This window comes from Azospirillum sp. UENF 312511, from assembly GCF_058780635.1.
In genome coordinates, this window is the sequence record NZ_JBSNCG010000005.1 from 964,309 (window position 1) to 1,019,729 (window position 55,421).

General features: G+C 68.4%; 54 protein-coding genes (2 of these 54 only partly in view). 22 read left to right on the forward strand and 32 right to left on the reverse strand.

Features of this window, described 5'->3' with window-relative positions; translation table 11 throughout:
* Positions 1–405 carry the 3' portion of a 2-oxo-tetronate isomerase gene (otnI, locus tag ACWPN7_RS32760; protein ID WP_459197478.1) on the forward strand. The gene continues 378 nt to the left of window position 1, outside the view, so only the last 405 of its 783 coding nucleotides appear in the window; the start codon falls outside the window, past its left edge; it ends in the stop codon at positions 403–405.
* Between the two features lie 2 nt (positions 406–407).
* Entirely contained in the window at positions 408–1,298 is an 891-nt protein-coding gene (locus ACWPN7_RS32765) for an AEC family transporter (RefSeq protein ID WP_456526371.1), read from the forward strand.
* Between the two features lie 124 nt (positions 1,299–1,422).
* Here ACWPN7_RS32765 and ACWPN7_RS32770 read toward each other — a convergent pair whose 3' ends face one another.
* From ACWPN7_RS32770 to ACWPN7_RS32825, 12 genes are all read right to left on the reverse strand, one after another.
* The gene (locus tag ACWPN7_RS32770; protein WP_459197477.1) at positions 1,423–2,409 is read right to left on the reverse strand and encodes a glycosyltransferase family 2 protein; all 987 of its coding nucleotides are present in this window, start codon (positions 2,407–2,409) and stop codon (positions 1,423–1,425) included.
* The gene (locus ACWPN7_RS32775) at positions 2,406–3,329 is read right to left on the reverse strand and encodes a glycosyltransferase family 2 protein (protein WP_051140669.1); all 924 of its coding nucleotides are present in this window, start codon (positions 3,327–3,329) and stop codon (positions 2,406–2,408) included. The genes ACWPN7_RS32770 and ACWPN7_RS32775 overlap by 4 nt, the downstream gene beginning before the upstream one ends.
* Positions 3,330–3,364: 35 nt before the next feature.
* Complete coding sequence (locus ACWPN7_RS32780) at positions 3,365–4,798, reverse strand: lipopolysaccharide biosynthesis protein (protein WP_200479973.1); 1,434 nt, start codon at positions 4,796–4,798, stop codon at positions 3,365–3,367.
* Positions 4,795–6,168, reverse strand: a complete 1,374-nt coding sequence (locus ACWPN7_RS32785) for an O-antigen ligase family protein (protein WP_459197476.1) — start codon at positions 6,166–6,168, stop codon at positions 4,795–4,797. Before ACWPN7_RS32785 ends, ACWPN7_RS32780 begins: the two co-directional genes overlap by 4 nt.
* A 222-nt stretch (positions 6,169–6,390) precedes the next feature.
* Positions 6,391–8,643, reverse strand: a complete 2,253-nt coding sequence (locus tag ACWPN7_RS32790) for a GumC family protein (protein ID WP_149648914.1) — start codon at positions 8,641–8,643, stop codon at positions 6,391–6,393.
* Between the two features lie 43 nt (positions 8,644–8,686).
* Positions 8,687–10,081, reverse strand: coding sequence for a nucleotide sugar dehydrogenase (locus ACWPN7_RS32795; protein WP_051658570.1), 1,395 nt, complete (start codon positions 10,079–10,081; stop codon positions 8,687–8,689).
* A gap of 404 nt (positions 10,082–10,485) precedes the next feature.
* On the reverse strand, positions 10,486–11,664 hold the full coding sequence (locus ACWPN7_RS32800) for a GNAT family N-acetyltransferase (protein WP_407823737.1): 1,179 nt from the start codon (positions 11,662–11,664) through the stop codon (positions 10,486–10,488).
* Between the two features lie 71 nt (positions 11,665–11,735).
* Positions 11,736–12,992: a right-handed parallel beta-helix repeat-containing protein gene (locus ACWPN7_RS32805; protein WP_459197475.1), complete on the reverse strand. Its 1,257-nt coding sequence runs from the start codon at positions 12,990–12,992 to the stop codon at positions 11,736–11,738.
* A gap of 19 nt (positions 12,993–13,011) precedes the next feature.
* Positions 13,012–13,215: a hypothetical protein gene (locus ACWPN7_RS32810; RefSeq protein WP_040137074.1), complete on the reverse strand. Its 204-nt coding sequence runs from the start codon at positions 13,213–13,215 to the stop codon at positions 13,012–13,014.
* A gap of 293 nt (positions 13,216–13,508) precedes the next feature.
* Positions 13,509–14,549 (reverse strand): polysaccharide deacetylase family protein, encoded by a 1,041-nt coding sequence (locus ACWPN7_RS32815; protein WP_459197474.1) that lies wholly within the window; start codon positions 14,547–14,549, stop codon positions 13,509–13,511.
* 36 nt (positions 14,550–14,585) lie between these two features.
* Positions 14,586–15,467: a glycosyltransferase gene (locus ACWPN7_RS32820; protein WP_081863365.1), complete on the reverse strand. Its 882-nt coding sequence runs from the start codon at positions 15,465–15,467 to the stop codon at positions 14,586–14,588.
* 842 nt (positions 15,468–16,309) lie between these two features.
* Positions 16,310–18,484: a carbohydrate-binding domain-containing protein gene (locus ACWPN7_RS32825; RefSeq protein WP_492273728.1), complete on the reverse strand. Its 2,175-nt coding sequence runs from the start codon at positions 18,482–18,484 to the stop codon at positions 16,310–16,312.
* Positions 18,485–18,914: 430 nt separating this feature from the next.
* On the opposite strand from ACWPN7_RS32825, the gene ACWPN7_RS32830 reads away from it, so the two are divergent.
* Complete coding sequence (locus tag ACWPN7_RS32830; protein WP_014242013.1) at positions 18,915–19,061, forward strand: hypothetical protein; 147 nt, start codon at positions 18,915–18,917, stop codon at positions 19,059–19,061.
* 23 nt (positions 19,062–19,084) lie between these two features.
* Here ACWPN7_RS32830 and ACWPN7_RS32835 read toward each other — a convergent pair whose 3' ends face one another.
* Positions 19,085–19,546 carry an Lrp/AsnC ligand binding domain-containing protein gene (locus ACWPN7_RS32835; RefSeq protein WP_014242014.1) on the reverse strand — a complete coding sequence of 154 codons (462 nt, stop codon included), beginning with the start codon at positions 19,544–19,546 and terminating at the stop codon, positions 19,085–19,087.
* 168 nt (positions 19,547–19,714) lie between these two features.
* Here ACWPN7_RS32835 and proC point away from each other — a divergent pair, with 168 nt between their 5' ends.
* Together proC and putA are read left to right on the forward strand one after the other, a co-directional pair.
* Entirely contained in the window at positions 19,715–20,599 is an 885-nt protein-coding gene (gene proC, locus ACWPN7_RS32840; RefSeq protein ID WP_459197472.1) for a pyrroline-5-carboxylate reductase, read from the forward strand.
* Between the two features lie 82 nt (positions 20,600–20,681).
* Positions 20,682–24,422 carry a trifunctional transcriptional regulator/proline dehydrogenase/L-glutamate gamma-semialdehyde dehydrogenase gene (putA, locus tag ACWPN7_RS32845; protein WP_459197471.1) on the forward strand — a complete coding sequence of 1,247 codons (3,741 nt, stop codon included), beginning with the start codon at positions 20,682–20,684 and terminating at the stop codon, positions 24,420–24,422.
* A gap of 60 nt (positions 24,423–24,482) precedes the next feature.
* On the opposite strand, the gene ACWPN7_RS32850 is transcribed toward putA, so the two are convergent.
* Positions 24,483–24,671, reverse strand: a complete 189-nt coding sequence (locus ACWPN7_RS32850) for a hypothetical protein (protein ID WP_040137066.1) — start codon at positions 24,669–24,671, stop codon at positions 24,483–24,485.
* 211 nt (positions 24,672–24,882) lie between these two features.
* Here ACWPN7_RS32850 and ACWPN7_RS32855 point away from each other — a divergent pair, with 211 nt between their 5' ends.
* Positions 24,883–25,923 (forward strand): MBL fold metallo-hydrolase, encoded by a 1,041-nt coding sequence (locus tag ACWPN7_RS32855; RefSeq protein ID WP_137117337.1) that lies wholly within the window; start codon positions 24,883–24,885, stop codon positions 25,921–25,923.
* Between the two features lie 16 nt (positions 25,924–25,939).
* On the opposite strand, the gene ACWPN7_RS32860 is transcribed toward ACWPN7_RS32855, so the two are convergent.
* Positions 25,940–26,647 carry an extensin-like domain-containing protein gene (locus ACWPN7_RS32860; protein WP_459197470.1) on the reverse strand — a complete coding sequence of 236 codons (708 nt, stop codon included), beginning with the start codon at positions 26,645–26,647 and terminating at the stop codon, positions 25,940–25,942.
* 218 nt (positions 26,648–26,865) lie between these two features.
* Between ACWPN7_RS32860 and ACWPN7_RS32865 the strand changes: the two genes are divergently transcribed.
* Complete coding sequence (locus ACWPN7_RS32865; RefSeq protein ID WP_040137061.1) at positions 26,866–27,174, forward strand: hypothetical protein; 309 nt, start codon at positions 26,866–26,868, stop codon at positions 27,172–27,174.
* Between the two features lie 14 nt (positions 27,175–27,188).
* On the opposite strand, the gene ACWPN7_RS32870 is transcribed toward ACWPN7_RS32865, so the two are convergent.
* The 5 genes from ACWPN7_RS32870 to ACWPN7_RS32890 form a co-directional block, all read right to left on the reverse strand.
* A complete protein-coding gene (locus tag ACWPN7_RS32870) occupies positions 27,189–27,620 on the reverse strand; it encodes a hypothetical protein (RefSeq protein ID WP_014242023.1) in 432 nt (143 codons plus the stop codon).
* Between the two features lie 139 nt (positions 27,621–27,759).
* Positions 27,760–28,095, reverse strand: a complete 336-nt coding sequence (locus tag ACWPN7_RS32875) for a hypothetical protein (RefSeq protein WP_014242024.1) — start codon at positions 28,093–28,095, stop codon at positions 27,760–27,762.
* A gap of 59 nt (positions 28,096–28,154) precedes the next feature.
* On the reverse strand, positions 28,155–28,973 hold the full coding sequence (locus tag ACWPN7_RS32880; protein WP_040137059.1) for an anti-sigma factor family protein: 819 nt from the start codon (positions 28,971–28,973) through the stop codon (positions 28,155–28,157).
* 3 nt (positions 28,974–28,976) lie between these two features.
* The gene (locus tag ACWPN7_RS32885) at positions 28,977–29,495 is read right to left on the reverse strand and encodes a sigma-70 family RNA polymerase sigma factor (protein WP_201044089.1); all 519 of its coding nucleotides are present in this window, start codon (positions 29,493–29,495) and stop codon (positions 28,977–28,979) included.
* 92 nt (positions 29,496–29,587) lie between these two features.
* Positions 29,588–29,974: a cytochrome c maturation protein CcmE domain-containing protein gene (locus tag ACWPN7_RS32890; protein ID WP_040137057.1), complete on the reverse strand. Its 387-nt coding sequence runs from the start codon at positions 29,972–29,974 to the stop codon at positions 29,588–29,590.
* Between the two features lie 185 nt (positions 29,975–30,159).
* Here ACWPN7_RS32890 and ACWPN7_RS32895 point away from each other — a divergent pair, with 185 nt between their 5' ends.
* Positions 30,160–30,534 carry an ArsR/SmtB family transcription factor gene (locus tag ACWPN7_RS32895; protein ID WP_200775352.1) on the forward strand — a complete coding sequence of 125 codons (375 nt, stop codon included), beginning with the start codon at positions 30,160–30,162 and terminating at the stop codon, positions 30,532–30,534.
* Positions 30,535–30,544: 10 nt separating this feature from the next.
* Here the strand turns inward: ACWPN7_RS32895 and ACWPN7_RS32900 are convergent, their stop codons facing one another.
* Both ACWPN7_RS32900 and ACWPN7_RS32905 read right to left on the reverse strand, forming a co-directional pair.
* Positions 30,545–30,919 carry a rhodanese-like domain-containing protein gene (locus ACWPN7_RS32900; RefSeq protein ID WP_459197469.1) on the reverse strand — a complete coding sequence of 125 codons (375 nt, stop codon included), beginning with the start codon at positions 30,917–30,919 and terminating at the stop codon, positions 30,545–30,547.
* 2 nt (positions 30,920–30,921) lie between these two features.
* A complete protein-coding gene (locus ACWPN7_RS32905) occupies positions 30,922–31,317 on the reverse strand; it encodes an efflux RND transporter periplasmic adaptor subunit (protein ID WP_459197468.1) in 396 nt (131 codons plus the stop codon).
* 180 nt (positions 31,318–31,497) lie between these two features.
* On the opposite strand from ACWPN7_RS32905, the gene ACWPN7_RS32910 reads away from it, so the two are divergent.
* The 3 genes from ACWPN7_RS32910 to ACWPN7_RS32920 all read left to right on the forward strand — a co-directional run bounded on the left by ACWPN7_RS32910 (position 31,498) and on the right by ACWPN7_RS32920 (position 34,260).
* Positions 31,498–31,701: a YgaP family membrane protein gene (locus ACWPN7_RS32910; RefSeq protein WP_040137050.1), complete on the forward strand. Its 204-nt coding sequence runs from the start codon at positions 31,498–31,500 to the stop codon at positions 31,699–31,701.
* A gap of 104 nt (positions 31,702–31,805) precedes the next feature.
* Positions 31,806–33,659: a sensor histidine kinase gene (locus ACWPN7_RS32915; protein WP_081863338.1), complete on the forward strand. Its 1,854-nt coding sequence runs from the start codon at positions 31,806–31,808 to the stop codon at positions 33,657–33,659.
* Positions 33,649–34,260, forward strand: a complete 612-nt coding sequence (locus tag ACWPN7_RS32920) for a response regulator transcription factor (protein WP_040137048.1) — start codon at positions 33,649–33,651, stop codon at positions 34,258–34,260. The genes ACWPN7_RS32915 and ACWPN7_RS32920 overlap by 11 nt, the downstream gene beginning before the upstream one ends.
* A 3-nt stretch (positions 34,261–34,263) precedes the next feature.
* Here the strand turns inward: ACWPN7_RS32920 and trxC are convergent, their stop codons facing one another.
* Entirely contained in the window at positions 34,264–34,713 is a 450-nt protein-coding gene (trxC, locus tag ACWPN7_RS32925; protein WP_459197467.1) for a thioredoxin TrxC, read from the reverse strand.
* A 279-nt stretch (positions 34,714–34,992) separates the two neighbouring features.
* On the opposite strand from trxC, the gene ACWPN7_RS32930 reads away from it, so the two are divergent.
* From ACWPN7_RS32930 to ACWPN7_RS32945, 4 genes are all read left to right on the forward strand, one after another.
* Positions 34,993–35,583 carry a hypothetical protein gene (locus tag ACWPN7_RS32930; RefSeq protein ID WP_459197466.1) on the forward strand — a complete coding sequence of 197 codons (591 nt, stop codon included), beginning with the start codon at positions 34,993–34,995 and terminating at the stop codon, positions 35,581–35,583.
* Between the two features lie 88 nt (positions 35,584–35,671).
* Positions 35,672–36,457: an SDR family oxidoreductase gene (locus ACWPN7_RS32935; RefSeq protein WP_103040776.1), complete on the forward strand. Its 786-nt coding sequence runs from the start codon at positions 35,672–35,674 to the stop codon at positions 36,455–36,457.
* A gap of 29 nt (positions 36,458–36,486) precedes the next feature.
* A complete protein-coding gene (pabB, locus tag ACWPN7_RS32940; protein ID WP_456530457.1) occupies positions 36,487–37,860 on the forward strand; it encodes an aminodeoxychorismate synthase component I in 1,374 nt (457 codons plus the stop codon).
* A complete protein-coding gene (locus ACWPN7_RS32945) occupies positions 37,857–38,666 on the forward strand; it encodes an aminotransferase class IV (protein ID WP_201044094.1) in 810 nt (269 codons plus the stop codon). The genes pabB and ACWPN7_RS32945 overlap by 4 nt, the downstream gene beginning before the upstream one ends.
* A 10-nt stretch (positions 38,667–38,676) precedes the next feature.
* Here ACWPN7_RS32945 and ACWPN7_RS32950 read toward each other — a convergent pair whose 3' ends face one another.
* The 4 genes from ACWPN7_RS32950 to ACWPN7_RS32965 all read right to left on the reverse strand — a co-directional run bounded on the left by ACWPN7_RS32950 (position 38,677) and on the right by ACWPN7_RS32965 (position 44,004).
* A complete protein-coding gene (locus tag ACWPN7_RS32950) occupies positions 38,677–39,144 on the reverse strand; it encodes a DsrE family protein (RefSeq protein WP_174439757.1) in 468 nt (155 codons plus the stop codon).
* A 104-nt stretch (positions 39,145–39,248) separates the two neighbouring features.
* The gene (locus ACWPN7_RS32955) at positions 39,249–40,334 is read right to left on the reverse strand and encodes a site-2 protease family protein (protein ID WP_040137036.1); all 1,086 of its coding nucleotides are present in this window, start codon (positions 40,332–40,334) and stop codon (positions 39,249–39,251) included.
* 119 nt (positions 40,335–40,453) lie between these two features.
* Positions 40,454–41,158 carry a calcium-binding protein gene (locus ACWPN7_RS32960; protein ID WP_051658563.1) on the reverse strand — a complete coding sequence of 235 codons (705 nt, stop codon included), beginning with the start codon at positions 41,156–41,158 and terminating at the stop codon, positions 40,454–40,456.
* Positions 41,159–41,595: 437 nt separating this feature from the next.
* Positions 41,596–44,004, reverse strand: a complete 2,409-nt coding sequence (locus ACWPN7_RS32965; protein ID WP_200475506.1) for a thiamine pyrophosphate-binding protein — start codon at positions 44,002–44,004, stop codon at positions 41,596–41,598.
* Between the two features lie 153 nt (positions 44,005–44,157).
* Here ACWPN7_RS32965 and ACWPN7_RS32970 point away from each other — a divergent pair, with 153 nt between their 5' ends.
* The 3 genes from ACWPN7_RS32970 to ACWPN7_RS32980 all read left to right on the forward strand — a co-directional run bounded on the left by ACWPN7_RS32970 (position 44,158) and on the right by ACWPN7_RS32980 (position 47,273).
* Entirely contained in the window at positions 44,158–44,640 is a 483-nt protein-coding gene (locus ACWPN7_RS32970; protein WP_040137032.1) for an Lrp/AsnC family transcriptional regulator, read from the forward strand.
* Positions 44,641–44,812: 172 nt separating this feature from the next.
* A complete protein-coding gene (locus ACWPN7_RS32975) occupies positions 44,813–45,703 on the forward strand; it encodes a LysR family transcriptional regulator (protein ID WP_040137332.1) in 891 nt (296 codons plus the stop codon).
* 283 nt (positions 45,704–45,986) lie between these two features.
* Entirely contained in the window at positions 45,987–47,273 is a 1,287-nt protein-coding gene (locus ACWPN7_RS32980; protein ID WP_137105785.1) for an MFS transporter, read from the forward strand.
* A 399-nt stretch (positions 47,274–47,672) separates the two neighbouring features.
* On the opposite strand, the gene ACWPN7_RS32985 is transcribed toward ACWPN7_RS32980, so the two are convergent.
* On the reverse strand, positions 47,673–48,392 hold the full coding sequence (locus ACWPN7_RS32985; RefSeq protein WP_014242052.1) for a GntR family transcriptional regulator: 720 nt from the start codon (positions 48,390–48,392) through the stop codon (positions 47,673–47,675).
* Positions 48,393–48,576: 184 nt separating this feature from the next.
* Here ACWPN7_RS32985 and ACWPN7_RS32990 point away from each other — a divergent pair, with 184 nt between their 5' ends.
* The 3 genes from ACWPN7_RS32990 to ACWPN7_RS33000 all read left to right on the forward strand — a co-directional run bounded on the left by ACWPN7_RS32990 (position 48,577) and on the right by ACWPN7_RS33000 (position 51,527).
* The gene (locus ACWPN7_RS32990) at positions 48,577–49,560 is read left to right on the forward strand and encodes a C4-dicarboxylate TRAP transporter substrate-binding protein (protein ID WP_137105784.1); all 984 of its coding nucleotides are present in this window, start codon (positions 48,577–48,579) and stop codon (positions 49,558–49,560) included.
* Between the two features lie 174 nt (positions 49,561–49,734).
* A complete protein-coding gene (locus tag ACWPN7_RS32995; protein ID WP_040137330.1) occupies positions 49,735–50,253 on the forward strand; it encodes a TRAP transporter small permease in 519 nt (172 codons plus the stop codon).
* Positions 50,250–51,527 (forward strand): TRAP transporter large permease, encoded by a 1,278-nt coding sequence (locus tag ACWPN7_RS33000; protein WP_492273729.1) that lies wholly within the window; start codon positions 50,250–50,252, stop codon positions 51,525–51,527. Before ACWPN7_RS32995 ends, ACWPN7_RS33000 begins: the two co-directional genes overlap by 4 nt.
* A 213-nt stretch (positions 51,528–51,740) precedes the next feature.
* Here the strand turns inward: ACWPN7_RS33000 and ACWPN7_RS33005 are convergent, their stop codons facing one another.
* From ACWPN7_RS33005 to ACWPN7_RS33015, 3 genes are all read right to left on the reverse strand, one after another.
* Positions 51,741–52,019 (reverse strand): DUF808 family protein, encoded by a 279-nt coding sequence (locus ACWPN7_RS33005; RefSeq protein WP_492273730.1) that lies wholly within the window; start codon positions 52,017–52,019, stop codon positions 51,741–51,743.
* Positions 52,020–52,063: 44 nt separating this feature from the next.
* Positions 52,064–52,780 carry a DUF808 family protein gene (locus ACWPN7_RS33010; RefSeq protein WP_492273731.1) on the reverse strand — a complete coding sequence of 239 codons (717 nt, stop codon included), beginning with the start codon at positions 52,778–52,780 and terminating at the stop codon, positions 52,064–52,066.
* 78 nt (positions 52,781–52,858) lie between these two features.
* Entirely contained in the window at positions 52,859–53,467 is a 609-nt protein-coding gene (locus ACWPN7_RS33015) for a helix-turn-helix domain-containing protein (RefSeq protein ID WP_349619841.1), read from the reverse strand.
* Positions 53,468–53,715: 248 nt separating this feature from the next.
* On the opposite strand from ACWPN7_RS33015, the gene ACWPN7_RS33020 reads away from it, so the two are divergent.
* Entirely contained in the window at positions 53,716–53,910 is a 195-nt protein-coding gene (locus ACWPN7_RS33020) for a hypothetical protein (RefSeq protein WP_103040780.1), read from the forward strand.
* Positions 53,911–54,015: 105 nt separating this feature from the next.
* Here the strand turns inward: ACWPN7_RS33020 and ACWPN7_RS33025 are convergent, their stop codons facing one another.
* Positions 54,016–55,421, reverse strand: partial view of an O-linked N-acetylglucosamine transferase, SPINDLY family protein gene (locus tag ACWPN7_RS33025; protein WP_492273732.1) — the 3' portion only. It continues 514 nt past the right edge of the window; 1,406 of the gene's 1,920 nt are visible here — the last part of the coding sequence; the start codon falls outside the window, past its right edge; the stop codon is at positions 54,016–54,018.

The following is a 55,421-nucleotide window of genomic DNA, read 5'->3' on the forward strand; positions in this document are numbered from 1 at the left end:
GCGGCGGCCTGCGCGGAGGCCGGGTTGACGCTGCTGGTGGAGCCGATCAACAACCGCGACATGCCCGGCTATCTGATGAACGGCACCGCGCTGGCCCGGCGGGTGATCGAGACGGTGGGGGCGCCGAACCTGAAACTCCAACTCGATCTCTACCATTGCCAGATCAGCGAGGGTGATCTCGCCACCCGCATCCGGGCCAACGCCGACCTCACCGCCCATGTGCAGATTGCCGGCGTTCCCGACCGCCAGGAGCCCGACCGTGGCGAGGTCAACTATCCCTATCTGTTCGAGGTTCTGGCCGACACCGGCTACCGCGGCTTCGTCGGCTGCGAGTACCGCCCCCGCGCCCGGACCGAGGACGGGTTGGGCTGGTTCCACGCCGCCAGCAAGCAGGCTGCGCGCTGACCATGGATCTGCTCGCCCCCCTGTCCAGCATCGCCGCCGTCGTCGTGCCGGTGTTCCTGATCGCCGCCCTCGGCTTCGGCTGGAGCCGCGCCAAGCTGCCCTACGACAGCGCCTTCATCACCACCTTCGCGATCAACGTCTCAACCCCCTGTCTGGTCTTCTCCTCGCTGGCCCGCCTGACGCTGGGCGGGGACGACCTGCTGACCATGGCGGCGGCCTCGGTCGGCAGCATGGCGCTGGCCGGGCTGATGGCGACGCCGATCCTGCTCGCCAGCCGCCTGCCGCTGCGCGTCTATCTGCCGGCGCTCAGCTTTCCCAACGGCGGCAACATGGGCATTCCCGTCTGCCTGTTCGCCTTCGGGGAGACCGGGATGGGGCTGGCGGTGCTGTTCTTCGCGACGCTCGCCGTCCTCCAGTTCACCATCGGCCCGGCCCTGGCGGCGGGGCGCACGGACGCCAAGCAGGTGCTGCGCACTCCGGTGATCTACGCGGTCGCGCTGGCCGTCTTTGTCCTGCTGACCGGCGTCCAGCCGCCGCAATGGGTGACCAACACGACGACGCTGCTCGGCAACTGCGCGGTGCCGCTGATGCTGTTCTCGCTGGGGGTGGCCCTGGCGGGGCTGCGGATGCAGGGTATGCTGCGGTCGCTGGCCATGTCGGCGCTGCGCCTGCTGCTCGGCTTCGCCGCCGGTCTGGCGGTGGTGGAGGTGCTGGGCCTGGAGGGCACGATGCGCGGCGTCGTGCTGCTGGAAAGCACCATGCCGGTGGCGGTGTTCAACTACCTCTGGGCGCTGCGCTACAACAACGCGCCGCAGGAGGTCGCCGGGATGGTGCTGGGGTCCACGGCGCTGTCGTTCCTGACGCTGCCGCTGCTGCTGGCCATGGTGATGTGAAGAGGGAGGGGAGTGTTGTTGCCCCCTCCCTAACCCTCCCCCGCTAACGCAGGGGAGGGGACTATTCTCCCTCCACCGCGCAGCGGGGGAGGGCAGGGGAGGGGGCAATACCTCGCCCCGCGCCTCACGCCGTCGCGGCGTCCGAATGGGTCGCCGCGCGCACCCGGCGGTGGAAGGACGGCGGCACCACGCAGGTCCCGAAGAACATCAGATAATGCCGCATCTTCGGATCGCCCGCCCGCGTCGCCTCGGCCAGCAGGCGGCGGACGGCGTTCCAGTCGCCCTCGCGGCGGGCCATGCCGACGACCTTGGTCATCAGGAAGGCGGCGTAGGCGTTGCCGGTCATCAGCGGACGGTGCGTGCGCGCCCACTCGAAGGCTTGCCGCCAGTCGTCGACCGAATGCAGCGAGGCGCGGCCCTCGTCGATCTCCACGAAGCACAGCGGCTCATCCACGAAGACCAGCTCCGCGCCGGGTTGATCCAGCGCGCGGAACAGCCAGCCCCAATCCTCGAAATGGCGATAGTCCGGCATCGGCACGGCGAGCGCCAGCGAGCGCGGCACCATGATCGTCGGGGTGGCGAGATAACCGGGGCGGGACAGCGGGCTGCGGCGGTCGATCAGATAGTCGCTGATCGGCTCGCCCGGCTCCGGCCGGCGCTGCGGCCAGACGTAGCGGCGCTCGCCGATGCTGACGCTGGTGCTGCAGGAGACCACCGGCAACTTGGCGCCCGACGCCTTGGCGGCGGCGAGCTGCCGTTCCAGCTTCTCCGGCGCCCAGGAATCGTCGTCGTCCAGGAAAGCGATCCACTCGCCCAGCGCCGCCTGCACCCCGGTGTTCCGCGCCCCCGCGGGACCGAGCGACGCCGGGTTCTGCACGATGCGCAGGCGGCGGTCCTCCACCGCCTCCAGCGCCGCGACGGTGGCGGGGTCCGGACCGTCGACGACGACGATGATCTCGACGTCCTTGAGCGTCTGGGCGCGCACGCTCTCCACGGCGTTCAGCACGAGATGCGGGCGGTTGCGCGTCGGGATGACCGCGCTGACGGTGACGGGCGGGGCTTCCGCCGCGCCGCCCTTCATCGCCCCGCTGTTCGCCGCAACGTCCTTCATCGCTTGTACTCCAGATATTGGAAGCCCATCAGGCCGTAGAGATAGCCGCTGCCGACGCAGATCTTCTGGAGACGGCGGATCGGCCAGCTCGTGTCGAAGGCCATCACCATCGGCACCAGCGGCAGGGCGGCAAGGTTCAGCGCGATGTGCGCGAGCCCCAGTGTGGAGCGCTTCACCAGCGTGCGGCGCTGGCCGTTCAGCTTGGCCTCGGTCAGCGACACGCAGGTGCCCAGGCGGAAGGCGCGGCGCAGGATCCAGCGCGCGGTCATGCGGCTGGCCGGCACATGCTCCTCGATGGTCGCCTCGTCGCACCAGACGATGCGGTGGCCCTGGCGGCGGATCTGTTCGAAGAACAGCACATCGCTGCCGCCGGACAGGCTCAGCTCCGGGTCGAAGCGCACGCCGCCCTTCAGGATGGAACGGCGGAACAGCACGTTGCCGGTGGCGCAATAGGCCGGCTCGCTGCCCGTGGGCATGCGCTGCAGATCGTGGAAGCGGCCCTTGGTCAGCCAGTCGGGCGGGCGCTTCTCGTAGATCGGCAGGACGGGGCCGGCGACCACGGCGGCGCCGGTGCGCTCCATGGCCGTCACCAGCCAGTCCAGCCAGCCGGGGCTTGCCACCTCGTCGTCGTCGATGAAGGCGATCAGGTCGGCGTCCGTGGTCTCGTCCAGGCAGCGGTTGCGGGCGGCGGGAATGCCCGGCACCGGCTCCGCCGCGTAGCGGATGGGGAAGCGCCAGTCCTGCGCCATCTCGCGGCACAGCGGTTCGGCGGAGCGCGCCGGGTCGTTGTCCACAACCAGCACTTCGACGTCCAGCGGGGCGTCGGGGTTGAAGGTCAGCCCCTCCAGCGACAGCAGCGTGCGGTGAAGATCCTTCGGCCTGCGGTAGGTGCACACGCAAACCACCAGCTTTTTCGACATGATGCCTGTTCCTTCCTCACGCCTGTTCATGGGGTTCATGCCGGGGATCGGGTGCGTTTCAGCCGGGCCAGCGCGATCCGCACCTGACCCATCAGGTTGGCGGGGTTGAGCACGGCCAGGGCCAGCAGATAGAGGCTGCCCGCCGGGGCGAGCTGGACGAGCAGCAGGTCGCTTTCCATCGCCGCGACTTTCAGCCCGGCGGCGAAGAGCAGGGCGGCGGTGGTCACCTTCAGAAGATCCTTCACCGGCACCGCCAGGACGCCGGCGCGCGGCATCAGGATGACCGCGGCCACCACCCAGCCGAGCTGCGCCGCCAGCGAGCCGTAGGCCGCCCCGATCACCCCGAAGCGGGGGATCAGGAACAGGTTGGCGCCGACGTTCAGCACCGCCGTCAGCATGGTCAGCTTCAGGATGTAGCCGGTCTTCTTGGTCAGGTGCAGCGACAGGTCGAAGTGATAGATGCGCAGGATGCTGATGAAGACCGACAGGGCGACGAGCGGCATGATCGCCGCACCGGTCTCGCGGTACGCCTCGCCGAGCAGCAGCCCGACGATGCCCTGGGCGGAGATCACCTCCATCAGCACCAGCGGCAGGCAGACCAGCAGCAGGATCGTCAGGTTCTGCGCCATGATCGGGCGCGCGGCGCGCGGGCCGGCGCTGTCGAAGGCGCGCGACGCCATCGGCAGCGTGACCAGCGAGGCCGCCGATGCCACCAGCATGATCGGCTGCTTGGCGAGGTCGAAGGCCATGGCGTAGGCGCCGGCCGCGGCCTCGCCGATGAACCAGTAGATCAGGAAACGGTCGGCGAAGTCGAGCGCCCAGCCGACCATCAGGCTCAGCATCAGCGGGCCGCCGAAGGTCAGCAGGAGGCCGACCCGCTCCCGCGCCGGCCAGCGCAGCGAGATGCCCTTGAGGTCGGAGCGCAGCCAGATCGCGGTGACCAGCAGGAAGCCGATGCTGGTGCCGAGCAGCAGCCCCTCCTCCTTCCAGCCGATCAGCACGAAGGCGGAGCCGAGCGCCAGCCCGAACAGCGCCTTGGCGAAGGACTTGGCCGCGAAGACCGAGCCCTTCAGCCGCGCCCGCGACATCTGGATCGACAGGTCGAACCAGGAGATCAGGATCGCGATGACCGGCAGATACAGCACATAGTCGATGCCGTTCATGCCGGGGTAGAAGGCGACCACCGCGCCCAGGATGGCGAGCACCCCGCAGGCCACCACCAGGAAGGCGGTGACCACGGTGGAGAGCCAGGCGTCCCGCTCCGCCGCGTCGCCGCCGCACTTGCGCAGGACGAACAGACCCATCCAGGAGAAGCCGCAGGCGTTGATCGCCGCTGCCGCCGCCATCACCAGGGCGTAATGGCCGTAGGCCTCCGGCGTGACGATGCGCGAGAAGACCGCGACCGCCGCGAAGCCCAGGATGCCGACGGCAATCCGGGTCGCGAAGAAGGCGAAGCCGCTCGACATCATGACCGCGACTCCGCAACCGGGATGCCGTTCCGCAGCTTGGGCCGCCGTCCCGCCGGACGCGGGGTCAGGGCGTGGACGTGGACCGTCTTGGCCAGCCGCGTCTGGAAGGCGGTGAAGAGGAACCACAGCAGGCCGTTCTGGATCAGCAGGCTGCTTTCCGCGACGTTGCCCAGCAGGAGCATCATGGCGAAGACGATGTGCCAGCGCGCCGCCCCGCTGCGGTCGACCGGGACGATCCGGGCGATGCGCGACAGGTAGATCACATAGGCCACCAGGAAGAGGCCGAGGCCGAGCAGGCCGACGTCCAGCGTCGTCTGGATGAAGCCGTTGTGGGCGTGGATGTCGAAGCGGCCCGAGGTGCGCCAGAACAGCGCCCCCGGCGCGTCCAGACCCGACCAGAAGGCGCTGAAGCCGTAGCCCAGCACCGGCTGCTGCTCGATCATCCGGATCGCGAAGTCCCAGATCAGCGTGCGCCCGGTCAGCGTGATGTCGCGGCCGAGCAGCGCGGTAATGCTTTCCAGGTTCAGCAGCGCGAAGATGGCGGCCAGCATGATGACCATGGTGCCGCCGTACAGCTCCAGCGCCAGCGACCCGGCGTCCTGCCGGTGGGTGACCAGCATGACCAGGGTCATGCCGGCCGTGGCGACGATCAGCGCCGTGGCGGAGCCCGACATGGCGAGACAGCCGGCCATGATGGCGAAGGTGCCCAGCCGCCAGACCAGCGCCATGGTGTCGGTCACCGGACGGGAGCGCAGGACGAACAGCCCGGCGGTCAGGCCGAAGGCCATGGCGTCGCCCAGGCCGTTTTTGTGGGAGAAGACGCCGCGCCACTGCGATCCCTGCTCCGCCGGCATCAGGCCGTAGCTCGGCAGGCCGACCGCCAGAAGCGCGCTCAGCACCGCCAGCACGAAGACCGCGCGGTGGATCAGCCGGGCGAGCGCGACCTCGCCGTAGGACAGACCGACATAGAGGCCGAAGATGGTCGTGCCGACCAGGGCCACGCTGCGGCGGATGGTCAGCGACGGATCATGCGACCATTGGCTGGACGCGATGGCCAGCACCACCATGAGCGCCATGGGAATGCTGAGATAGCGGAAGGCCCGCACGCCGTGGAGCATGACGATCCGCAGCAGGGCCGTGGCGTAGAGGCCGGCGAAGATGAGCTGCTTGATGGTGTCGCCGGAGGATTCCGGCGCGCCGCCCGCGCGCAGGATGAAGCGCTGCGAGGGCGCGGACATCATCACCGACAGCAGCGCGTCCCACAGCAGGATCAGGCCGATCGCGCACACCACCTGATCGAACAGGCTGGGCGTGAGATCGGCGGCGCTGCGCAGGAGCGTCGTCCGTGGCCGGGCGGGCGGCGCGTCCACAGCGGGCGCCGCCGCCAGAGCGGCTCGGTTTCGCGGAAATGGCGTTGCACTCATCCTGTTCCCCCGATGAACCCTTTAACCCCTCTCCCCTCCGGGGAGAGGGAGGGGACCCACCGCATCAGCGGTGGGGAGGGTGAGGGGGTTGCGCTTTTGCCGGACGGTCCGACACGCACATCCCCCTCACCCTAACCCTCTCCCCAGAGGGGAGAGGGGATTTGCCCATCAGCGCGTGTAGTAGCGGCGCGCCTCGTTCATGCCGTAGGCCTCTTCCGACGCGTCGGTCCGGGCCAGCTTCTTCAGGTCCACCCGGCTCAGCACGACGCTGGTCACGTCGCGGCCCAGCTCGGTCAGCCGGTCGATGGCCCGCTGGACGACGGCGCGCGGCGTCTGCTCCCAGCGCACCACGAACAGGCATTCCGTCGCCGACCGGGTCAGCACGCCCGCGTCCGCCACGACCGCCATCGGCGGGGTGTCGAGGATGACGCAGTCGTATTCGAGCGAAGCGAACTTGATGATGCTCGCCAGCTTCTCCGAGCCCAGAAGCTCCTGCGGGTGGTCGCAATGCGGGCGGCCGACGACGTAGTGCAGTCCGCTGCGGCCATCCACCTGGACCACGTCCTGCCATTCCGCCTTGCCGACGATCAGGTCGCTCAGGTCGCCCGGGGCGTTGTCGCCCAGCACGTTCCCGATGCGTGGGCAGCGCAGATCGCATTCCAGCAGCAGGACCCGCCGGCCGGACGCCGCCAGCATGCGCGCCAGGGTGAGGCAGACGGTGGTCTTGCCCTCGCCGGGAACGGCGGAGGTCACCATCACCACGGAGCCGGTGTTCAGGGCGCCGCGGGCGTAGAGCGACACGCCGATGGCGCGCACCGCCTCGCTGTACTCCGACCGCGGACGGTCGAGGACATAGTCTTCCGGCTTGGCGTTCTTGTGATGCGGCAGGGACGGCACCAGCCCGATGGCCGGCACGCCGATCGTCTCTTCCACATGCTGGGTGTTGCGGAAGGTCTTGTTCAGATGGTCGCGCAGGAAGGCCAGGAACATGCCGATCAGCAGGCCCACGGCCAGACCGCCGCCGACGAACAGCTTCTTGCCCGGCGTCGACGGCTCCAGCGGCGGCTCCGCCTTGGACACGACGCGGGCGTCGCGCTGCTGAAGATCGTCCTGCTCGCGCGTTTCGACGAGACGCTGGAGCAGCCCTTCATAGACGCGGCGGTTGGCGTCGGCCTCGCGCTGCAACTGGGCCAGACGGACGTTGGCGCCCAGCTCGCCCGCGGTCTCGGCGGTCAGCTTCTTCAACGCGGCCTCAAGCTCGCGCTCGCGGGCGCGGGCGATCTCGACCTCGTTGTTGATGACCGCCATGATCTTGGTGGCTTCCTCGCGCATCTTCTGGCGCAGGTTCGTCAACTGGTTGACGTAGGCCTGCACCGCCGGATGCTGGTCGCCGTAGCGGGTGCGGTATTCGGCCAGCCGCCGCGCGATGCCCGATTCCTCCTCGCCCAGCCGCTGGATCAGCGGCGAGCCAAGAATCTCCGCCGCGTTGCCCTCGGTCGGGCTGCGCGCGACGATCCGGGCGTTCTGTGCCCGTGCCTCCGCCCGGCCACGCTCCGTCTGGGCGACGACCAGGGCGCGGTTCAGCTCGGCCAACTGCTGCGACAGGAAGGTTTCGCCGCCGGCGCTGCCGAGCACGAGGCCCTGCTGCGCGCGGTAATCCTGCACCGCCTTGTCCGACACCTCGACCTGGGCGCGCAGCTCGTTGATGCGGTCCTCCAGCCACTTGTTGGCCTGCTGGGTGACCTCCTGCTTGGTCTGGAGCTGGTCGAGCAGATACTCGTCGACGAAGGCGTTGGCGATGCGCGCCGCCTTGTCCGCCTCCTTCGCCTTGAAGGAGACGACGATGGTGTAGGACTGCGCGTCGCTGGTCGCCGACAGGCCGCGGCGAACGTCCGCGATGACCGCGGCGCGCTCCTTCTCCGCAGTGGTCGGCTCCTTCACGCCGATGCCGACGGAGTTCAGATAACCGGTGATCTGCTGTTGCAGCGGCGACAGGTCGTAGCCGACGGTGTCGTTGATCCCGGCGATGGCCCGGTCGATGGCCGAAGGCCGTTCGATGGCGCCGTTGAACTCCGGGTCATGGACCAGTCCCAGCCGATCCACCACCTTGGCGGCGGTGGCGCTGGAGGTGATCATGTCGATTTCGGTCCGGATCGCCGCCGCCTCGCGCGGGAGGTTGGAGATCACGGCGTTGATGTCCGTGACCTCCGTCGTGCGCGGGTCGATGATGAGCACGGCCTGGCTGGTGAACCGCGGCTCATAGAGCAGGGCACCGGTGGTGGCCAGCGCGGTGCAGCACAGGACGCTGGCGATGATCGTGCTCCGGCGCCGGCGCAGCACCTGGAGGAGGTCGCGGAGCGCGACCTCCCGGGTGCTGGCTTCGGACCCCAGGGCTCCGTCTACATGAGTGTACGCGGCCATCCCATTCTCCTGAGGATCGGTCGTTTAGGGTCCAGGCCGGCGGTCAGCCCTTCACGATCTTCTCGTCGACGATGCCCGCCTTGCCGAAGGCGTTGCGGGTGTCGACGATCAGCGGCAGCCCGTCCAGGAAGGCCTTCAGATCGAAGGAGTCGTGGTCGGTGCACAGAATCGCGGCGTCGAAGGCGCCTTCCTGGATTTCCTCCAGCGCGACCGACGGCGTGCCGGCCATGCGGGCGAGCCGGCGCGTCTCCGGAAGCTCCGGCACGTGCGGGTCGTAGTAGAAGACCTCGCAGCCGCGGTCCTGGAGAAGATCGATGATCTTCAGCGCCGGGCTTTCACGCATGTCCTCGATGTTCTTCTTGTAGGCGACGCCCAGAACGAGGATGCGCGACCCGCGCAGCGCGCGGCCCAGCTTGGAGTCCATGGCCTGGGACAGCCGCTCCACCACGTAATGCGGCATGCGGGTGTTGATCTCGCCGGCCAGTTCGATGAAGCGGGTAGCAACGTCGAACTCGCGGGCCTTCCAGGTCAGGTAGAAGGGGTCGATCGGGATGCAGTGACCGCCCAGGCCGGGGCCGGGGTAGAAGGGCATGTAGCCGAAGGGCTTGGTCTTGGCGCCTTCGATCACTTCCCAGACGTCGATGCCCATCGCGTCGTAGACGACCTTCAGCTCGTTGACGAGCGCGATGTTGACGCAGCGGAAGATGTTCTCGGTCAGCTTCACCGCCTCGGCCGCCTCAAGCGACGAGACCGGGATCACGCGCTCCAGCGCGCGGCCGTACATCGAGCAGGCGATGCGCAGCGCGTTGGGGTCCTCGCCGCCGACGATCTTCGGGATGCGGGCGGTGGTGAAGGTCTCGTTGCCCGGGTCCTCGCGCTCCGGCGAGAAGGCCAGGAGGAAGTCCGTGCCGCTGTTGAGGCCGGTCTTCTCCAGGATCGGGCGCACGACCTCGCGAGTCGTGCCGGGGTAGGTGGTCGATTCGAGGACGATCAGCTGGCCGGGGCGCAGCACCTGGGCGATCTGCCGGGTGGTGACCTCGATGCAGCTCATGTCCGGCTCGCGGTTGCGAGTGAGCGGCGTCGGCACGCAGATGACGATGGCGTCCATGTCGGCCAGCGACTGGAAGTTCGCCGTGGCCGTGAAGCGGCCCTCCTCCAGCATCCCGCGGACCTCGTCGGTCGACACGGTGCCGATGTAGGAGGTGCCGCCGTTGAGGCTGGCGACCTTTTCCGGATCGATGTCGAAGCCCGTCACCGAGAAGCCGGCCCGCGCGAACAGCCGCGCCAGAGGCAGGCCGACGTAACCCAGGCCGATGACGCCGACGCTGGCGGTGCCCGCCGCGATCTTCGACTCCAGCGTCGCCAGAGCTTCCGGAATGCCGGACGTGCCGACCGAACCCCCGCTCACCAACAGGTCGGCAAACTCATTGCTCGACATAAGACGTCTCCTTTTCCGACTCTCTTGTTCGTAGAGGTTTCACCGTTATTCGCGCTGTAATTCTGAGATCAATTTTACCGACACAAAACCGAAGCCAAGGTCCGGATCTGAAATCGGGCCTTGGCTTTTGCTGTTCATAAGACTGATCGATCGGCGTTTCCTCTCACCGAATACATTAGGCTGCTTTGTCTAAGCACCCAGCAATCGTGATAGAAAAAGGGGCAGCCGTAAACGTCGTAAAAGGCCGAACTACCGTCAGTTTACCGGGTGACCTTTCTTGTGAGACTTTCGGGATGACCATCCCGAAAGGTGCTTCATTAGCCCCTTTTGAGTAACCACGGGCAGAATAGACGAAAGGAGCCGGACCGGCGCGTCGGCGGCCGGACGGCTCCTTCGCACCCCGGTCATCCCTGGACGGCGACTCCTTCCGGTTGCAGCCCGGCGGCCTCCGGCAACGTGTTGTGCATCAGGAAGCTGGCGTCGCCGTCGCCCATGGTCAGCAGCCAGTTGCCGCGCTCGGCGAACTCGTCCCGATCGATCCCCGCGTCGGGGCCGGGATGCGCCATCACCCGCACCGGGAAGCCCACGCGGTCCGGCACCTTCATCATGCCCATGGCGAGGAAGGTCCGCTCCGCCCGCGTGTTCAGCGTCCGGCAGATCAGCGCGGTCGCGCGCTCCGTCGCGGCGATGCGCAGCGTGTGGCTCAGCAAGACCCACAGCCACTTCGGCTCGCACAGGTAATCCACGACGGCGAGGCAGGGCTCCTTGCGCCAGGTCTCACGGCGCAGGACCACGTAGCCCAGCGGCTCGTCCCCGCGCGTCAGGATGAAGCGGCGGTAGTCCGAGGCGCAGGGAATCGCGTCGTAGCGCCAGCGCAGATGCGTCAGGTCGCGCAACGCGATCAGCGGGTAATGCGGGGAGGCGCGCCGCCAGATGGCGTCGGCCCGCCCGTCGAACCGCCCGATCTCCTCGAACCGCGCGCCGGTCGCCCGGCTCAGCAGGTGGCCGCCGATCCGTGCGCCGTGCAGGGCCGGCCCGGCGATCGCCCCGATGGTCCGCATGCGGCCCTGAAGCGAGGACGCCTCCAGGCATCGCCGCGTGTCCAGCGGGAAGACGTAGGCGGGCAGGGCGCCGATGTCGATCCAGCCGGCCTTGCTGTAGGCCTTGTAGGCGGAATCGGAAATGTGGATGGCCATCGCCAGAGGACGGCTGTCGAGCTGCGCTTCCGCCAGGGGCGTGAAGGCGCCGCGCATCCGCCATTCCGGCAGGACCATCAGGCTGTTGGCCCAGGAGGCCGGGATTTCCCGGTCCCGCGCTTTCAGGCGGAAGGGAATCCCGCATTGCTGGCCGACGATTTGTCCCTGCCGCTTGCACACCCAGACTTGCGGCCCGTCCGCGTCCCGGTCGGGCACCTCGTCGAAGAGCCAGCGGTTGTAGGCTTCGTCCACCTGCCAGACCCGTTCCCCGAACATCTTGCGCTGGAAGCCGCGCAGTTCCCCCGTGTCGGAAGCGTCGAAACGGAAAACGGTTTTCTTCAGCCGGTCGGTGATCGACTGACCGACGGTGCTGCTGCTGGTGCTCACATGCCCCCCCTTGTTCGAACGCGCCGTCCCTTGCCCGGCCCGCGGCTCGCCCGCGGACGTCGGGGCCAAGGTCAGCGCACGGATTCCGGCCGCATTCCGGATGCTTCCTGCACAGGTCCTCCCGATGGTTGTTTGGCCGATGGTTGTTTGGCCGATGGTTGGTTGGCCAATGGTTGGTTGGCGGTGGTCCCGGTCCGGGTTTCGGTTTTGGCCTCTGTTCTTGCGTCGTTGCTGACCCGGTTGCCGGTGACGGTCTTGCCGATGCTGTCGGCGATGATGATGGCGGCCCGCTTGCCGTTGCGGTGGAAGAGGTTGTCGCGCAGTTCCAGCGTGATCGAGCCGTTGCCCTTCTGGTGCTGCAGGACGCCGCCGTTGTTGTCGTAGAACTCGTTCTCGTAGACCCGGTAGGTGACGTCGATCCCGCGGTTCTGGCCGAGCGAGAGGCCCGCGTCGGCGTTGCGGAAGATGACGTTGCGGTAAATCTCGGTGCTGGACTTCGCCAGGATGCCGGCGCCGCGCGGGTTGTCGTGGATCAGGTTGTCGTGGATCTTCAGCGCGCTGCCGGCCTGCCCCTGGTCGTGGTAGAGGCCGTGGGAGCGGCCTTCGTCGCCGTTGACGCCGTTGTTGAAGACCCGGTTGTGGGCGATCTCGCCGGTCAGGATGCGCCCGTTCCAGCCGGAATAGACGCCGCCGTCCTTGCGCCAGCCGTTGTCGGCGATGGTGTTGCGCGTGATGACCTGGTCGGTGTTGTCCGCGGCGTAATGAACGATCCCATAGGCGCCGTTGCCGGTGATGGCCGACCCGTCGATCCGCAGTCCATCCGACGTGCCGGCAACGACGATTCCGGAGCCGCCGTTGCCCGCGACCGTCACGTTCGTCACCGACACGTTGCGCGCCCGCGGGCCGAGCAGCAGGCCGGTGTCGGCCGCGCCGGTGATCGTCAGCCCGTCGAAGGCGACGTTCGTCCGCCCGTTCAGATTGACCGCGACCGAGGAACCCCGCGCGTCGATCACCGGAGCGTCGCCCTTGCCATAGGCGCCATAGGTGATCGGCCGGTCGGTCGTGCCGGAGGAGGAGGCCAGAAGGCTGCCGCGCCAGCTCTCCCCGCGCTCGAACAGCACGCGGCTTCCCGGCGGAAAGGCGGTGGCGTTCACCTTCTCCAGCGTCTTCCACGCCTCCTTCGGGCCGCGGCCCGACCGGCGGTCGTCGCCGTCCGTGGCATCGACGTAAAAGACCGGTGCATCCTCAGCGTTCCGGCGCGCGCTGACGAACAGCGACGGCTGGGCGGGACGCTCGATGGCGGGGGGAGGCGGGGGCAGGGAATCCATGGGTCCGTCTCGCGCGGCCTTACACGGCGACGCGGATCAGCGCGTAGGCGAGGCCCCAGGCCGCCAGCGCGCAGCCGGTGCACAGCAAGGCCCATCCCGCCCGCTGGAGATCGAGCATGGGTGGAGCGGCGCGGTCCGTCGCCTTCGGAGCGGCGTCCGTCGGAAGGACGTCCGCAACCCCAACAAGCAGGTTCGTGCTGGCCGGCGTGGCTTGCTCGATCATAGCGATCTCCTCGCGGGGGGCCTGATAAGCGGAAGGGCCGGCGATTAAAACCGCAACGTGTCCCTGTTGCGGTATTTTGTGTTACATCGCGGACAAATAAAGGGAAATGAAAAGGGATCACGCTTAAGCGATCAGGCTACGATAAGGGGGCATTCCAAAGGGAGGAATAGGCATTCTCTTTGGAATTGCTGAGTGGCGTTCTCCCGTAATGCCGATGCCAACGGCAAGAACTCCCTCCCCATGGCGGAGGAGGGAGCCTTCCATAGGTCGGACCGCTTATCCGGCCAGACCGTTCATCCGGCCAAGGCGCGCTTCATGTTGCCGGCACCGCCGCGCAGCAGGCGCTTGACCAGCTGCTGCTTCGCGGGCGCCGGACCGTTCTCGAAGCAGATCCGCTGAATCCGCCGTTGCGGACCGCCGCGGCGCGGCCAGGAGGTGCCGAAAGTGACGTCGACCCCATCGCCGTACAGTTCCCCGAACAGCGCCTCGGGCAGGCCCTCGTCCGAATAGGGGAAGGCGAAGGAGCCGCAGCCCGGGCCGAACAGCTCCCGGATGCCGGCGACGCTGCCCGTCACCTCCTCCTTCCGCTGCTCCGGCGTCAGCAGGCGGTGGTTGGGATGGTCGAAACCGTGGGCGCCGATCGACACCCCCTCCGCCATCAGGTCCGCGATCTCGTCGCGGGTCAGATAGGGCTTCTGGTCCGCCAGGAAGCCGGCCGTGTCGAACTCCAGCACGGTGGCGATCTCGTCCAGCACGGCGCGCTGGTGCCAGCTCACCTTCATGACGCCCGCGGCGGGGTTGGCGGCGACGGCGCCCGTCCGCGCCAGGGTGGCGGCGCAGACGGCGCGGCGGGGATCGGCCTCCGCCAGCCGGCTCAGCCGCTCCGCCAGAAGGCTCGCCTTGTGCCGGTAGAAGAGCGTCTTGTTGTCGAGGAAGTTCAGGTTGAGGTACAGCGCCGGACGGATGCCCTTGCGGCGCAGGATGGGCATTGCCACCTCCGCGACCTCGCGCATGCCGTCGTCGAAGGTGACCAGCAGCGACGGGCGGCGGATCTCCGGCCCGCCCAGGGCCGCCCCGGTGACCGTGGGCAGGTCCGTCGGCTCGAAGTGCTTCAGGAGGAAGTCGAGATCCTCCGTGAACTCCTTGGGCGTGCGGGGCCGGTAGATGTGCTTCAGATGGTCCGGCACCGTGTCGCAGACGGCGTGGTAGACGACGGCCAGCACCGGGCTGCCGTAGGCGTGATGGCAGGCGGTCCCCAGCGGGTTGCGCAGCGCGTCCGTCCACCGGAGCCGCCGGCCCAACCCGCCACCGGAAATCACGTCGGCAACGCTCATTCATGTCCTCCCGCGGAAGGGTCAGAGGGCAGAGGGTCAGAGGGCGTCCGCGCCGTCGGGGGCGAGGCGCTTGGGCTGCATCATGGCGCTGTGGATTCGGGCCATGGCCTGCGCCTCGGTCGGCGTGCGGACCAAGCGGTACAGCATCCTCTTCAGACCTGGCGGCGTCAGCCGGAAGCCGATCTGAAGCGAGGCCGTGGCCAGGAATTCCGAGTTGGTCAGGAATCCCGACCGCCAGCACCACACCCGGAAGGCCCATTCGTTGACGGCGTAGCGCAACCCGCCGCGCCGGACGCGCTGGGCCATGCTGGTGCGGAAGAGGAGCAGCGCCTCCTGCACCGTCTCCATCCGCGCCCCGGCCTGAAGCAGGCGGACATAGAGGTCGTAGTCCTCCAGATTGCCGAAGCAGGAGCGGTAGCCGCCGATGGCGTTCAGCGCCCGCCGCCGCACCATCATGGTGGGGTGCGACAGGACGCAGTGCCACTTCATGCCCTGGCTGATTTCCTCATGGGTCTCCGGGCTGCGCTTCACGCAGGTGATGGCGCCGGGGTCCTGTTCGAACTCCGCATGCCAGGAGAAGGACGCGTCCAGCGACCCCTGCTCGGCGAAGGCGCGCGCCTGCGTCTCGAAGCGGTGGGGCAGGCAGATGTCGTCGCTGTCCATGCGGGCCACCAGATAGCCCGTGCAATATTGCAGCCCATCGTTCAGCGCACGGGCCAAGCCCCCCTGGTTGCGCCGTCGCACCACCACGAGCCGGCAGGCGTTGGACGCCTGATAGCGGGCGATGACCTTCTCCTGTTCCTCCCCGATCCGTCCGTCCACCACCAGCACGCATTCGCGCGGGAGAAGCGTCTGCGTATAGACGCTCTCCAGCGCGGCCTGAAGGTTGTCCGCCTTCTCGCCGGCGTAGGTGGCCATAAGCACGCTGATCGATTGAGTGTCCCGACCGTCCCTCGGTCCGCTCACGTGATTCATACCTGGTCTCCACCCCTCTTGTCGTGGCGACGCGGACGGCGACCGGTGGTCCGGCCATCGCGCGCCGCCCGCGAAGAGCGACGCGCGATGGCCATGACCACGGACACCGCGGCCCTGGGAATGGAGGCGTGTGCGTGCCGCCCTGAGCCCCGCTCCCGCGGCACGCGCGCGGAAGCGGTTTCGGCGTTCCTTCCCCGTGGCCGTCGGTTGGGCGCTTGTGCGGCGCCAGCCGTCCCGTCCTTGTCGTCGTTGTCAGTGCCTTTTTTGCCCTGTCTCGTCCCTTTCCTGGTCGGTTCTGTCGGGGTCTTCCTCCGGTCCGCATCCCGGACTAGGACACCCCTGGCCGTCGTATCGGCCGGTGCCGATGCACGCATAGGCACGGAATAGGTCTGTGGACGCTATCAAAGGGCGGAAGGCGGGTAAACCTACATAAAGTGCAAGATAAATATCCCCTTCGCAGCGTCCCAAAGGGAAAGCCGTCTGCCACTTTGGTGGATTTGGGAGAAAGCGGGGGATGCCGCGCGCACTGAGCAGAAATAACGGCTGATCGTCATGAAAAACCGGCGAAGAGGGGTGGAGACCGCTCTTCATCACTCGGGCAAGGCGCATCTTATTGTGCAATGCACAAGAAATGGTGGCCGAGGCGACGTCGCCGGGCGGGCTGTGCTTCCGATTATTGCCGTTTTGTGGCGTGAGCGGAAGCCCGAAACGCCGCCCTCAAACGCCAGCGCCCGGCCACAAGGGGCCGGGCGCGGACGTTGCCGAAGGGTTGGAACCCCCGATCGTCAGATGATCGGGTTGGCCTTGGACACCGAAGAGATGGTGTTGTTGGTCACCGTCTGCTTGATGCTGTCGGCGATGTTGATCGCTGCACGGCCGTTGTTGTTGTAGAAGGTGTTGTCGTACAGGCTCAGCGTGATCGACCCGCTGCCCTTCAGGTGCTCCAGAATGCCGCCGTTGTTGTTGAAGATCTCGTTGCCGTAGATCTTGTAGGTGACGTTGGTGGTCTGGTTCTGGCCGAGGGAGATGCCGACGTTCGAGTTGCCGTAGATCGTGTTGTTGTAGATCTCGGTGCTCGACTTGGCGAGGATGCCGGCGCCGCGCGGGTTCGAGTAGATCACGTTGTCGTGGATCTTCAGCGTGCTGTTGGCCTGGCTGTGGTCGTGGTACAGGCCGTGCGACCGGCCGTCGCCGCCGCCGCTGCCGTTGTTGAAGATCGTGTTGCCGGCGATCTCGCCGCTCAGGATGCGGCCGTTCCAGCCCGAATACACCGCATCGGTCCGCCAGCCGTTGTCGCTGATGATGTTGTTGGTGAAGTACTGGTTGGCGTTGTCGGCGGAGTAGTGGACGAGGCCGTAGCCACCGTTGCCGTCGATCGTCGAATGATCGATGCGCAGGTTGTTGGAGGTCCCGCTGATCACCACGCCCGAACCGCGGTTGTCGATGATCTGGGAGTTGGTGACCTTCACGTTGTTGGCGCCGCCGTTGAGCAGCAGGCCGGTGTCGTTCGAACCCGTCATCGTCAGGTTGTCGAACGTGATGTTGTCCTTGTTGTTCAGGCTGACGGCGAAGCTGGCGCCGCTCTTGGCCTTGATGATCGGGTCGGCGCCGGTGCCGTAGGCGCCGTAGATGATCGGCTTGTCGGAGGTGCCGGAGGTCGAGACCAGCAGGCTGTCAGTCCAGGTCTCGCCGCGCTCGAACAGGACCAGCGAGCCCGCGGCGAAGTTGGTGGCGTTCACCTTGGCCAGCGACTTCCAGGCCTGGTTCGGGTCATGGCCGGAGTTGCTGTCGTTGCCGTGCGTCGCGTCGATGTAGAAGACCTGCGAGGCCGGGGTCGCCGGATAATCCGACGTGCCGCCGCCCGGGTTCGACGGCGCGGGCGGGGCCGTCGGCGTGGTCGGCGTGGTCGGAGTCGTGGGGGTGGTGGGCGTCGTCGGTGTGGTGGGCGTCGTGGTCGAGGAGGGGAAGAAGTCCTTGGGCGCGGCGACGACCAGCGTGCCGTTCCACCACATGCCGGACTGGCCCTTCACCACGTCCTTGCCGTCCAGCGCGCCCTTGTCATAGGTCACCGAGGCATCGGTCGGGTTGACCGCGTTGCCGTTGATGGTGATCTTGTTGACGATCAGGTTGCGGTCCTGGCCGTTCACGAAGCCGTCGTTGTCGTACTGGATCTGGACCTTGTGGGCCTGACCGGGCGCGATGTCGGCGGTGAAGCTGTAGTCCTTGGCGGTGGTGCCGGCGGAGCCCTCGCCGATGACCTTGCCGTCCACCATCACTTTGAAGTGCGGGGAGACGCCGCCCGCCACGTTGCCGGCGGCGTTGACGACGATCTTCGTGGCGCCGGTCACTGCCTCGGCGGTCGCCGCGGGGAAGAAGTCCTTGGGCGCGGCGACGACCAGCGTGCCGTTCCACCACATGCCGGACTGGCCCTTCACCACATCCTTGCCGTCCAGCGCGCCCTTGTCGTAGGTCACCGACGGGTCGGACGCGTCGAGCGCGTGGCCGTTGATGGTGATCTTGTTGACGATCAGGTTGCGGTCCTGACCGTTCGCCATGCCGTCGTTGTCGTACTGGATCTGGATCTTGTGGGCCTGATCCGCCGTGACGTTGGCGTTGAAGGTGAAGTCCTTGGCATCGGTGCCGGCGGAGCCTTCGCCGATGACCTTGCCGTCCACCATCACCTTGAAGTGCGGGGCGACACCGCCCGCCACATGGCCGGCGGCGTTGATGACGATCTTCGTGGCGTTGTCGGCGGTCGCGGCGGCGTCGGCCAGGGCCAGCGGCTGCGCGGTCTGCAGGGCCTGCGCCTGGAGGAGGCTGGCCGGCGTCGCGAAGCCATCGGCGGTGGACACGGAGGTCTCGCTGATGGTCAGATGCGACGTGTCGGCGCCGAGATCGCCAGCGTAGTTGGTGTGGTCGGTCAGATCCTGGTGGTGAAGGTCGATACCCAGATCGTCCATGGTCTGCACTCTCTTCCTTGTGGGGGCGCCACCGCGATTGGTGGCCAGCGGGGCCGGCACGCGGTCGGTGCGTCCCCATCCTTTCGGTTGGCGCTTTCGCCTTTTGGCTTACCCCTTAAGACTACCCACTTCGCTGTGGCCTTAAATGGGACGATTTTAGGATAATAAATCTCAAATACGTGACATCCTGGTCACAGTGAGGCCGATCCGCCCCGGTGGCGGGGCGATTTGGTGTCACAACCGGTGGGAAATGCCTTGTCGATACCCATCGCAGCGGCGATGCCGGGAAGAGCGGTGCGCAGCCAACGATGGCAGCGATGCGGACAATAAAGGGGATCTCTCCGGAATCAGACCATCCATTGACTCGGGTCAATCCGCCGGAGCCGGTCCGGGCGTAGCCTTCCCTCCATGCATTGCAAGGAGAGATGACATGGAGACGATGGTCTTTCTGGTGCTGGCGCTTCTGCTGACCGGCTTCCTGACCGCGCTGTCGGTGCTGGGCATGGCCACGCTGCACGCCACGGTGCGGGTCATTCTTCCGGCCCGCCGCCCGGTGGCTCCCGTTCGGGTGTCCTGACCGGACCCCTTACATGAAGTGAGTCAGAGGGGGAGGGGGCCGTCGTTCTTGACCTCCTCCATCACCGCGTAGGTTCGGGTTTCCCGGACGCCGGGCAACGACAGCAGCACATCCCCGAGGAACCGCCGGTAGGCCGCCATGTCGGCCACCCGCGTCTTCACCAGATAGTCGAATCCGCCGGCCACCATGTGGCACTCCAGGACCTCCGGCGCGTGTCGGATGGCCTGGGCGAAGCGGTCGAACACGTCGGGCGTCGTCTTGTCGAGCAGCACCTCGACGAACACCATCAGGCCGAAGCCCAGCCGGTGCGGATCGAGCCGCGCCGTGAATCCCGTCACATAGCCGTCCTTCAGCAACCGCCGCATCCTCTCGCCAGCGGTCGTGGGCGACAAGCCGACCCGCTCCGCCAGATCCACGGCGGAAATCCGCCCGTCCATCTGCAAAATCGCCAGGATGCGCCGGTCGGTCCGGTCAAGCTCCGTCATTTTAACGCTCCATGCCATCTATATCCGTTGATATCGCGGACAAAAGGCAAAAACAACCGTGGAGGCACGGCGAACTCCGCGATAGTCTGCGGATGCCGCAGTGGAACAAGCAAAACAAAGCGGACGCTGCGGCTTTGAAAAGACGAATTGGATCGGGTGAGAGACACCGTGACCTTCGACATTGGCCCCAATGCTGCGGATGGCGCCGGATCGGCGCCGGGCGGCGGCACGATCCTTCTGCTGGGTGCCGGACGCATGGGCGGCTCCATGCTGCGCGGCTGGCTGGCGCAGGGCGTGCCGGCCTCCGCCATCTCGGTCGCCGATCCCAGCCCCGCACCGGATCTGGTCGAACTGGCCGCACGGACCGGCGTCCGCGTGAGTCCGGCGGATAGCGTCGCGGTCGATGCCGCCCCAGTTGATACCCTCGTGGTCGCGGTCAAGCCGCAGATGGTGGAGAGTGCCGCCGCGGGCGTGCAGGCGATGCTGGCGCCGCACACGCTGGTGCTGTCGATCATGGCGGGCAAGACGCTGGCCGACCTGCGCCGCCTGTTCCCGGCGGCGGGCAGCGTGGTGCGGGCGATGCCCAACCTTCCGGCGGCGGTCGGGCGCGGCGCCACCGTCGCGGTCGCCGAGGCGGGGTGCCCTGCGGATCGCAAGGAGCGCGCCGCGTCCCTGCTGACCGCGGTCGGGAGCCTGGAGTGGCTGGCCGACGAGGCGCTGGTGGACGCCGCCACGGCGCTGTCCGGCTCCGGCCCCGCCTATGTTTTCTACCTCGTGGAGTGTTTGACCCGCGCCGGGGTGGAGGTCGGGTTGCCCGCCGACGTGTCGGAGCGGCTGGCCCGCGCCACGGTCGAGGGGGCGGGGGCGCTGATGGGCGCCACCGGCCAGCCGGCGGCCGAGCTTCGCGCCGGCGTGACCTCGCCCGGCGGGACCACGGCGGCTGGCCTTTCCAAGCTGATGGCCGATGACCACCTCCAGAGTCTGTTGAACGCGACCCTGCGCGCGGCGGCCCAGCGTGCCGCCGAACTGGGCGGAACCGGCCCGAAAGCCTGACCCGAAAGCCTGAGAAGCACACCCCTTTTCACCATCAGGGACCGGCTCGCCCCCGGCCTGCGGATTCGAGCGGACGACACCGATGAACAGCATGACCAACCCGACCGCCACCCGGGCCGACACCCGGACCGCCCCCCCGTCCGCCGCCCCCGTCGGCGTGGCGCCCTTCGCGGACTTCGCTCCGCCGATCCGTCCGGCGACCGAGCTGCGCGCCGCGATCACCGCCGCCTACCGCCGGCCCGAGCCGGAATGCCTGCCCTTCCTGTTCGAGCGGGCGTCGCTGCCGCCGGGCATCGTCACCGCGGCGGCGGCCACCGCCCGCAAGCTGATCACCGCCCTGCGCGCCAAGCCGCGGGGCCGTGGTGTCGAAGGGCTGATCCACGAATACAGCCTGTCCAGCCAGGAAGGCATGGCGCTGATGTGTCTGGCGGAGGCGCTGCTGCGCATCCCTGACCACGCCACGCGCGACGCGCTGATCCGCGACAAGATCGCCGGGGGCGACTGGCAGGCCCATCTCGGCAAGGGCGGCTCGATGTTCGTCAACGCCGCCACCTGGGGCCTGCTGATCACCGGCAAGCTGACCTCGGCGGGCGGCGAGCAGGCGCTGTCCTCCGCCCTGACGCGCCTGATCGCGCGCGGCGGCGAACCGCTGATCCGCCGCGGCGTCGATTTCGCCATGCGCATGATGGGCGAGCAGTTCGTCACCGGCCAGACCATCCAGGAGGCGCTGACCAACGCCCGCCCGATGGAGGCCGAGGGCTTCCGCTATTCCTACGACATGCTGGGCGAGGCGGCGCTGACGGCGGAGGACGCCGCGCGCTACTACGCCGACTACGTGAACGCCATCCACGCCATCGGCAAGGCGTCGGCGGGGCGCGGCGTCTATGAGGGGCCGGGCATCTCCATCAAGCTGTCGGCGATCCACCCGCGCTACTCGCGCGCCCAGGCCGACCGGGTGATGGACGAGCTGCTGCCGCGCGTGAAGGCGCTGGCGCTGCTCGCCAAGGGCTACGACATCGGCCTGAACATCGACGCCGAGGAGGCCGACCGGCTGGAGCTGTCGCTCGACCTGATGGAATCGCTGTGCTTCGATCCGGATCTGGCGGGCTGGAACGGCATCGGCTTCGTCGTCCAGGCCTACGGCAAGCGCTGCCCCTACGTCATCGACTTCCTGATCGATCTGGCGCGGCGCAGCGGCCACCGGCTGATGATCCGTCTGGTCAAAGGCGCCTATTGGGACAGCGAGATCAAGCGCGCCCAGCTCGACGGGCTGCCCGACTTCCCGGTCTACACGCGCAAGGTCTACACCGACGTCTCCTACGTCGCCTGCGCCCGCAAGCTGCTGGCCGCCCCGGAGGCGGTGTTCCCGCAGTTCGCCACCCACAACGCCCAGACGCTCGCCACCATCTATGAGATGGCCGGCAGCGACTTCCAGGTTGGCAAGTACGAGTTCCAGTGCCTGCACGGCATGGGTGAGCCGCTCTACAAGGAGGTCGTCGGCCCGCTGAAGCGGCCCTGCCGCATCTACGCGCCGGTCGGCACGCACGAGACGCTGCTGGCCTATCTGGTCCGCCGCCTGCTGGAGAACGGGGCCAACAGCTCCTTCGTCAACCGCATCGCCGATCCGGCGGTCCCGGTCGATGAGCTGGTCGCCGACCCGGTGGCGGTCGCCAGGGCCATCGCCCCGACGGGCGCGCCGCACGCGCTGATCGCCCTGCCGCGAAACCTCTACGCGCCGGAGCGGGCGAATTCCGCCGGCATCGACCTGTCCGACGAGACGGAGCTGGCCCGCCTGTCCGCCGCCCTGTCGGCCAGCGCCGAAATGACCTGGACCGCCGCGCCGCTGCTGGCGGACGGCGAGCGGGCGGGGCAGGCCCAGCCGGTGCGCAACCCCGCCGATCGCCGCGACGTGGTGGGCTCGGTGACCGAGGCGAGCGAGGCCCTGGTGGCGGAGGCCTTCGGCCACGCCGTCGCGGCGGCGTCCGCCTGGGCCGCCACCCCGCCGGAGGAGCGCGCCGCCAGCCTGTTCCGTGCGGCCGACACCATGCAGGAGCGGATGCCGACCCTGCTCGGCCTGATCGTCCGCGAGGCCGGCAAGTCGCTGCCCAACGCCATCGCCGAAGTGCGGGAGGCCATCGACTTCCTGCGCTACTACGGGGCGCAGGTGCGCGACCGTTTCGACAACGCCACCCACCGCCCGCTGGGGCCGGTGGTCTGCATCAGCCCGTGGAACTTCCCGCTCGCCATCTTCTCCGGCCAGATCGCCGCGGCGCTGGCCGCCGGCAACCCGGTGTTGGCGAAGCCGGCCGAGGAAACCCCCCTGATCGCCGCCGAGGCCGTGCGCATCCTGCACGCGGCGGGCATCCCCGCCGGGGCGCTCCAGCTTCTCCCCGGCGCGGGCGAGGTCGGCGCCGCCCTGGTCGGGCACGAGGCGGTGCGCGGCGTGATGTTCACCGGCTCCACCGAGGTAGCGCGGCTGATCCAGCGCCAGCTCGCCGGGCGCCTGCTGCCGGACGGCGCGCCGATCCCGCTGATCGCCGAGACCGGCGGCCAGAACGCCATGATCGTGGACAGCTCCGCGCTGGCCGAACAGGTGGTCGGCGACGTGATCGCGTCCGCCTTCGACAGCGCCGGCCAGCGCTGCTCCGCCCTGCGCATCCTCTGCCTGCAGGAGGACGTGGCCGACCGCACGCTCGCCATGCTGAAGGGCGCCATGCGGGAACTGCGCATCGGCAACCCGGACCGGCTGGCCGTCGATGTCGGTCCGGTCATCAGCGAGGAGGCCCGCGCCACCATCGCCGGCCATATCGAGGCGATGCGCGCCAAGGGCCGCAATGTGGAGTTCCTGCCGCTGCCCGCCGAGACGGCGGACGGCACTTTCGTCGCCCCGACCGTGATCGAAATCGGCGGCATCCATGAGCTTGAGCGGGAGGTCTTCGGCCCGGTCCTCCACGTCGTCCGCTTCCATCGCGACGATCTGGACGCGCTGGTCGACGCCATCAACGCCACCGGCTACGGCCTGACCTTCGGCCTGCACACCCGCATCGATGCGACCATCGAGCGGGTCACCGGGCGGATCGGCGTGGGCAACGTCTACGTCAACCGCAACACCATCGGCGCGGTGGTCGGGGTGCAGCCCTTCGGCGGCCACGGCCTGTCGGGCACCGGACCCAAGGCGGGCGGGCCGCTCTACCTCTCCCGCCTGCTCAGCCGCCGTCCCAAGGGCTGGCTTGAGTTCCGCGGTCCGGACGCGGCGCGCGGGGCCGGGCTGGCCTACGGCGAATGGCTGCGCGCCAAGGGCTTCACGGCGGAGGCGTCACGCTGCGCCGGCTATGCGGCGCGCAGCGCCATCGGCGGCGGGGCGGAGCTGAACGGCCCGGTGGGCGAGCGCAACCTCTATGAACTGCATGGGCGGGGCCGTGTCCTGCTGCTGCCGCAGACGCGGACGGGCCTGCTGCTCCAACTCGGCGCGGTCCTGGCGACGGGCAACAGCGCCGCGGTGGACGCCCCGCCGGAGCTGGCCGAGCTGCTGCACGGCCTGCCCCCGGCGCTGGCCGCGCGGGTGCGGACCACGGCCGATTGGCGGGACGTCGGGCCGCTCGCCGCGGTTCTGGTCGAGGGCGACCGTGAGCGCGTGACCGCCATCAACCGGCGCGTCGCGGAGCTGCCTGGCCCGATCCTGCTGGTGCAGGCGGCGACCGCCGAGGCGCTGGCGGCGGGGCGGGGCGAGGGCTACGACCTCGACCTGCTGCTCAACGAGCGGTCGATCAGCGTCAACACCGCGGCGGCCGGCGGCAACGCCAGCCTTGTCGCCATGAGCTAACCTGGGAAGCTGACCTGGGAGCTGACGGCTTCGAACGGGTCGGGGTGGGCGGCGCGCCGCCTACCCCGCAACCTCGTGTTCGATCACCAGCTCTTCGTCGTCGATGCGCAGGAAGGACCCGACCTCCAGATCGCCCCGTGCGATGGCGTCGTTGATGATGATCTGCGCCTCCGCGAGTGTGATCGTCCGGTCGTCGAAGAAAACCGGCCCGTCGGCGTGGCGGATGATCCTGAATGTTGCGGTGGTCATCCGGGTATTCTCCTTTGGCAATGCCCTTTGGTTAACCGATGCGCGGCCCATTCGTCGCGAATCCCCCGATGCTCCCGCGGCGGAGTGGGCATGGAACGAAACACGAGGTGCGTCAATGGTCGGAATGTTCTATCTGCGGATAGTTGACCAGACGCGAACCAACGGGTAGCCAAGAGGTTGGGGGCACCGCAGCGCAAGGAGGATCACCAGGGTGAAAGACGACGCCGAACTCATCCGCCATCCGTTTTCCGAAGCACCGGACAATGGAACGGTCCGGGAGGTGGCGCCGGGTGTGCTGTGGCTGCGCCTGCCGCTGCCCTACGCGCTGGACCACGTCAACCTCTACCTCTTCGAGGAAGGGGACGGCTGGGCGCTGTTCGACACCGGGCTTGGCGACGACGTCAGCCGCGACTGCTGGGACCGTCTGCTGCGCGGCCCGCTGGGCGGCAAGCCGATCGTCCGGCTGGTGGTCAGCCACTTCCATCCCGACCATGTCGGTCTGGCCGGCTGGCTGCACGAGCGTTTCGCCCCGCCGCTGCACATGACCCAGAGCGAGTATTACTACGCCAAGCTTCTGCAACAAGGGCGCGACCCCCAGGCGTTGGAGGCGCAGGAGACCTTCTACCAGACCGGCGGCCTGTCGCCCGACGAGATCCAGCAGATGCTCGGCCGCGGCCTCAGCTACCTGAACCGCACGACCGGGCTGGCGCCCAGCTTCGAGCGGATGATCCCCGGCCAGACCCTGCGGCTGGGCGGGCGCGACTGGCGCATCCTGACCGGCGGCGGTCATTCGCCGGAACAGGCGATGCTCTATTGCGCCGCCGACCGGCTGTTCCTCGCCGCCGATCAGGTCATCGCGCGCATCTCCCCCAACGTCAGCGTCTCGGCGATGCAGCCCAAGGCCGACCCGCTGGGGCTCTACCTGTCGTCATTGGCGGCGATCCGGGAGGAGGTGGCGGCGGACGCGCTGGTCCTGTCCGGTCACAGGCTGCCCTTCTACGGGCTGGACCACCGCACCCGCGCGCTGGAGGCCCACCACGCCGACCGCTGCGCGCAAATCTCCGAGGCTTGCCGTGCCAAGCCGCTGAGCTGCAAGGAGCTGGTGCCGGTGCTGTTCCGCCGCGCGCTGGATTCCCACCAGCTGAGCTTCGCCTTCGGCGAGGCGCTGGCCCACATCAACCACATGGTCGGGCGCGGCGAGCTGCGCACCGAGACGCGCGCCGACGGGGTGCTGGCCTACCACAGCGCTTAAGCGTGCGGGAGACACCTCAGCGACAGACGCGGTAGGGCCCCATGTCGAGGTGGAAATGGTCGCGATGGGCCTCGTTGTAGTCGGGGCCCAGCACCGCGCGGAAAACCTCGCAGGCACCATCGCGCACCTCGCGTAGGAAGGCGCCTTTACGTCCATCCGCCGGACTCCAGTCGCCGGGCAGGGCGATGGTGGTGCCGTCGGCCAGAGTGAAACCGGCGATGTCGAGGGCGTTGGCGGTGGCGTGCTCGCTGCGGCGCCCCTCCGCCCGGCCGTAGACGTTGCGGCAGGCGTAGCTCCCCAGATGCCGCACCCGCGTCACCCGCTGCCCGAAATGCCGCTGCGCCGCGGGCTGGAGCGTGTGCGTCTCGAACAGCATCCAGGCGGCGGCGAGCGGGCAGGTGACGGTGAAGCCACTGTTGAAGGCCACCGCCGAGCGGCTGACCTGCACCGCGTCGGTCAGGCCGCAGCCCGGACCGGTCTGCCGGTCGGGCACCGGACTGAAGCGCAGGCCCGCGTCGCCCAGAACGGCGTGGCACTGCCGGGGCGCGCCGTCCAGCCGGGACAGCTTGAGGCGGGTCAGCAGGTTCGGCGCCTCCGCGATGTCCAGCGGCGCCCAGGGGGCGTAGCGGGGAGGAACCGTGACCGCGCCCGTTCCCACCATCGCCGCCCCGCCCATGGCGGTCAGAAGCAGCAGGGCCGCCGTCCAGCGCAAGAACCGTCCCATACGTCTGCCGTCACTCCCCATTGCCGTGCCGCAAGGATGAACAGCCGGGATGGTCGCGCGGCTTCCCCGGAATGTATTCCCCCTAATTGCTTATGAACCGGCGGTGGGGGCGGACTGTTGTCCAAGCGGCGGTTCATCCGTTCGTGCAATTGGACGGAGCGTGACTTCCATGCCACAGTTCCAGCGTTACCCTTCGTCACGCGGTGAGGGAGAGTCCGATGTCCGATGCACACGATGAAGTCCTGGCCATGCAGGGCCGGACCGAACGCGCGAATTCCACCATCCCGCTCACCGCTTCCTCCGCGCTGGCCTCCGCCGCCGCGCTGTTCCGGAAGATCGAAACGCCCCCGCCTCCGTCCCCGCCGGCCGAGGAGTGGATCGTCGGCGACGCCGGGGCCTTTGGCATCGGCGCCTACGGTCGCCTGCCCACAGCGGTTCCCGCGGCGTCGGTGGCGCCGGAACTGCTGGCGCGGCGGGAGCTGGCGGCACGGCTCGACGGCGGGATGGCCGAAGACAACGCCGGCTGAGGCGCGATCATCGCTCAGCCGTCCTTGCGGTACAGGGCGACCAGCGCCGTGAGGACGGCGGGATCGTCGTAGCGGCCGAGGAACAGGTCGCCGATGGCCCGGCGCAGCAGGATGCTGATCCGGGCGCGGGCGCGGCCATGAACGGCGCCCTCCAGCCGTCGGCAGCGGTTGCACAGCAGGCGGACCCGCTCGACCGCCGAGCGGGTGATGCGCAGCGCCTCGACGCTGACCAGGATGTCGGTGGTGGCGGCGTATTCGGTGGCCTCCGGCCAGGGCACGCGGCGCCCGCGGCCGTCGCGCCACGTCTCGTCCGCCCCGTCGTACCAGCGACCGTCGGGCAGGCAGCGCACGACGACTCCGTCGGGCCGCCCACAGCAGCGGCAGCGCAGGTTTCCCGAGGTTTCCCCCACACGCACCGGGTCGAGATAGGGCGCACGGATCTGCATCCGGCTCCCGGAGCGTATCTGCCTGCCCCGCATCGGCTGTCCCATTCCCTGGCTTGAAATCCTCATCCGGGGAGAGGTCCCCGGCGGGACGGGGACCATGGCACGGAACGGCCGGTTCCGCGCGTGACTTCTGCGCGGATCAGGCTGCGAAGGGCATCAGGAACAATGTGACTGAGGCCAGCGTGAAGGCGGCCATGGAGCGGCGCCCCACGGCGACGGCGGCCTCGTCCTGCCCGCTCTCCTCCAGGCGCAGCGCCAGGAAGCCCTGGGCCATGCCCGACGCGAAGGTGATGATGTGGATGATGGCGAGGCCGGGCAGCGCGTCCAACCCCAGCAGCAGGGTGACCGCGCCCAGCACCATGCCGTTGAAGGCGGCCTGCCGCAGGATCGGTTCCCAATGCTCGCGGGCGACGAAGGTTTCGACCATGTCCAGCGGATGGCCGTTCCGCTCGTCCGGATCGGTGTACAGGCTCATGGCTGGGCTCCACAGGTTCGGTGGGGCTCCGCCCGACAGGGTCTCAGGGCGGTGCGGTGTCAGGATCGGCGGATGCTGTCCGCCATCTTCTTGGCGACGGTCAGCAGATCGCCGTCGGCCTTGTTGCCGGTGACGGTGTAGGCGACCAGCCCGGCCCGCCAGTAGACGAGCCGCAGGCTGTCGTGCACCACGGTTTGCAGGGTGCCGTCCTGCGCCGGCTCGCCTGACGCGACGAAGAGGGTCAGCAATTCGCCGTCCGGTTCCCTGTAGAGAAACTGGAGAGCGGTGCCATGGTTCCATGGCACGATGCTGGCCCGGATCAGGGTCAGTTCCGGACCGATGGCGGGAAGCGCCACCGTCATGCCGCGGCCCTCCGGCAGCGGCACCTGGGCGGTCTGCGCCGGGACCGGCGTGGCGTCCATCTGGGGTGGGGCCGGCTGCAGCGTGTTGAGCGCGACGGCCTTGGAATGCGCCTCCGCCGCCTCGTCGGCGAAGGCGGGGACGTCGTCGATTTCGCCGGCCAACTGAGGCCCGGTGCCCGCGCCCGACTGCACCCACACGGTCAGGCTCCACCCCCCCATGACCAGCAGCATGGCGGCGGCCAGCGGGGCGACCCGCCGGGAGAAGCGGTCCATGTCCAGGCGCCAGCGCAGGCGCCCGGCCAAGGTTTCGGTCTCCTGCACCGAAACGGCGGCCATCATGTCCAGGCCCAGCTTCAGCATTTCCTGCTGGTGCCGGTATTCATGCAGCTTGGCGGCCAGGGCCGGGTTGGCGGCCAACTGCGCCTCGAAGGCGGCGCGGCGGCCCGGCTCCATTTCGCCGTCCATGTAGAGATGCAGGTCGGCGTCCTGGTTGAGGCTGATGGGATCACCGCCCATGGCTCACCTCACCGCCCGCAGGACGGGCTGGGCACGATCCCGGTGCCCCATCTCCACGCGCAGCGCTTCCCGCCCGCGGGCCAGGCGCGACATCAGCGTGCCCAGCGGGATGTCCAGTTGGCGGGCGGCCTCCTGGTAGCTCATCCCCTCAACGGCGACGAGGGTAAGGACGCGGCGCTGCTCGTCCGGAAGGGTGGAGAAGGCCTCGATGGTCCGCATCAGCTCGACATGGTCGGGCTGGTTGGGCGGCATCTGCCCGTAGGTCATCGCCTCGATGGCCGAGGCGCCGCGCGCCCGCACCTGCTCCCGCCGCACCCCGTTGACGTGGACGTTGTGCAGGATGCCGAACAGCCAGGACCGCAGGTCGCCGTTCGGCCGGAAGGTCCGGGAGCCGGAAATGGCGCGCACCAGCGTCTCCTGCACGAGATCCTCCGCGTCGTCGCGGTTGCGCGCCAGCGCGAGGGCGTAGCGGCGCAGGGAGCGCAGTTGATTCGACAGTTGGTCGCGCAGGCTGAACGTCACGTCTCCACCCCGTGGACTGGATTTTCCCGAATTCCTGCTCCGTTTTCGTTTCGGGAGGGCCTTTTAATCCCGGGGCGGGACGCTTTGTGCGGTCAATCGTCGTCGCGGTCGCGGGACGGCCGGTGCAGGGAGCCATCGGCGAGGATGACCTCGCTGGCCAGCAACCCGCCCTTGTGGGCACGTCCGGTGACGGTGATGGGCGCGCCTTGGGCAATGCCTTGCGGCAGGGCGCCGCGCATCCTGACATCCGTCCGTGCGCTGTCGTCCTGAACGGTCATCCAGTTGACGCCCACCGCGGCGACCGACCCGGAGACGGTGCCGCCCCCGGTCCGCAGCACCTCGGCGACCGGCTGCGGCGAGGCGGCCTGGACCGTGCGGTGCCGCTCGCCGGCGTCGGCGGGGCCGGACAGCAGAAGGGCGGCGAAGGCCGCGGCCAGGACGGGGGTGGCAAGAACGGGGAGGGTGGTGGAAGGGCGCATGATCCTGTCTCCATCGCAAGGGGCGGGAGGTCCGCCCGAACAGGAGGGATCATGGCAGGGCGCGGCTGAGCCTCGCCTGAACGGGGCGTTCAACCGCGGTTCAGGAAGGCTGCTCACAAACCGCTTGATCGGCGGGGGGCGGCCCATAAATTAGATATATCTTATTTGAAGGGCGGATGAGGCCCATGTCGTCCACCGAGCCACCTGCCGAGCCAGTCGTTGAGCCGCCGCTCGACCCCGCCGAGCTGGAAGAGCGGGCAACCGAGGCGGAAACCTTCCTGCGCTCCATCGCCAGCCGCCACCGGCTGATGATCCTGTGCAGCCTGCTGGACGGGGAGATGGCGGTGGGCGACCTCGCGCGGCGGCTCGGCCTGTCGACGTCGAACCTGTCGCAGCATCTTGCCAAGCTGCGGGACGAGGGGCTGGTCGCCACCCGGCGGGACGGCACCTCGATCCACTACCGCATCGGGTCGGACCGGGTGCGTCCGATCCTGCTGGAGCTGTACCGCCAGTTCTGCGTTGGCGCGCGCTGCGTGGCCGATGCGGACCCCAGCCCTTGAAACACTCCTCTCAGCGCTTGACCGGGCCGGACGCGGCCATCCAGGCGGCCATGCCGCCGCTCAGCCGGTGGATGTCTCCGGTGTAGCCGCCGGCCACCATTTTGGCTGAGGCCGGGCCGCAGCGCCGCCCGCTCTGGCAATGGAAGACGAGATGCTTGCCCGTCGCGTCGGGCACGTGGGCCGGGTCGAACTGCGACAGCGGCACCAGCGTGGCGCCGGGGATGTGGCCGGCGCGGTGCTCGTGCGGTTCACGGACATCGACGATCACCGCCGATCCGTCCTTCAGCCAGCCCATGACGGTGGCGGCATCGACAGTCTTGATCTGGTCGCTCATGGCGTTGGCGCTCCGGTTGAAGCCGAGACGGCAAAGAAGGGTCTTGAGCATGGTCATCCCTGAAGGTTGGAACGGTCACGACGGTCGGCGGCGTCCCCGCGCAGGACGATGTGGATCGCCGGAATCACCAGCACCGTCAGAAGCGTCGAGCTGAACGGCCCGAACAGCACCGCGCGCCAGCGCCGGGGCGCCTGGATGCGCGCGTCCAGCGCGGCGAGTTGGAGCGGCAGTTTGGGGTCGCGCACGGTCGCGATGACCTGCCCGAGGGGCACCTTGTCGCCCTCCGTCACCGTCAGGTCGGCCACCGTGCCGCCGATTCGGGTGCGGGCCAGCGTCTCGCGCATGCTCTCCACCGTGGCGAAGACGGCCTTCAGGTCCTCCACCGGGCGCGGCTGCACGGTCAGGCTGCCGGGCTCGGCCGCCGTCGCGGACAGGGGCAGGAGGACCACAAGCAGGACGAGCAGCGCCTCGCGGGCTGGCGTGTGTGGGAGGAGCGAGCGGGGGCATGGCGGGCCACTTCGGACGGGGGGAACGGAACTCAGTGTGTCTTGACTCTATATATTAGAGATTACTAAATTAGTGGCAACGAATGAAATGACCTTGCCAACCAGCACAGAGGAGACCACACCATGAGCATCGACCGCGTCGTCATGGCTTTCGCCGGAACCATGATCCTGCTGAGCCTCGCCTTGTCCCAGATTCACGGCCCGAACTGGCTGTGGCTGACCGCCTTCGTCGGGGCCAACCTGCTCCAGGCGGCCTTCACCGGCTTCTGTCCGCTGGCGATCGTGCTGAAGCGGATCGGCCTGCGCCCCGGCGTCGCCTTCCCCTGAGCGCATGCGGCCACGCGGATTGAAAGCGGCAGCGTAAGGGTGTATGCGGCGCGTCGGGGGCCGTTCCGGCGGTTCCCCACGTCTTCACCCGTCCGAAGGATGCCATGCGGTTCACGGTCCGCCCGGGTTGCCTGATGCTGGCGCTGCTGGGGGTGCTCTCCGCCGGGCTTCCCGCCCGGTCGGCGGAGCCGCCGATCCGCGTCGGCGTGCTGGCCTACCGTGGTGGCGACCACGCGAACGCCGTCTGGGAACCGACCGTCCGTTATTTGGCGGACCGCTTTCCGCAGCGCGGGGCGGAGATGGTGCCGCTCGACCTGCCGGGCATGGACGCGGCGGTGGCTGCCGGCAGCGTCGATTTCGTGCTGACCAACACCGGCAATTACGTGGAGCTGGAGGCCCGCCACGGCGTCACCCGCATCGCCACGCTCCATTCCTCCCGCTCCGGCGCGTCGGGGGCGGCGGTGGGGTCCGCTCTGATCGTCCGCGCCGGGCGCGACGACATCCGGTCCTTGGCCGACCTCAAGGGAAAGACTGTGATGGCGGTGGACCCCGACGCCTTCGGCGGCTTCCAGGTCGCCTGGGGCGCGATGCTGACGGCCGGGGTCGATCCCTATTCCGACTTGAAGGAGCTGCGCTTCTCCGGGTTCCCCGTGGACCGCGTCGCCTTCGCCGTCCGCGACGGCGCGGTGGACGCCGGCGTGCTGCGCGCCTGCGTGCTGGAGGAGCTGGCCCAGGAAGGCCACCTCGACCGCGCGGGTTTTCAGGTCGTCGGTGCCCGGACGGAGCTGGGGTTCGGCTGCGCCCTGTCCACCGGCCTCTATCCCGACTGGCCGCTCGCCCGGCTGGCCAACACGCCGGAGGATCTGGCGAAGGCGGTGGTGGTCGCGCTGTTCCAGATGCCGGACGGCCATCCGGCGGCGCTGGCCGGCGGCTATGAGGGCTGGACGGTGCCGATGGACTATCAGCCGGTCCACGGGCTGTTCCGCAGCCTGCGCATCGGCCCCTACGAGCATCTGCGCGACGTCACCCTGCTCGACCTCGCGCGCGAGCATTGGCATTGGCTGGCGCTAACGGCGCTGGCCCTGCTGTGGTGGGCGGTCCATTCGCTGCGGGTCGAGCATCTCATCAAGGTGCGCACCGCCGAGCTGCGCGCGGCCAACCGCGAACTGCGCCGCGAGATGGCCGAGCGCCGCCGCGCCGAGGACACCGCGCGGGAACGGCAGAAGGAGATGGACCACGTCGCCCGCCTCTCCATCCTCGGCGAGATGGCCAGTAACATCGCGCATGAGCTGAACCAGCCGCTGGGCGCCATCGCCAATTACGCCCGCGGCTGCACGCGGCGGCTGGAGGCCGGGGTGGGCAGCACCGCTGAGTTCGCCGAAGCCTCCCGCGCCATCGCCGCCCAGGCCGACCGCGCTGGGCAGATCATCGCCCGCATCCGCGACTTCGTGCGCAAGCGTACCGTCCAGCTGGAGCCGGCCGACGTCAACGGCGCAGTGGAAGCGGCGCTGCAGCTCTGCGAGGGGCGCGCGCGCAGCGGCAACATTCCGGTCACCCGCGAACTGGCGCCCGGCCTGCCGCCGGTCCTGGCCGACCGGGTGCAGATTGAGCAGGTCGTCCTGAACCTCGTCAAGAACGCGCTGGACGCTATGGATGATGGGGCGGACGGCGCGGCGTGGGAGGGCAGGGGCGTTACCGTGCGCACCGGCCTGGAAGCGGATGGGCGGGTGGAGATCGCCGTCGCCGACCGCGGGCACGGGCTGTCGGAGGACGCGCGGGCGCGCCTGTTCGATCCCTTCTTTACCACCAAACCCGGCGGCATGGGCCTCGGCCTGTCGATCTGCCGGACCATCGTGGAAAGCCATGGCGGCCATCTCTGGGCCACCGATCATCCGGGCGGGGGCACCGTCGTGCGCTTCGTCCTGCCCGCAGCGGAGGAGAAGGTCAATGCAGGCTGATGCGGCCCGCACCGTCTACGTGGTGGACGACGATCCGGCGATGCGCCACTCGCTGGGCTGGCTGATCGGCTCGCTGGGCGTGGCGGTGGAGTCTTTCGGTTCCGGGGAGGAGTTCCTGCGCGCCATGCGCGCCGACCGGCCGGGCTGCCTCGTCACCGACGTGCGGATGCCGGGGATGAGCGGGCTGGAGTTGCAGGACACGCTGGCCCGCGCCGGCTCCGTCCTGGCCGTCGTGGTCATCACCGGCCACGGCGACGTGCCGATGGCCGCCCGCGCCTTCCGCGCCGGGGCGGTGGACTTCATTGAGAAGCCCTTCAACGACCAGCTCCTCCTCGACCGGGTGCACGAGGCGCTGGAGACGTCCCGGCGGGCGTGGGAGGCGCAGGCGCGCAAAGCCCATGTCCGCGCCCTGCTGGGCCGCCTGACCCCGCGGGAGCGGCAGGTCGCCGATCTGGTGGTGCAGGGCAAGCCGAACAAGGTGATCGCGGCGGAGATCAACCTCAGCCTGAAGACGGTGGAGGTCCACCGCCACAACGTCATGGACAAGCTGGAGGTCGCCTCCGTCTCCGACCTGACCCGGCTGCTTCTGGAAGCGGAATAAAGGTCAGACGGCCGCCATCGCCTGCCGGACCCAGCCGAGCAGGGCGGGCAGCGGCATCGCCCCGGCGGTGCGCGCCACCTCGCGCCCATGGTGGACCAGCACGAGGGTCGGGATGCTCTGCACGCCGAAGCGGGCGGCCAGATCGGGCGCGGCCTCGGTGTCGACCTTGGCGAGGCGTACGTGAGGTTCCAGCTGGCCGGCGGCCTGCTCGAAGACCGGCGCCATCATCCGGCACGGCCCGCACCACTTCGCCCAGAAGTCGATGAGCAGCGGCAGGTCGCTGCGCTCCGCCTGGGCAGTGAAGCGGGCGGCGGTGAGCGGGATCGGCTTGCCCTGGAACAACGGCTGCCCGCAACGGCCGCATTTCCCGACGCCGGGCTGGTCCAGGCGTCCGCGTGGCATGCGGTTCAGAGTGTCGCAGCTTGGGCAGGCGACGTGCAGAAGGTCGGACATGGCGCGGCCTCCCTCCAGGGCGGGCATCCTTATGAGCGTGATCTAATGCAGCGTACGGCCAGCGCAAGAGGCCGGCGTCGCGGGGCAGGGCTGTGGGCGGCGACCCTTTTCCGTGTGGGGGCAACGGAGGACACGACGCAGGGATGTGCGCCTTCGGCATTGCGGTTGGGCGGGCGCTGTTCCTAGAATGCCGGCCCGTGGCCGCTGCCCCGCCGGGAGCGGCCAAGTCCATTTGCCCACGCCTTTCGCCCGCATCCTTCCGCAGAACCGCGATTTCGAATGAAGCCTTCCTTTTCGTCCGCCTCCGCCGCCGGCTGTTCCTCCGTGGACGAGTCCGGCTCCGTCCTGGCGCGCGCGCGGGCTCTGACGGTGGGATGGGGGGCCGGAGCGCGGGCGCTGTCCACGCTGCCCGCCGCCTCGGTCCCGGCGCCCTATCGGGCGCTGCTCGACCACGACCGCGGCATGACCGCCGTCCTGTCGGAGCGGTGGGGCGAGCCGGTGGGCGTGCGGGTGCTGCGCCAGCGGACTGAGCCGGACGGGACGGCGCTGCTGCGCGACATCGTGCTGACCGTCGGGCCGGACGCGTTGCCGGTGGAGCTGGCAAGCATCCGCATCGCGCTCGACGGCTTTCCCGCGGCCTTCGCCGAACAGCTTCGCGAGGGGACGGAGCCCTTCGGGCGCCTGCTGGCGCGCAACGGCGTTGCCTTCTCGGTGGAGGTGCTGGGCCTGCTGACCGTGCCCGCCGCCGATGTTTGGGCTGCGGAGGGGCGCGTGTCCCCCGGCGCCACGCTGTACGGGCGCATCGGACGCTTGATGCGGGCGGACGGCTGGACCATCGCGGAAACGGTGGAGTTTCTCCCCCGCGCCTGACGCCTGAAATCTGACGCCGAACGGGGTGCCATCCGGCGGGGCATCTGCTAAATCTGCAAAACCGTCCACGTCCTCCGCATCGGTGACCATGACCGCCCCGCATCTCCCGTATCTGTCGCAGTTCTCGCTGGAAGGCCGGGTGGCGCTGGTCACCGGGTCCGGGCGCGGGCTGGGTCTGGAAATCGCCCGCGCCATGGCTGGGTCCGGCGCCCATGTGCTGCTGAACGGGCGCGACGCCGCGCGGCTGGAGCCGCTGGCCGAGGCCATCGCTGCGGCGGGCGGGCGGGCCTCGGTGCTGGCCTTCGACGTGGCCGACCGGGAGGCGGTGCGGGACGCCTTCGCGCGGATCGCCCGGGACCATGGGCGGCTGGATGTGCTGGTCCAGAATGTCGGGCAGCGCAACCGCAAGCCGCTGACCGACTTCGCGGACGAGGAAATCAGCGACCTGCTCAACGTGGATCTGGCCGCCGGCTTGATCCTGGCGCGGGAGGCGGCGCGGCTGATGCTGCCCCAGGGCTTCGGGCGGCTGATCACGGTGACCTCCATCTCCGGGCAGATCGCCCGCGCCAACGATGCGGTCTACGCCGCCGCCAAGGCCGGGCTGGCCGGCATGGTGCGGGCGCTCGCCGCCGAGTATGGCGCGAAGGGCCTGACCAGCAACGCCATCGCGCCGGGCTTCTTCGCGACGGAGACCAACGCCGGCATCACCGGCAACCCGGCCCTGTCCGCCTATTTCGAGGGACGCACCCCGATCGGCCGCTGGGGCCGACCGGAGGAGATCGCCGGGGCTGCGGTGTTCCTGGCCTCTCCCGCCGCGTCCTACGTCAATGGGCATGTGTTGGTGGTGGACGGCGGCGCCACCATTCTCATGTGAAGGCCGGTCTTAGAGGAAGCTCCGCCGCCATGCTGGCGATCCCCTTGTCATGCGCCGATCCGGCGGAGGCCTTCCGCGCCCTGTCCGGACAGCCCTGGTCGATGCTGCTCGACAGCGCCGCCCCGCACCCGGCCCATGGCCGCTACAGCTACATCGCGGCGGAGCCCTTCCGCACCCTGGAGTCGCTGGGCGGGCGGGCGCATCTCGACGGCCGGCCGGTGGACGGCGACCCCTTCGCCGTGCTGGCGGAGGAACTGGCGCGCCACGCCCGGTCCGAGGGGGCGCCCGAGGGAATGCTGAAACCGGCGCCTTTCTGCGGCGGGGCGGTCGGCTTCATCGGCTACGAGGCGGGGCTGCGGCTGGAGCGCATCCGCACGCGCCACGCCAACCCCGGCGGCCAGCCGGAGATGGCCTTCGGCTTCTACGACGCGGTGGCCGCCTTCGACCATGCGGAGCGCCGCGCCTGGGTGATCGCCGCCCGCCCGGAAGCGGAGGGCCGCGCCCGCGCCCTGGCGGCCCGGCTGGAGGGCGGCGGGGCGTCGCCCCTCGGCCCCGTCCCGACCGCCCCCTGGCGGAGCGAGCTGGAGCGCGACGACTATCTGACACGGGTGGAGCGGGTGCTGGAGTACATCCGGGCTGGAGACATCTATCAGGCCAACTTCACGCAGCGCTTCCTGGCCGAGCGGCGTTGCGGGCTGGACCCCTACGCGCTGTATCAAAGGCTGCGCGGGATCAGCCCGGCGCCCTTCGCCGCCTATCTCGACTGCGGCCCGCGCCTGCGCATCGCCAGCGCCTCGCCGGAGCGCTTCATCCGCCTCAGCGCCGCCGGGGAGGTGGAGACGCGCCCGATCAAGGGCACCCGTCCGCGCTACGCCGACCCTGCCGCGGACGCCGCCGCCGCCGCGGAGCTGGTGGCCAGCGTCAAGGACCGGGCGGAAAACCTGATGATCACCGACCTGCTGCGCAACGACCTCGGCCGGGTGTCGCGGGTTGGCAGCGTCCGGGTGCCGACGCTCTACGGGCTGGAGAGCTTCGCCAGCGTCCATCACCTCGTCTCGGTGGTCACGGCACGGCTGCGGGCCGGCCTGGGGGCGGTGGACCTGCTGCGGGCGGCGCTGCCCGGCGGCTCGATCACCGGGGCTCCCAAGATCCGCGCCATGCAGATCATCGACGAGCTGGAGGTGGCACGGCGCGGCGCCTATTGCGGCTCCGTCGCCTGGCTCGGCTTCGACGGCGCGATGGACAGCAGCATCGTCATCCGCACCCTGTCGATCACGCCGGATACGGTGATCGCCCAGGCCGGCGGCGGCATCGTTGCCGATTCCGACCCGGCGGACGAGCACGAGGAGATGATGGTCAAGATCCGCGCCCAGCTCCGCGCGCTGGGGGAGGCGTCAACATGACCGTCGTCTGGCTGAACGGGCGCCTGCTGTCGGCGGAAGAGGCACGCATTGACCCGGCGGACCGCGGCTTCACGCTGGGTGACGGGTTGTTCGAGACGATCCGCGTGGCCGGCGGCACAGCCTGCCATCTCGCCCGGCATCTCGCCCGGCTGGCGGACAGCGCGGCGCTGCTCGGCCTGCCGCTTCCCCACGACGCGGCGGCGCTGGCCGCCGCCGAAGCGCTGATCGCGGCGCAGGGCTGCGTGGAGGGTGTGCTGCGGATCACGCTGACGCGGGGGACCGGAGCGCGCGGCGTGCTGCCGCCGGTGGATGCCGTGCCGACACTGCTGATGACGCTGGCGCCCGCTCCACCGCCCGCCGGCCCGGTGGAGGCGGTCATCGCCCGTGTCACCCGGCGCAACGAGCATTCGCCGTTGTCGCGCGTGAAGTCGCTGAACTACCTGGACTCCATCCTCGCCCGGCAGGAGGCGGCGACGCGCGGCGCGGGAGAGGCGCTCCTGCTCAACAGCGCGGGCCGTCTGGCCGAATCCAGCGTGGCGAATCTGTTCATCGTCCGGGACGGGCGTCTGCTGACCCCGCCGGTCACCGAGGGCGCGCTGCCGGGCATCCGCCGCGCCCTGATCCTGGAGCGGGGCGATGCCAGTGAGGCGCCGCTTTCCGTTGCTGACCTGCTGGGGGCTGGGGAAGCCTTCCTGACCAACAGCCTTGGCGTACGCCCGCTGCTGCGCGTCGACGGGCAGATCATCGGCGCCGGGACCGTGGGACCGGTGACCGCGGCCCTCCTGAAGGACATCGCGGCGGAGTAAAACGGCCCGGTTACGGGCGGAGGTAGGACCAGCCCTCCTCCTGAAGCTGCATCAGGCGGACGACGCCGGAGGGCACCAGCTTGGCTTCCGGCACCATGGGGACCTCGCCCTGTTCGACGCGGATCATACCGTTGCGGGTGTTCTCGCAGGCGGAGTAGGTCAGGGTCGGCAGGCTGCCCTTCAGCGACGCCAGCCGGTCCTTCACGGGCGAGCGGTCGGCGCGCAGCATGTGCAGGCCGGGGCCGAAGGTGACCAGCTCGACCTCCACCGTCTCGCCGATGTTCTTGTAATACTCGATGATGTTCTTGACGTTGTTCAGCGCCATGTTCATCAGCGCCGGGTCGTTGCTGCTGACCTGGATGGCGACTCGGTGGACGCCGGGCTGGTCCGCCCCGGCCTTCCGCCCCGCCATGGCGGCGGTCATCCCGGCGAATCCGGCCAGAGCCAGCGCCGCCCGGCGCGTGGAGCGCATCGCCATGTCATCCTCCCTTCCGGTGTGGGGGCATCCGCTGTCCTAGCACAATGACCCCGGCCGCCGCTTGTTCCCGAAGGGAGAGGCCGTGCAACGGAAGGGGGAGGCGGTCAGCGGCGAAGGGCGTGCCGGGCGGCCTGGACCATCATCATCTCCCCCACATTTTCCGGCGTCACCAGCCCGACCAGCCGCCCGTTCCCGTCATCGACGCCGACCGCGGGCAGGCTCTTCTCCTGCATCAGCCGCAGCGCCTCCTCCAGCTTGCCGTGCCGGTGGATCACCGGAATGTCGGGGCGCATCACCTCCAGCACCGGCGTGTCCGGGCCGCGGTCGCGCAGGGCGCGGATCAGGTCGTCGCGGGTCAGCACGCCGCGCAGCGTGCCGGCCCCGTCCACCACGGGAAACTCGTGCTGGGTCGTGCGGATCAGGCATTGCACCGCGTCCTCCAGCACGCCGGAGGGCGGCAACGTCTCGAAGCGGGTGACCATGGCGTCGGACACGACCACGCCGTGGGTGATCTCGCGCATCTGCACCGCGTGCGCCTCCGACGAGGCGCCCAGATAGACGAACAGCGCGATGAACAGCAGCATCGGGTTGCCGAACAGCCCGAGCAGCCCCAGCCCGATGGCCACCGCCTGCCCGATGGAGGCCGCCACCTGGGTGCCGCGGACATAGCCCATGCGGCTCGCCAGCACCGCCCGCAGAACGCGCCCGCCGTCCATGGGGAATGCGGGGATCAGATTGAACAGGGCTAGGAACAGGTTGACCACGGCCAGCCGGGACAGCACGTCGATGCCGGCGTTCTGCACCTCCGCCGCCCCCGCCGGCACGAAGCCGCCGAGCGCCGCGTAGAGCAAGGCCGCGATCACCAGATTGACCGCCGGCCCGGCCAGCGCCACCACCAGCTCCTGCGACGGCTTCTCCGGTAACCGCTCCAGACGCGCCACCCCGCCGATGGGCAGCAGGGTGATGTCCGGCGTGCGGACGCCGTAGCGCCGGGCGGCGAAGACGTGGCCGAACTCGTGCAGCAGGACGCAGAGGAACAGCAGCGAGAGGAAGACCACCCCCTCCAGCGCCGCCGGCCAGCCGCCCTGCGCGTGGTAGGCGGCGCCGATCCACAGAAGGAACAGGAAGAAGGTGATGTGGATGCGGATCACCGTGCCCTTCACGGTGCCGATGGGGATCGACCAGCTCATCCCGACCTCGCCTCGCGCTGTGACCGTTGCTCGACAGACTCCTTATGTGGTGTCGCGCGGCGTGCGGCGTCATGGGCCTATCGGAAGGAGGGCTGGGCCGGCCCAGCCCTCCAACGACCTTACAGACCCCAGACGACGGTGTTGAACCAGTAATCCGTGCCGCTGAGGTTGAGATACTCGATCCGGCCGGCGCCGGCGGCGGCGCCGTTCCAGAAGTCGTCGATGATGATGTACTCGCTGATGGTGCCGTCGGCGGCGTCGGCCTTGGTGAAGAACAGAAGGTCGTTGGAATCGCCGCCGAAGGTGCTGGCCCGGTAGTATTCGAGCTGGTTGGGCGCCGTCGGGCCGTTCAAGCGGAGCCGGTCATAATCGCCCTGCGAGTCCGAAATGAGATCGATGCCGTCCGAATTGCAGGTGTAGAGGTAGTTGTCGTTGTCGTTGCCGCCGTACAGAACATCGTTGCCGGTTCCGCCCGCCAGAACGTCCTGGCCGATGTCCGACCCGTAATCCCCGAACAGCGTGTCGTTGCCAGCCCCACCGTACAGCGTGTCGTTGTTGTTCCCGCCGTAGAGGAAGTCGTCCCCGATGTCACCGCTCAGGAGATCGTTGTTGTCGTTGCCGTACAGCGTGTCGTTCCCGCTGCCGCCATACAGGCTGTCGTTCCCGAAGCTGCCATACAGCGTGTCGTTTCCGTCGCCACCATCAATGTAGTCGGCGTCGGTGTTTCCCAGGATGTCGTCGTTCCCACCCAGTCCGAACAGTATGTTCGGTCCCGAAGGGGCGTCGTAAATGTCATTTCCGGAAGTTCCGTACCAAGTCGTCATCGTAAGTGCCTCCATATTATTAGCCGCATGACGGCCTATGTTTTTCGCCAGCAGCGTGTGCTGGAGTCAATGGAGCGCATTTCAAAACCGGTTACTCTTGTATACATTTGAAATTGAATGCATTCAGGAGAGTGCAATTTATTATAATATCAATTATTGAAGTCATTGATATTGATGGCGTTGTTTGCGGTTAGTTATCTAACTAACTTACAGCGTCATTTTGACGCGCCTGTTTCTCCTCTTTTGTTGCCGGTGCCGGGGATTATTTTTCTGCCTGGGAAAATTCGTTCCGGCAGCGGAAAGCCCGCTGCGGTCGCTCGAAGGTGGTGGCGCTGACAGCGACACCGACGCCGCCAAGGGCACATGATTCTTCGCGCGAGCGTCCGGCGTGCGCCGCGGCCTTTCACAGGACGGACGCAGCCGGTGCTCGACTCAGGCTACACCGCCTTCAAGTAACGGACCGGCCGGCCGGGGGACAGCGCCTCCGCGGCACGGACGATGGCCTGGGCGTCGATCCCGTGATGGCGGTAGAGGTCGGCGATGGTGCCGGTCTGGCCGAAATGCTCCACCCCCAGCGCCCGCGTGCGGTGGCCGTGGACCGAGCCCAGCCAGCCCAGCCCCGCCGGATGCCCGTCCTGCACCGTCACCAGCGCGCAATGGGACGGCACGCCCTCCAGCAGGCGTTCGATGTGGGAGCGTGCGTGGGGCTTGCCGCGCTCGCGCGCCCGTTGCGCCGCGCTCCAGCCGGCGTGCAGCCGGTCGGCGGAGGTGACGGCCAGCAGCCCGACGTCGCGGCGATCCTCGCCGAGCATCCCCACCGCCTCGATGGCCTCCGGCGCCACCACGCCGCTGTAGGCGACGACCACCTGGGCGTTGGGGCCGGGACGGCGCAGCCAGTAGGCGCCCTGGACGATGCCGTTCTCCAACTCCGCGTCCATGGTGCGGGTCGGCTGCTCCAGCACGCGGGAGGACAGGCGCAGATAGACCGAGCCGCCGGTCTCGTCGCGCAGCCAAGTCCGCTCGTCGGGCTCGCCCTCGCCCTCCCGCTGCATGTAGTCGAAGGCCCAGCGCATGGTGACGGCCAGCTCGTCGGCGAAGGCCGGCTCGAAGCAGGCCAGACCGTCCTGGGCCATGCCGACCAGCGGCGTGGCGATGGACTGGTGCGCCCCGCCCTCCGGGGCCAGCGTCACGCCGGACGGGGTGGCCACCAGCAGGAACCGCGCGTCCTGATAGCAGGCGTAGTTCATCTGGTCCGCCGCCCTCATGACGAAGGGGTCGTAGACGGTGCCGATGGGCAACAGCCGCTCCCCGAACAGCGAATGCGACAGGCCCAGCGCCGACAGCAGGATGAACAGGTTGGACTCGGCGATGCCCAGTTCGAAATGCTGGCCGTCGGGGGAGAAGTCCCATGTGTAGGTGGAGGGGATGCGCTCCTTCTTGAACAGGTCGGCCAGAGCGCTCTTGGCGAACAGGCCGCGGCGGTTCACCCAGGCGCCGAGGTTGGTGGAGACCGTCACGTCCGGCGCGGTCGTCACGATGCGCTCCGCCAGCTCCGACTTCTCGCGCCCCAGCTCGTTCAGGATCAGGCCGAAGGCCGCCTGGGTGGACAGCGCCTTCTGCGCCGGAGCCGCCAGGGCCGCCGGCACCGGGACCGCCGCGGCGCCATAGCGCCGCCGCCCCTTGGCCGCGAAGGGCACCCGCTTCAGGAAGGCATCCAACTCCGCTTCCGGCAGGTTCAGCCCTTCGAAGCGGTCCCACTCATGGCCCGGACGGACGGCGTTGGCGGTGCGGAACGCCTCCATCTGCGCCGGGGTCATCAGGCCGGAATGGTTGTCCTTGTGGCCGGCCAGCGGCAGGCCGGCGCCCTTGATGGTGTAGGCGATGAAGCAGACCGGCCGGTCGTGCGTGCGCGCCTGGGCGAAGGCGTCGAGCAGAGAAGGCAGGTCGTGGCCGCCGAGATTGCCCATCAGAAGGGCCAGCTCCTCGTCGTTGCGGCGCTCGATCAGGCGGGTCACCGGCCCCTGGTCGCCGAGATCGTCGAGCAGCCGCTTCCGCCACGCCGCTCCGCCCTGGTAGGTCAGCGCGGAATAGAGCTGGTTCGGGCACTGGTCGATCCAGGCGCGCAGGCGCTGCCCGCCCTCCTCCTGGAAGGCCGCCTGCATCAGGGCGCCGTACTTCAGGATCACCACGTCCCAGCCGAAGGCGCGGAAGATGTTCTCCAGCCGCTCCCACAGCCCCTCGCGGATCACCGCGTCCAGGCTCTGGCGGTTGTAGTCGACGATCCACCAGGTGTTGCGCAGCCCGTGCTTCCAGCCTTCCTGGAGGGCTTCGAAGATGTTGCCCTCATCCATCTCGGCGTCGCCGACCAGCGACACCATGCGCCCCTCGGGCAGGTCCTTCGCCCAGCCCTTGGCCTTCACATAGTCCTGCACCAGCGCGGCGAAGAGCGTCTGCGCCACCCCCAGCCCGACCGAGCCGGTGGAGAAGTCCACGTCGTCCACGTCCTTGGTTCGCGACGGGTAGGACTGGGCGCCCTTGAAGCCGCGGAAATTCTCCAAATTCTCGCGCGTCTGGTTCCCCAGGAGATACTGGATGGCGTGGAAGATCGGGCTGGCGTGCGGCTTCACCGCCACCCGGTCCTCCGGGCGCAGGGCCTGGAAATAGAGCGCCGTCATGATCGTCGCCAGCGAGGCCGAGGACGCCTGATGCCCGCCGATCTTCAGCCCGTCCTGGTTGGGGCGTACGTGGTTGGCGTTGTGGATCGTCCAGGACGCGAGCCAGAGAACCTTGCGCTCCAGCTCGCGCAGGCAGGCGAGGTCGGCGTGGTTCGGAATGGTCGCGTCCATGTCTGTTCCCCTTCAATCTTCCATTTTTGATGGAACGGCGGTCGATGATCGGTGAAGCCTATCATTTGTGCTGCGGCAGGAGTTTGCAAAGTGGCGCCGCAAGCGACACCGGTTTAGCATCCAATTGCGCGAAATCGGGACAGACAGCACGAAATGCCAAAAATCAAACTCGATCGCATTGACCGGAAGATCCTGGCCCTGCTCCAGCAGGACGGGCGGATGCCCAACAACGATCTGGCGGAGCGCGTCGGTCTGTCGCCGTCTCCCTGCCTGCGCCGGGTCAAGGCGCTTGAGGAGGCGGGCGTCATCACCCGCCACGTCGCGCTGGTCGATCCCGCTGCGGTCGATCTCCCGGTGAACGTCTTCGTCAGCGTCAGCCTGGAGCGGCAGGTGGAGGAGCGGATCGACGCCTTCGAGGCCGCCGTGATGGCGCTGCCGGAGGTGATGGAATGCTACCTGATGACCGGCGACGCCGATTACCTGCTGCGCGTGGTGGTGCCCGACCTTGCCAGCTACGAACGCTTTCTGAAGGAGCATCTGACGCGGATTTCCGGAGTCGCCAACATCCGGTCCAGCTTTGCCCTGAAGCAGGTGCGCTACCGCACGGCCCTGCCGTTGGGCCATTTGGCGGAGTGAGGTGAGCGAAAAATTAGACGTCTAATGTCCGCGGCGTCTTTCTCTGACGTTCGCGATGGAAGACCTGGGCCGCGTTTTGCCATAAAGAGTATTGGAACAGGGGCGAGCGGCGAATTTTTCCGCTGACAGACCCCGCCCAACAGGCAAAGGCATCGGGAAGCAGGACGGGATGATGGACTGGGACAAGTTGCGGGTGTTCCACGCTGTGGCCGAGGCCGGCAGCTTCACCCACGCCGGCGAGGCCCTCAACCTCAGCCAATCGGCGGTCAGCCGGCAGATCAGCGCGCTGGAGGACAGCCTCGGCGTTCCGCTGTTCCACCGGCACGCCCGCGGCCTGATCCTGACCGAGCAGGGCGAGTTGCTGAACCACGCGGCGCGCGACATCTTCGCGAAGCTGTCGATGACCCAGGCGATGCTGAGCGAGAGCAAGGACGCCGCCAAGGGGCCGCTGAAGGTGACGGCCACGGCCGCCTTCGGCTCGACTTGGCTGACTCCGCGCATCGGGGAATTCCTGGCGCTCTACCCGGACATCCAGCTCACCCTGCTGATCACCGACACGGAGCTGGATCTGGGCATGCGCGAAGCCGACGTGGCGATCCGCGTCAGCCCGCCGCGCCAGCCGGACCTGATCCAGCGGCATCTGATGACCTTCCGCTCCCACCTCTACGCGCACCGCCGGTATCTGGACCGCAAGGGTGAGCCCCAGACGGTGGCCGATCTCGCCTCCCACGATCTGGTGACCTATCCGCAGGAGTTGCGTGCGCCTTTCGCCAACACCCACTGGCTGCGCGATCTGGTGACCGATCCGGTCGCCCGCGACCGGACGGTCCTTCAGGTCAACAACCTTTACGCGATCTTCCGCGCCGTGGAGAGCGGGCTGGGCGTCGGCTCTCTGCCCGACTATCTGGTGACCGGTCTGAACGACATTGTGCGGGTGCTGCCGGACCAGTCGGGGTCGAAGGTGGACGCCTTCTTCGTCTATCCGGAGGAACTGCGCCATTCCAAGCGCATCGCGGTCTTCCGCGACTTCCTGGTCAAGAAGGTTGCGGAGAGCCAATTCTAATTCCCGTTCAAGGGGTTGTCTGACAGGGGCGCGGCGCTGGACAGGGCTGTGCCCCTTTGCTTTTTCTGCCATCTGGTATGCGACATATTGTCGGTCAGGACAGGCCGGCCGACTTAGCGCTTGCGCGCCGAACTGATATATTAATATATGCTGCATATGCGGAGCCCACCGCGTGCCAGCGTTCAAGCCCTGGGCCCCATCCAATAATTGCAATCGCCAGGAGTTTCCCGGAAGGGAAAGGCGTGCGCCCATGCCTGCCGATGAACGGGCAAGTGAGGAAGTCATGAAGATAGTGCGTGGTCTGAGATGGAAAGTCCTGGCGCTCATCATGCTGGGGACGATCATCAACTACATCGACCGCAACACGCTGGGCATCCTGGCGCCGATGCTCAAGGAAGAACTGCACTTCACGACGGAGCAGTATTCTTACATCGTCAGCGTGTTCCAGCTCTGCTACAGCCTGATGCAGCCGATCGCCGGCTATGTGACGGACCTCGTCGGCCTGAAGTTCGGCTACGCGATGTTCGCCTTCGTCTGGGGCAGCGCCGCGGCCTTGCACGCCTTCTCCGGCGGCTGGCAGTCGATGGCCTTCTTCCGCGGCCTGCTGGGCATCAGCGAGGCCGCGGCCATGCCGTCGGGCGCCAAGACCGCCACCCTGTGGTTCCCGGCCAAGGAGCGCTCCATCGCCACGGGCTGGTTCAACACCGGCAGTTCCGTCGGCGCCATGATCGCCCCGCCGCTGGTGATCTGGCTCTCCGTGACCTGGAGCTGGCAGATCGCCTTCGTCGTCACCGGCCTGCTGGGCGTCGGCCTGTCGATGCTGTGGCTGGCGCTGTACCGCAACCCGGAGAACCACCCGCGCCTGACCAAGGAGGAGCACGCCTACATCCTGGACGGCCAGGAGCACGTTGAGCTTCCCAAGCCCTCGATGAAGCGCGTCGTCACCATGCGCAAGTTCTGGGGCATCGCCGCCGCCCGCTTCCTGACCGAGCCGGCGTGGCAGACCTTCAGCTTCTGGATCCCGCTCTACATGGTCAGCACGCGCGGCATGGACATCAAGCAGTTCGCGCTGTTCGCCTGGCTGCCCTTCCTGTTCGCCGACATCGGCTGCGTTCTCAGCGGCTACCTGTCGCCCTTCTTCGCCAAGCGCTTCCGCATGTCGCTGGTCAACTCGCGCATCGCCGGCATCGGCATCGGCGCGGTGTGCATGATCGGTCCGGCCCTGATCGGCCTGACCAGCAGCCCGATCACCGCCATCTTCCTGTTCTCGGTCGGCGCCTTCGCGCACCAGATGCTGTCGAGCCTGCTCTACGCCCTGGTCACCGACACCTTCGAGAAGCAGGACGTCGCCACGGCGACCGGCTTTGGCGGCATGGCCGGCTACATGGGCGGCATGATCTTCTCGCTGATCATCGGCCAGCTCGCCAGCACGATCGGTTACGAGCCGCTGTTCGTCTGCCTGTCGGTCTTCGACATCACGGCCTTCATCGTGGTGCTGGTGGTCCTCGGCCAGTGGGGCCGGAACAAGGTCACGCCCCCGGCGGTGCCGAGCGGTGCCCACGCCGACTGAGCCCGGCGTCCCCTCGTCTCACACCATGGGGCCGCGCGATCCGGGAAGACCCGGGCCGCGCGGCCCTTTTTGATGTGGAGGGGCGGTTTACTGGATGGCGGCGGTCAGCAGGGAGGCGAGGGCGAAGCCGCTGACGATGACGAGGCGGGCGATGATGTGGGTCTTCATGGCAAGGCTCCGATTGGCTTTGGCGGGCGGCGGGGCGAGCCCCGTTGTCGTGTTGAGCCAATGTTCGCACCGCGCGCCTCAAAGACAAACCGCGCAATTCGCATGCCTTCCATATCGATATTGCAGCGCAACATAGCGCTGTTATAAGTCGAATCCTTGACGAAGCGAAGTATTTGCAGCGCTCCTCACAGCGCTGCTATTGGGGATCCTGCAGCGCTGCGATCCCAGTGTTCATGCGGATTCGGCGATCGGTTCGGCCGGAGCGGAATCGCTGTCGAACAGATCGGGGAAGCGCTGGGCCAGTTCGGGCAGGGAGTTCAGGATCTCGCGCAGGTGCACGCGCATGGCGGCCTCGGCGGCGTCGGGACAGCGCGCCCGGATGCCCTCGACGATCTGCTCGTGCTGGGTGATCAGCCGGTCCAACGGGGTCGCCTGCGGCAGGCTGAGATAGCGCACGCGGTCCATCTGGGCCTTGGTTTCCTCCACCACCCGCCAAGCGTATTCGCAGTCGACCCCCAGCGCGATGGTGCGGTGGAAGGCTTCGTCCAATTCCAGGAAGGCCGCCGGGTTGGTGCTCTGGGCGGCCTCCCGCTGCGCCTTCAGGTTGGTCTCCAGTTCCGCGACGGCGCGCGCGGGCAACCCCTCGCCGGCCTTGCGGGCCACGGCCAGTTCCACCGCTTCACGGACGAAACGGGCGTCCATCACCTGCTTGGCCGAGATCTTCACGACGAAGGTGCCACGCTGCGGGCGGATGACGACCAGCCCGGACTCGCTCAGCTTGATGAAGGCCTCGCGCACCGGCTGGCGGCTGACGCCGAGTTGGCCGGCGACCTCCTGCTCGGACAGCGGCTGGCCAGGCTGGAACTGCATCGTCACGATGGCGTGACGCAATTCCCGAAAGACGCGGCGCGCCACCGGTTCCGTCGAATCCGGCTCGATCCTCCTCAACATGCTCTCCCCATCCCTTCTTTTTGCAGTCCGTCCCGCCGGTGCCCGCCCGGACGATCCTGGACGGCGGATTTATCCTGCACCGTTTGCAATCCCATGGACAACACCATTCTTGTATACTACCATACCAGTTGCGTACCGAACAATCGCCTCCGTGCAAGAGGCGTTGTCCTCAAAGGGAGGAAACATGAGCATCATCACCCGCACTTGGCGCGTGGCCGCCCTCGGCTTTGCGCTGGCCACCGTCGCCGGGGGCGCGCTGGCCGCCGATTACACGCTCAGCGTCAACACGGCGCTGGCCCAGCAGGACCCGCTCTACAAGGGGCTGGAGGAGTTCAAGAAGAACGTCGAGGCGCGGTCCGGCGGCAAGATGGCCGTCCGCCTGTTTCCCGGTTCGCAGCTCGGTAAGGACGAGGACGTGCTGGAGCAGGCCCGCGCCGGGGCCGGTGTCGCGGTCGTCGTGGACGGCGGGCGCCTCGCCGTCTTCGTGAAGGAGTTCGGCGTCCTGGGCGGCCCGTACCTCGCCCAGGGCTACGACGGCATCCGCAAGGTCGTCACCTCGCCGATGTTCGACCAGTGGTCGGACAAGCTGCGCAAGGCGTCGGGCCATCAGGTGCTGTCCTTCAACTGGTGGCAGGGTGAACGGCACCTGCTGACCAACAAGCCGGTGAAGGGTCCGGAAGACCTCGCCGGCATCCGCATGCGCACGCCGGGCGCCCCGGTGTGGATGGAGACGATCCGCGCCATGGGCGCCACCCCGACCCCGATGGGCTGGTCGGAGGTCTACACCGGCCTGCAGCAGAAGGTGATCGACGGCGTCGAGGCCCAGCACCCGGCCAGCTTCGGCGCCCGCCTGTACGAGGTGACCAACCGGGTCACCAAGACCGGCCACATCAATCTGATCACCGGACTCGTCACCAGCGCCGCCTGGTTCGACAAGCTGCCGCCGGAGCAGCAGACGATCCTCAAGGAGGAAGCGCTGAAGGCCGGCGACAGCGCGTCGCGCGCCACCCAGGCGTCGCTTGCCGACTTCGAGAAGCAGATGAAGGAGAAGGGCGTGACGATCGAGGAGATCGACGTGACGCCGTTCCGCAAGGCCACCGCGCCGGTCTACGAGAAGCTGGGCTACGCCGAACTCCACAAGGACGTGGAAAAGCTGCTGCAGAACTGACGGGGGGTCGGTTCGGCCGCCCTTGCCCCCTCCCTAACCCTCCCCCTCTACAAGGTGGAGGGGACTGCCGCCGCTTCGCGGAAGGCACCCTCTCCCGCAAAGCGGGGGAGGGTCGGGGTGGGGGCGATGCTTTCTGAATCCAAAGCCGTCCGCTGCCATCAAGGGACCGCCATCATGTCGTCCTTGTTTCACAAGGGGGAAGCCGTCCTGGCGATGCTTCTCCTCGCCGCCATTGTTCTGCTCGTCTTCGCAGCCGGCGTCATGCGCTGGTTCGGCCATCCCCTGGTCTGGTCGGTGGACGTGGCGCAGCTCCTGTTCGTCTGGGTCGCCTTCCTCGGCGCCGACATGGCGCTGCGCAAGCGCGCCCACATCGGCATCGACTATCTGGTCAAGCGCCTGCCGAACTCCACCCGGGCCGTGCTCGACCTCGTACTGGGCGTGCTGGTCCTCGCCTTCCTCGTCACCATGACGGTGATGGGCTACCGGCTGACCATGCTGAACCTGGAACGCCAGTTCGGCGACAGCGGCATCAGCTACGCCTTCGTGACCGCCGCGGTGCCGGTGGGCTGCCTGCTGCTCGCCATCACGCTGACCGCTCAGATCCTGGAAACGCTGCGCGAACTGCGCAGCCACCCCAAACCGGTCTTCGCGCCGGCCCCCAAGGCCGGCGACATCGAGGAGGTCGTGCCGTGACCCTGCTTGCCGTCACCTTCTTCGCGCTGATGGCCTTCGGCCTTCCGATCGCCTTCGCCATCGGCATCGCCGGCTTCTCCTTCTTCGCCACGAACGACATCATCCCGATGTCCATCGGGGTGCAGCAGGTCGCCTCGGCCTCGCAGAGTTTCCCGCTGCTGGCCGTGCCCTTCTTCGTGCTCGCCGGGCACATGATGAACCGGACGGGCATCACCAGCCGCCTGATCAACTGCTCCAACGTGCTGGTGTCCTGGATGTCCGGCGGGCTGGCGCAGGTCTGCATCGTGCTGTCCACCCTGATGGGCGGTGTCTCCGGCTCGGCGGTGGCCGACGCGGCGATGGAGGCCCGCATCCTCGGCCCCAGCCTGATCGCCCGCGGCTACTCGAAGGGCTTCACCGCCGCCGCCATCGCGGTCGGTTCGCTGATCACCGCGACGATCCCGCCCAGCCTTGGGCTGATCCTTTACGGCTTCGTCGGCAACGTGTCGATCGGGCGGCTGTTCCTGGCCGGCGTCATTCCGGGCTTCATGATGATGGCCGGGCTGATGCTGACCGTCTGGCTGATCGCCCGCCGCCGCGGCTACCGCCCGGAAATGGCCGAGCGTCCGACCCTGCGCGCCGTGTGGCGGGCGGTGGCCGACGCCAAATGGGCGCTGCTGTTCCCGGTGGCCTTGCTGTTCGCCATCCGCGGCGGCCTGTTCACCCCGTCGGAGGTCGGCGCCTTCGCCGTCGTCTACGCCGCCGTGGTCGGCTTCCTCCTGCACCGGGAACTGACCTGGGCTGGGGTGGCCGAGGCGCTTCAGGAAGCGGTGGTGGACACCGGCCTGATCATGCTCATCATCCTGTTCTCGGGCATGGTCGGCTATGCCATCATCTTCGAGCAGGCGCCCCAGACCATCGCCGAGGCGATGACCCAGCTGACCAGCAATCCGCTGCTGGTGGTGGCGCTGATTCTGATCTTCCTGTTCATCGCCGGCCTGTTCGTCGAAAGCACGGTGCTGGTCCTGCTGCTGACGCCGATCTTCCTGCCCATCGTCACGCCGCTGGGTGTCGATCCGGTGCATTTCGGCATCCTGATGATGACCATCGTCACGCTGGGCTCGATGACGCCGCCGGTGGGCGTGGCCATGTACACGGTGTGCAGCCTGCTCGACTGCCCGATCGAGGAGTATGTCGTCGAATTGCTGCCCTTCGTCGGCACCATCGTCCTGCTGGTCGCCGTGCTGACGCTGTGGCCGGGGCTGGTGCTGTTCCTGCCGAACATGCTGATGTGAGGGGAAAGGGGGGCTTGCCAAGGGACGGGGCTCTGATATACTAGTATATAGCGCTCCGATCTCTCGGCGGACCCACGGCCGGTCCGGGCACACCAAGCCCCGTCCATGGAGCGTCCTTGTCATTGTGGAAACGGGGCAGGGCCGCGTGTGAAGGGCAAACGCCAAGGGGCGGTCCGGGCAGGGCCGCCCCTTCGCGCTTCGCTCCCAGCCGCCCTATTTGCCCGTCACCATGCGCCAGAGCGGTTCGATCACCGTGTGCACCAGGGGGATCAGCAGGGCACCCAGCAACAGGCCGAACACCCCGGCTCCGGCCGCCCCGACCAGCCATTCCACCGCGGCCTTCGCCGCCGGTACGGCCTCTCCCGCCGCCACGGCGGCACCATGGATCGCGTGACCGACCGCGGTCAGGCCGAAGCCCTCCAGCCCATGGATGATGATGCCGCCGCCGACCCACAGCATGGCCGCGGTGCCGACCAGGGCGAGCAGCCTCAAAAAGACCGGCATCCCCTTGACCAGTCCACGCCCGATTGCCTGGGTCACCGGGGCGAGTGCCCGGTCGGCGCCGCCTGGCGCGCCGGGGAGGGGGTGCGCAGCCCCAGCAGGCTGGCCGCCGGACGCCCGTTCTGCGCCAGCGACAGGCCGACGTCGTCCGCCTTCACAATCAGCGCCACCGCGCCGTAGACGAGGCCGGTGATGCCCGCCCCGACGACCGCGAGAACAGCGGCCTGCATCCAGAAGGACGAGGTTTCGGCGGCGACCGTGGACAGGACGATGGCCATGATCTCCGCCGACAGGATCAGGTCGGTCTTGATGGCGCTGTTGACCTTCTCCCGCTCGAACTGCGCGGCGTCCTGCCCGGCGGCGCCCGCTCCGTCGGCGTCATGGTGCGCCGCGTGTGGACGCAGCGCCTCCCACACCTTCTCCGCCCCCTCGTAGCAGAGGAAGCCGCCGCCCAGCATCAGCAGTGGCGTGATCGCCCAGGGCGCCACGAGGCTGAGCGCCAACGCCAGGGGCAGCAGGAACACCAGCTTGTTCTTCAGCGAGCCCAGCGCGATCTTGCCGATGATCGGCAGTTCACGGTCGGCGGTGAAGCCGACCACATAGCGCGGCGTCACCGCGGCGTCGTCCACCACCACCCCGGCGGCCTTGGCCCCCGCCCGCGCCGCCTGCCCCGCGGCGTCGTCCAGCGAGGCGGCGGCGACCTTCGCCAACCCGGCCACATCGTCCAACAGTGCAATCAGTCCCGTGCTCAAGGCCTTGGCTCCCCTCCGTACCGGCGTCCATGGAGCAGACAACGCCGCCAGGGGCAAGCCGGACCTTCGAAGGGCCGGTCAGTCGTCGACCAGTTGGTCGGCGGTGAGCATGTGGACATCCGGGTCCGGCGTGTCCCGACCATCGTCCAGGTAGAGCACCCGGTCCACCAGCACCAGGACTCGCACGCCGTCCACCGGGACGACGCTCAGCCGCCGGTTGATGACGGCGTTGCGGAAGGCCACGGCCCGGTCGTTGTAGGTGACCGACAGGGCGTCGCTTGCCCCTTCCAGCATGGGCAGGGCGTAGCGCTCCATCATCTCCGCGGTCAGCCCGTCGATGCGCGGCAGCAGGGAGGAGCCGACGATGTCGAAGCGGTGCCGCTCGAGCCATTGCGCCAGCGGCGGGGATACAGCCTGCGCGATTAGTCCGGGTGTGTAGAGGGTGCATTTCTCACCCATGCTCCGCACCATCGCCTTCAGGCCGAGGAAGGTGGGGTGGTGCCGGAAATGGCCGGTCAGCACGTCGCGCAACAGCGCCTGTTCCCGCGGGTCGGGCAGGGTGGTGCCGGACTCCCAGCGGGCGACGGTTTCCTCGGTGGTGGCCAGCATGACGGCGAACTGCGCGGCGGTCAGACCGTGCAGCCTTCGCAACGCGCGCACAATCTGCGGCCACTCATGCACCGGCACAGACGGCTCTCCAGATTATCTCCGGGGGTAATGATGGGAAAGTACGCGATTCCCCGGCAAACACATACGCAATCATGTGGCAGAAGTCATACCGGAGTATCCATTTTTTGGTTCGCCAAGCCGACTGTTTTGTTCCTAAACGCTTGAGGAAGCTGTAATTTTTCGGTCTTGCTGCTCTGCGGGCATAGCGCTTCTGGTATCGGGTATACCACGGCACAATAACCCCATCAGCAAAGAGGAGACACATCATGGCTTACGCTTCCGCCCATCACAGCCATCACGACGGCCTTCTGTCGAGCATCGCCAAGGGTGTTACGGAATTCGCCAGCGCTTGGTTCTCGGCCACTCCGTTGTATATCGTATACCAAGCTGTCTCGTCCGGCACCTACGCCCCGGCGGCCGGCACCTCGACGCTCGACCTGCCGACGCTGATGCGCGAATGACCGGCGCCAGGGCCTTTCGGCCCCACGACGCGGCGGCCCGCCCATCCGGGCCGGAAAAAAGGACCGACTCCTCTGGAGCGGTCCTTTTTCGTTTTGCGCGCTGTTTTACCCGGCGACCGTGAAGGTCGCCGGCGGCTTGCCTTGGCGCTGGCGCTCCAGCATCGTCAGCAACGCCTGATCGAGCAGGCGCGTGTAGGCGTTCATGTCGAACAGCGGCCCGCCGTCGCGCTCGGCGCGCAGTCGGGTCCGAACCGCCTCCAGACCGGTGCGGTTGTTCGCCCAATGAAGAACCGCCCTTTCGTATTGCGCCAGGGACCCCGTCACGAAGTCAGGCAGGCCGGCGGTGTGGAGAAGGCTGGCGGCCACGCGCGATTGCAACGTGTGTCCCTGGCACGTCACCAGCGGAAGCCCGGCCCACAGCGCGTCGCTCGCCGTCGTGTGGGCACCGTAATGCAGGGTGTCCAGCATCAGGTCGGCGTTCTGGAGCCGGGACAGGTGATCCCCCAAGGTCGGCGCCCAGGGTGCGAAGACGATGCGGTCCGTGGCTATCCCTGCCGATTGGGCGGCTCGCAGCAGATTCTGCTCCGCCTCCGCGGTCGTCCGGGCAAGCCACAGCACCGCGTCTGGGATTTTGTGCAGCAACGCCATCCAGACGGCCCAGATCTCGGGTGTGATCTTGTAGGCGTTGTTGAAGCAGGCGAGCACGAAGCCGCCCGCCGGAAGACCGCAGGCCGGCCGCGGCGGTGCTGGCGGGACCCCATGACGCCGGTCCCGCGGCAGGAAACAGCGCGGCATCCGCGCGACCGCCTCGGTGAAGCCGCTTTCCAACTCCGGCGGCAGGGAGACGGGATCGGCGACGATGTAGTCGATCCATGGCGCCCCCATGGTGCCCGGATAGCCCAGGAACTGGGCCTGCACCGGTGCCGGCCGGGCGGCGAGGATGTGCGGCCGCGGGTGGCCGGTGTAGCCCTTGAGGTCGATCAGGATGTCGACGCCATCCCGACGGATCGTCTCGGCGGCCTCCTCCGCGGACAGCGAGTTGATGTCGATGAAGCGGTCGACGCCTTCGCGGATGCGGCCACGCTCGACGCTGTCGTCGTCCGGGCCATAGCTGTAGGCAAGCACGCGGAAGCGCGACCGGTCGTGCAGCGCCAGCACCTCCGCCAGCAGCTGCGCGACCGGGTGCTGGCGGAAATCGTTCGACAGGTAGGCGATGGTGGCGACGTCCGCTTTGCCGGGCTTCGTCTTCGGCCGCACCGGCTTCGACCGGATCGTCTGCGCGTGCGCCCGCGCCGCCGCCAGGAGCGACCGGGCGGAAACACGGTGGGACAGCATCATGGAGGCCTGGACCGGCGCGCCCTGCGCAGCGATGGAATCCAGCGCGACCGCGTCGTCGTCGAAGCTGGACCAGTCGCAGGACCGTTGCTTGGTCTGGATCAGCCCGACCGTCGCGGTCGGGTTCCCGGGCATGATCCTCAGCGCGCGGCGGTAGGCCTCTGCGGCGGCCGCCA

Excerpts from the sequence above, each read along its gene's own strand:
- ACWPN7_RS32920 (WP_040137048.1), top strand. The coding sequence starts at position 33,649 with ATGCAGGCTGATGCGGCCCGCACCGTCTACGTGGTGGACGACGATCCG.
- ACWPN7_RS32935 (WP_103040776.1), top strand. The coding sequence starts at position 35,672 with ATGACCGCCCCGCATCTCCCGTATCTGTCGCAGTTCTCGCTGGAAGGC.
- ACWPN7_RS32900 (WP_459197469.1), bottom strand. The coding sequence starts at position 30,919 with ATGCTCAAGACCCTTCTTTGCCGTCTCGGCTTCAACCGGAGCGCCAAC.
- ACWPN7_RS32895 (WP_200775352.1), top strand. The coding sequence starts at position 30,160 with ATGTCGTCCACCGAGCCACCTGCCGAGCCAGTCGTTGAGCCGCCGCTC.
- ACWPN7_RS32765 (WP_456526371.1), top strand. The coding sequence starts at position 408 with ATGGATCTGCTCGCCCCCCTGTCCAGCATCGCCGCCGTCGTCGTGCCG.
- ACWPN7_RS32770 (WP_459197477.1), bottom strand. The coding sequence starts at position 2,409 with ATGAAGGACGTTGCGGCGAACAGCGGGGCGATGAAGGGCGGCGCGGCG.
- ACWPN7_RS32870 (WP_014242023.1), bottom strand. The coding sequence starts at position 27,620 with ATGCAGATCCGTGCGCCCTATCTCGACCCGGTGCGTGTGGGGGAAACC.
- ACWPN7_RS32825 (WP_492273728.1), bottom strand. The coding sequence starts at position 18,484 with ATGGACGATCTGGGTATCGACCTTCACCACCAGGATCTGACCGACCAC.
- putA (WP_459197471.1), top strand. The coding sequence starts at position 20,682 with ATGAACAGCATGACCAACCCGACCGCCACCCGGGCCGACACCCGGACC.
- ACWPN7_RS33020 (WP_103040780.1), top strand. The coding sequence starts at position 53,716 with ATGGCTTACGCTTCCGCCCATCACAGCCATCACGACGGCCTTCTGTCG.
- trxC (WP_459197467.1), bottom strand. The coding sequence starts at position 34,713 with ATGTCCGACCTTCTGCACGTCGCCTGCCCAAGCTGCGACACTCTGAAC.
- ACWPN7_RS32875 (WP_014242024.1), bottom strand. The coding sequence starts at position 28,095 with ATGAGCCTGTACACCGATCCGGACGAGCGGAACGGCCATCCGCTGGAC.
- ACWPN7_RS32990 (WP_137105784.1), top strand. The coding sequence starts at position 48,577 with ATGAGCATCATCACCCGCACTTGGCGCGTGGCCGCCCTCGGCTTTGCG.
- ACWPN7_RS32810 (WP_040137074.1), bottom strand. The coding sequence starts at position 13,215 with ATGATCGAGCAAGCCACGCCGGCCAGCACGAACCTGCTTGTTGGGGTT.
- ACWPN7_RS32860 (WP_459197470.1), bottom strand. The coding sequence starts at position 26,647 with ATGGGACGGTTCTTGCGCTGGACGGCGGCCCTGCTGCTTCTGACCGCC.
- ACWPN7_RS32890 (WP_040137057.1), bottom strand. The coding sequence starts at position 29,974 with ATGCGCCCTTCCACCACCCTCCCCGTTCTTGCCACCCCCGTCCTGGCC.
- ACWPN7_RS32980 (WP_137105785.1), top strand. The coding sequence starts at position 45,987 with ATGAAGATAGTGCGTGGTCTGAGATGGAAAGTCCTGGCGCTCATCATG.
- ACWPN7_RS32820 (WP_081863365.1), bottom strand. The coding sequence starts at position 15,467 with ATGGCCACCTACGCCGGCGAGAAGGCGGACAACCTTCAGGCCGCGCTG.
- ACWPN7_RS32815 (WP_459197474.1), bottom strand. The coding sequence starts at position 14,549 with ATGAGCGTTGCCGACGTGATTTCCGGTGGCGGGTTGGGCCGGCGGCTC.
- ACWPN7_RS32880 (WP_040137059.1), bottom strand. The coding sequence starts at position 28,973 with ATGGGCGGTGATCCCATCAGCCTCAACCAGGACGCCGACCTGCATCTC.
- ACWPN7_RS32955 (WP_040137036.1), bottom strand. The coding sequence starts at position 40,334 with ATGAGCTGGTCGATCCCCATCGGCACCGTGAAGGGCACGGTGATCCGC.
- ACWPN7_RS32930 (WP_459197466.1), top strand. The coding sequence starts at position 34,993 with ATGAAGCCTTCCTTTTCGTCCGCCTCCGCCGCCGGCTGTTCCTCCGTG.
- ACWPN7_RS32830 (WP_014242013.1), top strand. The coding sequence starts at position 18,915 with ATGGAGACGATGGTCTTTCTGGTGCTGGCGCTTCTGCTGACCGGCTTC.
- ACWPN7_RS32960 (WP_051658563.1), bottom strand. The coding sequence starts at position 41,158 with ATGACGACTTGGTACGGAACTTCCGGAAATGACATTTACGACGCCCCT.
- ACWPN7_RS32835 (WP_014242014.1), bottom strand. The coding sequence starts at position 19,546 with ATGACGGAGCTTGACCGGACCGACCGGCGCATCCTGGCGATTTTGCAG.
- ACWPN7_RS32910 (WP_040137050.1), top strand. The coding sequence starts at position 31,498 with ATGAGCATCGACCGCGTCGTCATGGCTTTCGCCGGAACCATGATCCTG.
- ACWPN7_RS32805 (WP_459197475.1), bottom strand. The coding sequence starts at position 12,992 with ATGGATTCCCTGCCCCCGCCTCCCCCCGCCATCGAGCGTCCCGCCCAG.
- pabB (WP_456530457.1), top strand. The coding sequence starts at position 36,487 with ATGCTGGCGATCCCCTTGTCATGCGCCGATCCGGCGGAGGCCTTCCGC.
- ACWPN7_RS32865 (WP_040137061.1), top strand. The coding sequence starts at position 26,866 with ATGTCCGATGCACACGATGAAGTCCTGGCCATGCAGGGCCGGACCGAA.
- ACWPN7_RS32850 (WP_040137066.1), bottom strand. The coding sequence starts at position 24,671 with ATGACCACCGCAACATTCAGGATCATCCGCCACGCCGACGGGCCGGTT.
- ACWPN7_RS32795 (WP_051658570.1), bottom strand. The coding sequence starts at position 10,081 with ATGTCGAGCAATGAGTTTGCCGACCTGTTGGTGAGCGGGGGTTCGGTC.
- ACWPN7_RS32775 (WP_051140669.1), bottom strand. The coding sequence starts at position 3,329 with ATGTCGAAAAAGCTGGTGGTTTGCGTGTGCACCTACCGCAGGCCGAAG.
- ACWPN7_RS32915 (WP_081863338.1), top strand. The coding sequence starts at position 31,806 with ATGCGGTTCACGGTCCGCCCGGGTTGCCTGATGCTGGCGCTGCTGGGG.
- ACWPN7_RS32790 (WP_149648914.1), bottom strand. The coding sequence starts at position 8,643 with ATGGCCGCGTACACTCATGTAGACGGAGCCCTGGGGTCCGAAGCCAGC.
- ACWPN7_RS32970 (WP_040137032.1), top strand. The coding sequence starts at position 44,158 with ATGCCAAAAATCAAACTCGATCGCATTGACCGGAAGATCCTGGCCCTG.
- ACWPN7_RS32975 (WP_040137332.1), top strand. The coding sequence starts at position 44,813 with ATGGACTGGGACAAGTTGCGGGTGTTCCACGCTGTGGCCGAGGCCGGC.
- ACWPN7_RS32995 (WP_040137330.1), top strand. The coding sequence starts at position 49,735 with ATGTCGTCCTTGTTTCACAAGGGGGAAGCCGTCCTGGCGATGCTTCTC.
- ACWPN7_RS32945 (WP_201044094.1), top strand. The coding sequence starts at position 37,857 with ATGACCGTCGTCTGGCTGAACGGGCGCCTGCTGTCGGCGGAAGAGGCA.
- ACWPN7_RS32985 (WP_014242052.1), bottom strand. The coding sequence starts at position 48,392 with ATGTTGAGGAGGATCGAGCCGGATTCGACGGAACCGGTGGCGCGCCGC.
- ACWPN7_RS32780 (WP_200479973.1), bottom strand. The coding sequence starts at position 4,798 with ATGATGTCGAGCGGCTTCGCCTTCTTCGCGACCCGGATTGCCGTCGGC.
- ACWPN7_RS32965 (WP_200475506.1), bottom strand. The coding sequence starts at position 44,004 with ATGGACGCGACCATTCCGAACCACGCCGACCTCGCCTGCCTGCGCGAG.
- ACWPN7_RS32950 (WP_174439757.1), bottom strand. The coding sequence starts at position 39,144 with ATGGCGATGCGCTCCACGCGCCGGGCGGCGCTGGCTCTGGCCGGATTC.